The sequence below is a fragment of the Arthrobacter sp. NPDC090010 genome (assembly GCF_044748305.1).
Lineage (GTDB): Bacteria > Actinomycetota > Actinomycetes > Actinomycetales > Micrococcaceae > Arthrobacter_E.
In genome coordinates this window covers 171,696-227,752 of the sequence record NZ_JBIVFT010000004.1, presented here as the reverse complement: position 1 = coordinate 227,752, position 56,057 = coordinate 171,696, and the positions used below count along the sequence as shown (strand labels likewise).

Sequence of the window (56,057 nt, the reverse complement as noted above, 5' to 3'; positions counted from 1 at the left end):
CCCTGCGAGGCGGCCAGGGCTGAGGCCCAGACCGCTTCAAGGACGCCGGAGAGGATCAGGACGATCCAAGCCATGACGATGTCTTCCTGAGTCAGTCTTGTCCAGTGCGGGTACTGCTCCCTCGTCCGCAGGCCGTTGAGGCCTCGTCTTCGAGTCTACCCAAAGAGATCCTCGGCCGAGGCCGGGAACTCTTTCCCACGCCCGCCCGTTGGCCTTGGTAGCTTGGACTTATTCGCACCGAGACCAGGAGGATAGAAATGGCTGCCGGTGGCAACCCGATCTTCAACGGCAAGAACTTCCGTGGGGCCCTGCAGGCTCCGCCCCCGCCCAGCATGACCAACCCCTACGGACAGCAGGCGCCCGGCCAGACCGGGTATGCGCAGCCGGGATATGGCCAGGCTCCCTACGGGAACCAGCCGGGTCAGCAGGAGCTCTCCGCTGAGCAGCTGCAGCGGATGTACTCGCAGCCCTCCGCCGGGCCTGCGCAGACGGGGCGGATGACGTTCGACGATGTCATCGTCAAGACGCTTCTCTGCCTCGGTGCGGTCCTGGTGGGTGCGGCGATCACGTGGTTCAGCAGCCTGGGGGTCGCTGCCATGCTCATGATCGTGGGTGCCCTGGGCGGCTTCGCGCTGGCCATGGTGAACACATTCAAGCGTGAGCCTGTTCCGGCCCTGATCCTGAGCTACGCAGCGCTGGAAGGACTCTTCCTGGGTGGCCTGACCAAGGTCCTCGAACTGAAGCTCCCCGGCATCGGTCTGCAGGCCGTGCTGGCGACTCTCGCCGTGTTCGCGGTGACTCTGCTTCTCTTCACCTCGGGCAAGGTCCGCGCGACGCCGAAGATGACCCGCTTCTTCCTCATCGCGATGCTGGGCTACGCGGCCTTCAGCCTGGTGAACTTCTTCCTCATGATCTTCGGCGTGGTCCAGGATCCGTGGGGGCTGCGTGGCAGCATCCACATCTTCGGCATCCCGCTGGGTGTGATCGTCGGTGTTCTGGCCGTGGTCCTGGCCGGATTCTCGCTGATCATGGACTTCACCAATATCGAGGCCGGCGTTCACAACGGCGCCCCGGCCCGCTATTCCTGGACCGCCGCCTTCGGACTCACCGTGACGCTGGTCTGGCTGTACGTCGAGTTGCTGCGCCTGATCGCGATCCTGCGAGGCAACGACTGATCCTCGGGTAAAACCTGGACAACGACGACGGCGCCGCTCACCGATGAGGTGAGCGGCGCCGTCGTCGTTGTCGACGTTTCCGCTCGTCTCGGCGAGTGGGTGGCCTGATCAGGCGAGTCGCCGGGCTCCTTCGGCGGGTGAGACTGCGAACAGCTGAGGTTCGGTGAAACCGGCCGCGCTGAACGCCTCCAGCACTGCGGCCCGGACCTGGGATTCCACGGCCCGCGGTGTCAGTGCGATCGCCGAACCGCCGAAGCCGCCGCCGGTCATGCGCGCGCCGAGCGCCCCGGCGTCCCGCGCGCTGGATACGGCGAGGTCCAGTTCGGGGCAGGAGATCTCGAAATCGTCGCGCATCGAGACGTGGCTCGCGTCCAGCAAGGAGCCGATGGCGGCGGCGCCCTCGGACTTCAGGGCGGAGACGGTTTCCAGCACCCGGGCGTCTTCCGTCACCACGTGGCGTACCCGCCGGAATGTCAGGTCGTCCAGGAGTTCCTTCGCGCGGGGAAGGTCGTCCACACCCAGGTCCCGGAGTGCAGGAACCCCGAGGGCCGCGGCACCGGCTTCGCAGGCGGCCCGGCGGCTCGCGTATCCGCCGTCGCTGTGGGAATGAGCCACCCGGGTATCGATCACGAGCATCAGGAGGTCGTCCGCTTCAGCGTCGAAGGGGATGAGCTCCACGCTCTGATCCCGGCAGTCCAGGAAGACCGCATGGCCCCGTTCGCCTCGCAGGGAGGCCGACTGGTCGAGGATGCCCGTGGGCGCCCCGACGAAGTCGTTCTCACCCTTCTGCGTCAGCAGCACGAGCTCCTGGGCACTCAGTGAAGCTCCCGTCAGCTCCGCCAGGGCCGTGATGGTGGCGCATTCGATGGCATGGGAAGAGGAGAGCCCCGAGCCGAGCGGCACCGTGGAGTCCAGGAACAGCTCGAAGCCGGGCACCCGGATCCCGCTCCGTTCCAGGGCCCATGCGACTCCCAGCGGGTAGGTGGCCCAGCCATAGCCTCCCTGCGGCTCCAAGGAATCGAGATCGAACTCCAGGACGCCGTCGGTCCCCTGAGCGGAGACGAGACGGACCGTGCGTGAATCAGGCAGGGTCCGTACGGCGACCCGGGCTCGCCGGTCGATGGCGAAGGGAAGGACGAATCCGTCGTTGTAATCCGTGTGCTCGCCGATCAGATTCACCCGGCCCGGGGCCATCCAGACGCCGTCGGCCTCGTGCCCGAAAACCTCCCGGAAGGAAGTGAAGAGGTCCTGCTGTTCATGCTCGGGGCTGGTCATGCGTGCAGTCCTTGGGTCGGGGCGGATGCCGGATAAGACGGGGCGGATGCCGGATAAGACGGGGCGGATGCCGGATAGGGCGATGCGGAAGAGCGGAGCCTGGCAGCGACGGATTCGGGGGTGACGTCGTTGATGAAGGCCCCCATCGCGGCCTCCGAACCGGCCAGGTACTTCAGCTTGTCCGCGGCGCGGCGCGGCGAGGTGAGCTGGAGGTGGAAGCCCATGGCCTCACGATAGCCAGGCGACAGCGGTGCCTGATGCCAGGCCGCGATGTACGGAGTGGGGGAGTCGTAGAGTCCGTCCACCCGGCCGAGGAGATCGAGATACAAGGTGGTGAGTTCGTCCTTCTCGGCCGTGCTGAGGGCGGCGAAGTCAGCCACCCGGCGATGCGGCGCGAGGTGCACCTCGAGCGGCCAGCGGGCGGCGAAGGGGACGTAGGCGCTGAAGTGATCACCTTCCAGGATCATGCGGGACCCGTCTGCGCGTTCGCGGCGGACCAGGCCTTCCATCAGGGTCTCGCGGTGACCGTGCTCTCCCCAATAGGCCACCGCGGGGCGCGCCATGGCCTCCGCCCGGGGGGTGACGTAGGAGTACGCGTAGATCTGGCCGTGCGGGTGGTGGAGGGTCACGCCGATGTCCGCGCCGCGGTTCTCGAAGGGGAAGACCTGCCGGACTCCGGCGAGTGCTGACAGTTCCCGCGTCCGGTGAGACCAGGCCTCCACGACGGTCCGGGCACGATCCCACGGCAGCTCTGCGAAGGAACCGGTGTGCTCCGGCGTGAATGTCACCACCTCGCAGCGGCCCGATGCCGGGGCCAGGGTTCCCCAGGCAGGGCTGCCGGGGAGTTCTCCGAGCACCGGACCGAGCGAGGGGAAACGGTTCTCGAAGGCGACCACCTCGTAGTCGTGCTCGGGGATCTCCGTGGAGCGCTCGGAACTGCTCGGGCAGATCGGGCATTCGCGGGCGGGTGGCAGATGCGTGCGGGTCTGGCGGTGGGCGGCGACCGCCACCCATTCGCCACTCAGGGCGTCGTAGCGGACCTGCCCGGAGCCGTCGGGACCGTCGGTGCGGGCCGGCAGGTCCCGGGCGTCGGGCAGCGGACGGCGCCCCGCTTCGGTGTCGAAGTAGAGAATCTCGCGCCCATCTGCGAGCTGTGCGCGTGTCACGTGCGTCATGGCTGCCCCTGTACTCGGCTGGCCGACCGGGCGGTCGACGCTCTCATGCTATCAAAACGAAGACTTTCTAACATTAATTAACATTAATGATCGTCCAAGGGGTGATCGCGGTACCCCGTGAGGCTTTCATTTCGGTACGGTGGTGCCATGCCCGCAACGCCCCATGCCCTCCGCGACCGCTGCGCCAGCGGCGCCCAGTACCGACTCGAACGGGGCGGCGCCGCCGTCGTCGTCACCGAACTCGCCGCCGCCCTGCGTAGTTACAGCGTCCGAGGAATAGCGGCCACCGAGACTTTCGGCGATGACCAGATTCCGCCCGGGGCCTGCGGAATCACCCTGGCGCCCTGGGCCAACCGGGTGGAGGACGGGCGCTGGGAGCTGAACGGCTCCACGCAGCAACTCGACATCACCGAGGTGGGCAGGAGCAATGCCATTCACGGCCTGCTCCGCAACGCGCCGTACCGCTGCCTGGAACAGGGGAGTGCCCATGTGGTGCTGGAGTCCCCCATCTTCCCGCAGCACGGATATCCATTCCTCACCAGGCACCGCGTCCGCTACGAGCTGGACGAACGCGGCGGACTCGCGGTCACCCAGAGTCTGTACAACGACGGCGACGCCGCAGCACCCGTTGTGCTGGGTGCGCACCCGTACCTCCGGATCGGTGATGCGGCACCCGAAGAGCTGAGCCTCACCGTCCGCGCGGGCTCCTGGCTCGAAGCGGACGAACGGCTCATCCCGCACGCGGTCCGCGCCGTAGACCACCCCCACGATCTCCGGGGCGGTGTGAAGCTTGCGGAACTCGATACGGACACCGCCTACACGGCGCTGGAGCGCGACGACGACGGGTGCGCGCGAACCATCCTCCAGGACGCCGCCGGGCGGCGGCTGACGCTTTGGCAGGACGAGCGCTGCGGTTATGTGCACGTCTTCGCCTCGCCCGGATCCTGGGGGCGTTCGAAAGCGCTCGCCGTGGAGCCCATGACCGGGCCGGCCAACGCCTTCAACTCCGGGGACGGGCTCAACTGGGTCCAGCCGGGCGAGGAGTTCCGGATGAGCTGGGGTCTCTCGGCCTCCTGGTGAAGGAGCCTGGACCGCCCGGCATACGAACGCATTTTCCAAATGCCGGTCACCTGCGCCACGATTGATGCATGTCAGGTGAAGCGCAGAACGGCAAGTCAGCAGTGCCCCGTCCGACGCGGGGCCGGGCTTTGGAGGAGGACGTTCCGTACGGGGTCAGGATCGCCGCCGAATGGGCCTGGCGCTCCGGGGTCATCCTGCTGGCCGCAGGTATCTTGATCTGGCTTCTGTCCCAGGTCAGCTTCCTCATCATCCCCGTGCTGCTCGCGGCGCTGTTCACTGCCCTGCTCAATCCTTTGGTCGGCTGGCTCAGCAGGCACCGCCTCCCGCGGGGACTCGCCGTCGCCATCACTCTGCTGACCCTTGTCGCGGTGATCGCGCTGACGCTGACCTTCGTGGGCAAGCAGGCCACGGTCGGCTTCCGGCAGCTGTGGGGACAGGCCCTGGAGGGACTGAAGCAGGTGCAGACCTGGCTGCAGGACGGCCCGCTTCATATCACCACGGCTCAGATGGACAGCTACCTGGACAGCCTGACCACCACGATCCAGGGGCAGAGCAGTACCATCCTGACGGGTGCGCTCAGCGTCGGCAGCGGGGCTGGCCATATCGCCGCCGGACTGCTGCTCACGGTGTTCATCCTCATCTTCTTCCTCCTGGAAGGGCGGCAGATCTGGGGTTTCCTGACGAGGCTCTTCCCGCGCAAGGCCCGCGCTGCCATCGACGGGGCCGGCAAGAAGGCGTGGACCTCCGTGGGCAGCTACGTCAAAATCCAGGTGTTCGTCGCAGCAGTCGACGCCATCGGGATCGGTGCGGGTGCTGCAATCATCGGCGTCCCCCTGGCCCTGCCATTGGGTCTTGCCGTTTTCCTCGGCTCCTTCATCCCGGTGGTCGGCGCCCTGGTCACCGGCGCGGTGGCGGTGCTGCTGGCCTTGGTGGCCAACGGCCTCGTCAATGCGGTGATCATGCTGGCCATCGTCCTGGCCGTGCAGCAGCTGGAGAGCCATGTGCTGCAACCGCTGGTCATGGGCAAGGCGGTCTCCCTGCACCCCGTCGGCGTGATTCTCGCTGTCGCGGCAGGGTCCTTCCTGGCAGGCATTCCGGGCGCGCTCTTCGCCGTTCCGATCCTGGCCGCACTCAACTCCGCCATCCGGTACATCGCGGCGCGGGGCTGGGACAACGACCCCGCCGTGGCCGCGGCGGACGGCACGACGGCGGTGGCATCCGCTCCCGCAGGAGACGCTGAGAGCGGCTCGACGTCGTCGTCCTCCACAGAACGTCCGGCCCCGCAGAGCGGGCCGGAGACGCAAGAACAACCGAACAATTCCAAGGAGGCGGCCAGTGATGACCACTGAGACCCTACCCGTAACGCTCCAGGACGTAGTCCGTGCACAGGAATTGCTCGACGGCGTCATTACCGTCACGCCCATCGAGAAGTCCAGGGCGCTGTCCCGGATGGTCGGCGGGGACGTGGTCTTCAAGTGCGAGAACCTCCAGCGTGCCGGCTCCTTCAAGGTGCGGGGCGCGTACGTCCGCATGGCCAGTCTGAGCGCTGTGGAGAAGGCCCGCGGCGTTGTCGCGGCCTCCGCAGGCAACCACGCCCAGGGCGTGGCCTCCGCGGCCAAGGCTCTGGGCATCAAGGCCCGGATCTATATGCCGCTGGGCGTCGCCCTTCCCAAACTTGCCGCCACCCGCGACCACGGTGCCGAAGTCATCCTCCACGGCCACAACGTGGACGAGGCCTTGGCCGAGGCCCAGCGTTACGCCGACGCCTCTGGCGCGGTGTTCGTGCACCCCTTCGACAACGTCGATGTGGTGGCAGGCCAGGGGACGATCGGCCTGGAGATCCTGGAACAGGTTCCCGACGTCGACACCATCATCATGGGTGTCGGCGGCGGCGGTCTGCTTGCCGGGGTGTCCGTGGCCATCAAGGAACGCGCCCGCCAGCTGGGGCGCGAGATCCGGGTGATCGGGGTGCAGGCGGAGAACGCGGCGGCCTACCCGCCCTCACTCGCCGCGGATGCCCTGGTGCCGCTCAAGAAGGTCTCCACCATGGCGGACGGCATCGCCGTGGGTCGCCCCGGGCAGCTGCCGTTCAGCATCATCCGCGAGCTGGTGGATGACGTGGTCACGGTCAGCGAAGACGCGCTGGCGCGTGCACTCATCTTCCTGCTGGAACGCGCCAAGATGGTGGTGGAACCCGCCGGAGCCGTGGGCGTGGCGGCGCTTATGGAGGGCAGGATCGAGAACCCCGGCAAGGTGGCCGTGGTCCTGTCCGGCGGCAACATCGACCCGATGCTCATGCTCAAGGTCATCCAGCGTGGTCTCTATGCCGCGGGCCGGTTCCTCACCGTCCGGATCCTTCTGGACGACCGTCCCGGCTCGCTGGCCACCATCTCCCGGATCATCGCCGAACACGACGCCAATGTCACCGGCGTGGACCACACGCGCGTGGGCGGATCGATCAGCATGGGCGATGTGTCCATCACCGTGGATCTGGAGACCAAGGGCCACGAGCATTCCGAGGTGGTGCTCAACGCGCTGCGCGCCGAGGGCTTCCAGCCGATCGTGGTGCACTTCTAGGCCTTCCCCTGATCGACTGCTCCGGTGTTGTCGTTCTGAACCCTCCGAACGACAACACCGGAGCAGTCGATCAGGAGAACCCCGCGAGGGAACAGTTGAGGCCACTATCCCTGACGGATAGTGGCCTCAACTGTTCCCTCGCGGGGGGGTTGTGAGCAACTCAGCCGGTGAACGGCTTGGCGGAGATGATCTCCACCGTGATCTGCTTGCCGTTCGGGGCGGTGTAAGACACGGTCTCGCCTTCCTTATGTCCGGTGATGGCCGAGCCCAGGGGGGACTTCTCGCTGAAGACATCCAGATCCGAGCCGCCGGCGATCTCACGGGAACCCAGGAGGAACTTCTCCTCGTCCCCGGCGATCTTCGCAACGACCACCATGCCGGGTTCCACGACGCCGTCGTCGGCCGGAGCGGCACCCACCTGGGCATCCCGGAGCAGCACGGTCAGCTGGCGGATGCGGGCCTCGATCTTGCCCTGCTCGTCCTTGGCGGCGTGGTAGCCGCCGTTCTCCTTGAGGTCGCCTTCCTGGCGTGCAGCTTCGATGCGCCCGACGATCTCGGCACGGCCAGGGCCCGAAAGGTGCTCCAGCTCAGCCTTGAGACGGTCGTACGCTTCCTGGGTCAGCCACGCGACGGATGCGCTATTGGGTGTGGACACGTAAGAACTCCTCTTGATCAACTGTCGCAAATAACCCCGCCGACTGGCGGTTGGAAGACCGCACCACCAGTTCAACGGGGCAAAAGGTATTCGCCTAGTGTAGGCAAAGCCCGTGACAAACCAAAGTCACGGGCGCCGGGCGCGGTTCAGCTCTTGGGCCAGCAGCTGTCCACCAGGCCGGAGACGGCCAGGGACTCGGTGCGCAGTGTGATCCGTTGCTGGGTGGTCCTGCCGCTTTCGGCGCCGGCATCGGCTGAGTTCGGCGGGATCTCGACGTACTTCCAGCCGACCACCGCGAACTGGCCGTCCAGCGCCTTCACGGCGCAGATGGCGTCCTCGGTGCGGTCCTTGGAGACCTGGAAGTCGACGACGGCGTAGGACGGGTCATTGGCGACGAAGCCGACGGTCTTGAAATCGACGCTGTTCACGGATGCCACGTTCACGGTCAGGACGGCGGCCAGGCCGCAGGCGACGAGCACTCCTGCCACGATCATGATCAGCTTCGTACGCCGTGTGAGAACCCGCTTCTGGCGGCCGTAGCGATTGGCTAGGCTGGAATCGACAGGCGTTGGGTTCAGGCTCGGCGTCACCACATCATTCTAGTTCCTCGGTCTGAGCACTCCGTACGCGGTCGCCGGGCCGGGCCAAGCCAGGAGGCTTTCCATGAGCGCTGCTGACCGGGTCTCTCCCGCGCCGACCGGCCAGGACCTGCAGCCGTTGCGGATCATGTTCGTCCATGCGCATCCGGATGACGAGTCCAGCAAGGGGGCCGCGACCATGGCCCGGTACGTGGACCAGGGCGCCGAAGTCATGGTCGTCACCTGCACCGACGGCTCCCGTGGAGACATCCAGAACCCCGGCATGGAACAGGCCCCCCACCCGAAACGCGATATGGCGGGCGCACGACGCCTGGAGATGGCCGAAGCCGCTCGTGTCCTCGGCGTCCAGCAGCGCTGGCTCGGCTTCGTGGACTCCGGCCTTCCCGAGGGAGACCCGTTGCCGGCCCTCCCGGACGGGTGTTTCGCCTTGCAGCCACTCGAGGTCGCCTCGGCACCGCTGGTCCGGCTGATGCGTTCCTTCCGCCCGCACGTCGTCGTGGCGTACGACGAGAACGGTGGCTATCCCCATCCCGACCACATCATGGCGCATCGGGTGGCCGTCGAGGCCTATCATGCGGCCGGCGATCCCGCCCAGTACCCCGGAACGGGAGCGGCCTGGCAGCCCAGCAAGCTGTACTACGACTGCGGGCTCGGTCTGGAACGGATGCGCGCGCTGCGTGACGCGGGCCGGGCGGAAGGCCTTGAGGTGATCGGACTCGAATGGATCGACAGCTGGCTGGCGTCCAAGGCGGAGCCGCTGCACCTGCCCACGGCCAAGATCGAGTGCGGCGAGTGGTTCTCGCGGCGCGACGAGGCTCTCAAAGCCCACCGGACGCAGATCGACCCGAACGGCTTCTTCTTCGCCTTCCCGGACGAGTTGCAGCGCAGGGTGTGGCCGTATGAGGAATTCGTCCTCATGCACTCCCGGGTGCCGGCACCCATCCAGGAGACGGACCTCTTCACCGGCCTGCGTTGATTCCCCTCCGCCCGATGGGGCGTGGACGCGGGCCGGGGACCGGTGGAGTCCGGGCGTTCTATCCGGCGTAGAATTAGCGGAGTCCCCCCTGAACCAGAAGGTGTGAAGTGTGAACCAGCTGATCGTGCAACTTGCCAGCGACCCGAGCCCCAGCCCCTTGCCGGGTCTCAAGCCGGGCCTCACGCAGGACATGGTCACCCCGGGTCTTCTGGGGTTCCTCGCCACCGCGTTCATCGTCATCATCATGGCGTTCCTGATCGTGGACATGGTCCGTCGCATCCGTCGCGTGCGGTACCGGGGCGAGAAGGCGGGACAGGAAGCCGAAGCGACCGAAGACCCGGAGTCGCATTCCCGGGAGGCCTGATTCCTGTCAGTGCCGTGGGTTAGCGTGGCCACATGGTCAATCACCTCGAGGGACAGAGCAGTCTCTATCTGCGTCAGCACGCCCACCAGGAGGTGGACTGGCACGTCTTCGGGCCGGAGGCGTTCGCCGAGGCACGGGAGCGGGATGTGCCGGTCTTCCTCTCCATCGGCTACGCGGCGTGCCATTGGTGCCATGTCATGGCGCACGAGTCGTTCGATGATGCCGCCGTCGCGGCGTACCTGAATGCACATTTCGTGCCCATCAAGGTGGACCGTGAGGAGCGTCCCGAGGTGGACGCCGTCTACATGACGGCGACCCAGGCCCTGACAGGGGAGGGCGGCTGGCCCATGAGCGTCTTCGCTTTGCCGGATGGGCGGGCCTTTTTCGCGGGCACCTATTTTCCGCCCTCCCCGCGAGGGGGAAGGCCGTCCTTCTCGCAATTGCTGACGGCGGTGCGGGAGGCCTGGGCGGACCGCAGGACGCAGTTGGAGGATCATGCGAGCCGGCTGGCTGCAGGTCTGGGCGACTACGCCACCGCCGTGCGGATCGGCGCGTCCACGGCGTCGGATCTCGGCGCGCAAGACCTGGACGCCGCGGTGGCGCAACTTGAACAATCGGAGTCTCGGGACGGCGGATTCGGCACAGCGCCCAAGTTCCCGCCCAGTCCTCTGCTGCCGTTCCTCACCACCTATGCCGCCAGCGGCAGGCCCGAGTCGGTCCGGGCGGCCGCCGTTTCGGCGCGGACTCTGGCGGCCATGGCCCGTTCGGCATTGCGGGACCAGCTCGACGGAGGGTTCTGCCGGTACTCGGTCACGGCGGATTGGTCTGTGCCGCACTTCGAGAAGATGCTCTACGACAACGCCCTGTTGTTGCGCGCCTATACGGGGCATCTGAGGCTCTTGCGTTCCCCCGAAGGCTCGGCACTGCGGGGTGGCCTGGAAGCGATCTTTCCGCTCGCCGAGGTGCAGCGGGTGATCGAGGGGCTGGCCGGGTTCCTCTGCGTCTCCGCGGCGGATGGCGGGCTGACGGATCCGGCGGGAGCGGCCTTTCTTTCCGCCGTGGATGCGGACTCTCAGCCGTCGGCGGAGCAGCTTCGGCGTGCCGCCCTGACGGAAGCAGGTCTTCACGAGCGGGAAGGCGCCTTCTCGCTGTGGACTCCGGACGAGCTGTCGGAACTGCTGGGCGAGGACGACGGCGGCTTGCTGGCAGACCTCATGAACGTGCGGTCCCAGGGAACGGTCTCCGCTCTCGGTTCCCCCTTGCATCCCGGTGCCGAGCTCGACGTCGACGGCCTGACCATCCTGGACCGGGCCCGCCCCGTTCTTCTCGCGGCCCGGGCGGAACGCCCGCACCCGGCGGTGGATGACAAGGTGGTGGCCGCTTGGAATGCCATGGCGATCACGGCCTTCGCCGAGGCCGGCGCATCGATGGAGCGCAGCGACTGGATCGAGCGGGCCGTCGAAGCAGCGGAGAATCTCCGCCGGGTGCACTGGGACCAGACGACTCTGACCCTGTACCGGGTGTCGCATGCGGGGCTCAGAGGACCCATTCCGGGTCTCCTGGAGGACTACGCCCACGCGCTCGACGCTTCCCTGGCGTTGTATTCCGCCACGGGTGACATCTCCTGGTACTCCTGGGCCCGTGATCTCGCAGCGGCTGTCGATGACGGATTCCTGGGGAGCGACGGTTTGCTCAATGAGGACCAGCGGCACGGTGATGCCGCCTCAGACGCGCTGAGAGCGGCCTATGGTGGTGCCTCGCCGGTCGAGGCCTCTGACGGGGCTACACCTGCACCGGCAAGCGTGCTGGCCGGTGCCTGGCTCAGGCTCGCCTCTCTGAACGGGGAATCCACGCTGCTGGACAGGGCTCTGGCCGTTGCGAATCAGGCCGCTGCCGCGGTCGAAGGGCAGCCGCGGGTCAGCGGAGCCGCGAACGCGGTGCGGCTGGTGGGACTCCTGGGCGGCCTTGAAGTCGCGGTCGTCTCAGAGGGGGACCCCGGCGAACTCCTCGCCACGGCGTGGCGCAGCGCACGGCCCGGCCTCACGGTGGCCTGCGGCCGTGGTGACAACGGGGTGCCGCTGTTCGAGGGGCGTCCGGCTCCCGCCACGGGAGCCCTGGCCTATGTATGCCGTGACATGGTGTGCAGGGCGCCGGTGTCCACGGTTCCTGAGCTGGAAGCCGCCTTGGCGGCGGAGAGTCTCAGCTGAAGACCAGATTGGCCAGGACAAGGCACACAGCGGTGCCGGCGAGCATGCTCAGGACTGCATTCTTCCGCCACCAGTGAACCAAAGCGGTCACGAGAATGCCGGCCAGTTCGGGGACCCCGTGGGAGGACGACGAGAAATCGACTCCGCTGACGGCGTATGCGAAAAGGATGAGAAGAGCGCCCAAGGGCATCCAGACCCGGATGTCGGCCAGGAACGCCGAATCCTTCAGAGCCCCCTTGAGCGCGAAGGGGATCGCCCGCAGTGCGAAGGTCACGGCGGCTGCTGCGGTCACGCCCAGCAGCAGATAAGAGACGTCAGGCATGGTCTGTCTCGCGATCGTCGTCTGAAACGGTGCCCGGCGTGCGGCGCCGGCGGGTCTGCAGGCCGTGGCGGACCAGCAATGTCAGGAAGAACAGGCACAGCGAGACGAGAAGCATCTGCTGGGGCGCCACGAGGAGGGCCACCGCAGCCGAGCCTCCTGCCAGAAGGATCAAGGACAACTCCGGCCGGGCCCGGATGGCGTCGATGGCCAGGACCGTGAACAGGGAGACCATGAGGAACCCAAGACCTTTGACCTGGCCCAGGAAGCCGGAGCCGAGTAGGGCGCCGAGCACTGAGCCACCCACCCAGGAGAGCTGAAGAAGAACCTGGGTCCAGAGAATCTGCGACGAGGTGGCCTTCTCGCCCCGGCGCCCCGAGAGCAGTGCGAAGGCCTCATCGCAGAGGGCGAAAATGCTGTAGGCCTTCGCCGGTCCGCCCTGAACCCGGTCCAAGGGGAAGGAGAAGCCATAGAACAAGTGCCGCGAATTCACCAGGAACGCGGTGGCAGCGATGCTCAGGACAGGAGTGGACGCTGCGAGCAGTCCGACCAGGATGAACTCCACGGAACCAGCGAAGACCAGCCCGGAGAGCAGCGGTGCCAGCCACCAGGGCAGTCCGTTGCTCGTGACCAGCACCCCGAGCCCCATGCCGAGGGGAACGAAACCGAGGCAGACCACGCCGGCTTCGGACACGGCTGCCCGGAAACCGGAGCGGGGTGGGGGATCGGCGGGAATTCGGTGGTCCGTGGACATCTCTCCATCTTAGGGAAGTCTCGGAGCAATATGAGGTCAAGCTATTGCGAAGCTTTAGGGCAGAGAGCAATATTCCACTATGGATTCAATTGATCGAGCAATCATTGATCTGCTCCATTGGGACGGGCGCATGAGCAATCAGGAACTCGCGGAACGCGTCGGGCTGACGCCTGCCCCGTGTCTTCGCCGCGTGCGCAGGCTCGAAGCGGACGGCGTGATCACCGGGTACGGCGCCATGCTGGATCCCGCAGCACTCGGCCGCGGCTTCGAGGTGATCGTGTACGCGGATCTCGTGGCCAAGGATCTCGCCACCGTCGAAGCATTCGAAGCGCGCTTGGCCGGCATGCCCGAGGTACTGGAACTCCGGAGGATGTTCGGCATCCCCGATTACTTCATCCGAGTCGGGGTGGCGGACCTCGGCGCGTACGAGCGTTGGCTGACCGCGCGGCTGATGGGGGATCCCGCCATCTCCCGGGTGGACTCCCGTCTCACGATGAAGGTGCTCAAAGCCGTGCGTTGAGGCCGACGCCCGACGGCGGCTGCCGGCCACTGCTGCTCGCGCCCGCCCGATGAGGCGAGCGGCGGTCCGGTCGCCGTCGTCGTCCGGGAACAGCGCTGCCCGGCCCGTGCGGACACGGACCGGGCAGCTGAGGGAGGGTTACTTCTTGGGGGAGGGCCGGTTGGCCACCACCGGGGCTGCTCCTGTGAAGCCCCGGCGGTCCTCGGCGATCTGATGGATGCGCTGCCGGCAGGCGAACCAGCCGGCCACCATGAGGGCGCAGGCGACGGCCGTCGCGGCCAGCGTCCAGGGCGAGTCGATGAAGACCATGATCAGGACCAGCACCAGGAAGACCAGGGTTACGTACCCGGTGTAGGGAGCACCCGGCATCCGGAAGGCCGGCCGTGTCAGCCAGCCCTTCGCAGCCCAGCGCTGCAATTGGATCTGACAGAGGATGATGGTGGCCCAGGAGGCGAGGATGCCGACCGAGGCCACGTTCAGCACGATCTCGAAAGCCTGGCCCGGCACCAGGTAGTTCAGCGGGACACCGAGCAGCGAGACGACGGCGGTGATGGCGATGCCGCCGTAGGGGACGCCCGCCTTGTTCATCCGGAGGGCGAACTTCGGGGCCGAACCGGCGGCCGCCATGGACCGCAGGATGCGGCCCGTGGAATAGAGCCCCGCATTCAACGAGGACAGTGCCGCGGTCAGGACCACCAGGTTCATGATGGAATCCATGCCCTGGACCCCGATGGATCCGAAGAACGTCACGAAGGGGCTCACTCCGCTCTGATACGCCGTGTACGGCAACAGCAAGGAGAGCAGGATGATCGAGCCGACATAGAACACGGCGATGCGGAAGACCACGGAGTTGATGGCCTTCGGCATGATCTTCTCCGGGTTCTGGGTCTCACCGGCCGCGGTGCCGACCAGCTCCACGGAGGCATAGGCGAACACCACACCCTGCATGAGCAGGATCATCGGGAGCATGCCGTTGGGGAAGATCCCGCCATGATCGGTGATCAGGGAGAAACCGGTCGGTGCACCTGTGGGGGTGCCGAAGATGACGAACCAGATGCCGATGAGCAGGAACGACACCAGGGCCACGACCTTGATGAGGGCGAACCAGAATTCCAGCTCACCGAACACCTTGACGGACACCAGGTTCAGGGCGAGGACCACCACGAGGGCGATCAGGGCCCAGGCCCACTGCGGGACGGCGCCCATCCACGGCACGTAACGGCCGAAGAAGTTCATGTAGAGGGCGGCGGCCGTGGTGTCCACGATGGTGGTCATGGCCCAGTTGATCCAGTAGAACCAGCCCGAGACGAACGCGGCCTTCTCACCGAAGAACTCGCGGGCGTAGGAGACGAAGGAACCTGAGGAGGGGCGGTGCAGGACGAGCTCGCCCAGGGCCCTCAGGATGAGGAAGACGAAAGCGCCGCAGAGGGCGTAAGCGAAGACCAGGGACGGACCTGCGGCGGCCAGGCGCCCGCCGGCGCCCATGAAGAGTCCGGTGCCGATGGCGCCACCGATGGCGATCATCTGCACCTGACGGTTCTTCAGGCCCTTGTGGTAGCCCGCCTCTTCGGCGTGCAGGACGTGATCCGTGCTGTGGGCGTGGCCACCGTCCTCGACGTGGTCAGGGATGGCGTTGCGAGGGGTAGGGGTTCCGGGGGAGGACATGTCGGCGTCCTTTCGGTATGGACCGGCGAGGCCGGATGAACTGGGGAGGGTGTGGCGGAGGCCCGGCGTCAGGAGGAGAGGTTCGCCAGCCGCTCCGGCTTGAGGAGCTCCTCGAGCCGTTCGGCGGAGAGCAGCCCGCGCTCCAGCACGAGCTCGGCGACGCCGCGTCCCGAAGCGAGTGCCTCCTGGGCGATCGAGGTGGCGGCGGCGTAACCCAGGTAGGGGTTCAGCGCCGTGACGAGGCCGATCGAGTGCTCCACCGTGGACCGCAGATGAGCGGTGTTCGCGGTGATGCCTTGCACGCAGCGGGACGTGAGGGTCCGGCAGGCTGATTCCATGTGCGTGATGCTCTTGTGGAGGCTGTGCACGATCACCGGCTCGAACGCATTGAGCTGCAGCTGTCCGGCTTCGGCCGCCATGGTGACGGTGACGTCGTTGCCGATCACCTCGTAGGCGACCTGGCTGACCACCTCCGGGATCACGGGGTTGATCTTGCCCGGCATGATCGAGGACCCGGACTGGACTGCGGGAAGGTTGATCTCACCGAGCCCGGCGCGCGGGCCGCTGGAAAGCAGTCGCAGATCGTTGCAGATCTTCGAGAGCTTCACGGCGACTCGCTTGAGGACACCGGAGAGGTGGACGAAGGCGCCCATGTCGGAGGTGGCCTCGATCAGGTCCGGCGCCGTGACGAGAGGGAGACCGCTCGCGGCCGCGACGTGCCGGCACGCGGATGCCGCGTAGCCGACCGGTGCATTCAGACCGGTGCCGATGGCGGTGGCGCCCAGGTTGATTTCATACATCAGCCGCGCGGATTCCCGCAGCCGCTCAAGATCTTCGCCGATGGTGACGGCGAAACTGCCGAACTCCTGTCCCAGTGTCATGGGGACGGCGTCCTGAAGCTGGGTGCGGCCCATCTTGACGACCGTGCGGAACTCGGCGGACTTCGCCTGGAATGCCTGCCGCAGTCCTTCCAGAGCGTCGAGGAGTCCGTCGATGCCACGGGCGGTCGCGATGCGGACCGCCGTCGGGTAAACGTCGTTGGTGGACTGGCAGAGGTTGACGTGATCGTTGGGGTGCACCGTGGCGTAGTCGCCGTGTGGCTGGCCCAAGATCTCCAGCGCACGGTTCGCGATGACCTCGTTGGCGTTCATATTGGAGGACGTCCCTGCGCCGCCCTGGATCACGTCCACGACGAACTGGTCATCCAGCTTGCCCGCCATCACGTCCAGGCAGGCCGCCTCGATGGCTTCGCCGCGCTCGGCGTCGAGCAGCCCGAGCTCGCGGTTGGCTCGCGACGCTGCGAGCTTCACGGCTGCCAGGGCATGCACCAGGTGCGGATTGCTGGACAGGCGCTGGCCCGTGATCGGGAAGTTCTCCACGGCGCGCAAGGTGTGGACCCCCCAGTAAGCGGACTGCGGGATGTTGCGGTTGCCCAGGAGATCGTGCTCGCTGCGGAATCCTTCCGTGGGGGCTTCATCGGCCACGGGGATGGGTGCCAGGGTCATGGGTTGTCCTCTCGGTTCTGTTCCGTGCTGAGGTGATCGGGAAAAGCGGATTCCAGGGCTGTCAGGGTGCCACGCACCATGCCACCCCCGAGGATCGGCGGGCTGGCGAGCCCATCGACGCCGCTGACGTCGACGCCGAGGCTGAGCAGCGTGCGCACCGCGACGGGCATCCGTGCGCGGTCTCCTCCGTCGGAGATCTTGACGGCGACGCCGCGCCCGTCCGGCAGACCGATCAGTTGCACGCCCTCGAAGCCGTCCTTGGCCAGGGCACCCGGCAGGCCGCGCATCAGCGCTGTGACGTCCCGGCCCTCGCCGGCCACCATCTCGGGGTTGCGCATCATGGCGCGCGCGACGACGGCCGCTGCCGCCTCGACGTCGTCGTCGGCCTCGGTGCCGGCGGCCAGCCCGGCCATCCGGCCGTAGCCGCGCGCCATGGCGGTGAGGCTGAGCGCCGGAAGAGGGGTCCCGCAGCCGTCGGTGGACCATTGGGCGGGTTCTTCACCGGTCAGGGCCGTGACCGTACGGGCCACGAGCTGCTGGAGCGGGTGGCCCGGGTCGAGATAGCTTTCCAGGGGCCAGTCGTTCAGCGTGCAGGTGCCGACCATCGCCGCGTGCTTGCCGGAGCAGTTCTGGCAGATCCGGTCCGCCGCTCCGCCTGCGCGAAGCCACTCTTCCCGTTCCGCGACACCGTAGGGCAGGTCCCGGGTGTTGCGGAGTGCGTCGATGCCGAGCCCGTGACGACGCAGGATCTCCACGGCTCCCGCGCGGTGTGCCGCGCCGCCGCTGTGGCTGGCCGCGGCGAGTGCCAGGAGGTGCTCGGGGAGGTCGAGCCCTGCCAGGACCATGGCGACCGCCTGGAACGGCTTGAGCGAGGAACGCGGGTAGAACGGTGTTGCCGGATCTCCGGCACCGAACAGGAGCGACCCGTCGGGGGCGGTTGCCGCCAGGGATCCGTAGTGGACGCCTTCGATCCGCTGGTCGCGGCTGAACGCGGCCAGTGGGACGTGGACGGGGAGATGTGCCATGCGTTGTCTTCCTGATACGGGAGTGGGCGGGGTCAGTGCTGTTCGAGGGAGTCCAGGGCTCGTGCGACGGCTGCGAGGTGGTCTCTCATGGCCTCGGAGGCTCGTTCGGGAGAGCCGGAGGCGATCGCGTCGAGGATGATCTGATGCTCGCGATTGGAAGTGTGCTCGCGGTCGGCCACGAGGTTGAGAGTGCTGGACTGCTTGGCCAGAGCCTCGCGCAGATCATTCACCACCGTTTCGAAGACCTTGTTGCCGCTGGCGCGCGCGATCTGGAGGTGGAACGCGGAGTCGAGCGAAACCCAGGCCTCGACGTCGTTCTCGGCGAGCATGTCCTCGTGAATGCTCCGGAGCAGTTCAAGATCCTCGGCGTCGTGGCGTTCGGCGGCGAGTGCGGCGGCGGGGATTTCGATGTGCGGCCTGGCCTCGGTCAGGTCCCGGGCGGAGTACCGGCCGAGGACGAGGTCTGAGGAGACCCGGTCCGAGATGATGAACGTTCCTTTGCCGGTGCGCGTTTCGGTCAGCCCGAGTGCGGAGCACGAGCGCAGCGCTTCGCGGATGACGGAACGGCTGACTCCGTAGCTGGCGGAGAGCGCGGCTTCGGACGGGAGTTTGTCGCCGACGGCGATCCGGCCTTCCTCGATGTCGCTGCGCAGTGCGGTGAGGACCGCTTCCTGAGCGCTGACACGGGCCAGCGGGCCGGGACCGGGGCGCAGTCGCCCCGGGGACGATGCTGTCCGGCTGTCTGACAGGTTCACCGTATGAGTATGGGCGCCGTCACAAGGTGGTGTCAATCACGCCGGGTCGGGAAGGCGGCGTGGCGTGCCGGTCAGCGCAGGACGCTCAGGAAGATCGCGACCAGATGGCAGGCGAAACCCAGCACGGTGAAGGCGTGGAAGAGTTCGTGGAAACCGAAGAAATGATAGCTGAAGTTGGGGCGCTTCAAGCCGTAGAACACCGCTCCGGCTATGTAGAAGGCGCCGCCGCAGCACACCAGGATCGCGGCAGGAATGCTCGCGGCGAAGAACTCCGGAATGAAGAAGAGCGCGCCGCAGCCGAGGGCGACATAGATGGGCACGTAGAGCCAGCGCGGGGCATGAATCCAGAGAAGGCGGAACGCGACGCCGGCCAGGGCGCCGCCCCAGATGAGCCACAGCAGCATGACCGCCGTCGGGCGATCCAGCAGCGTCCAGGCCAGCGGAGTGTAACTTCCGGCGATCACCAGCATGATGTTGGTGTGGTCGAGCCGTTTCAGTACGGCCTTGACGCGAGGGTTCCAATTGCCCCGGTGATACACCGCGCTGACGGTGAACAACAGCAGTCCCGTCAGGGTGTAAACGGCTGAGGCGATCTTGCGATCCGGGGTGGGTGCCAGGCAGATGAGCACGATTCCGGCTGCCAGGGCCAGAGGCGCGGCCGCCGCGTGGATCCAGCCTCGCCAGGCGGGCTTGATGGCCAGCAATTGAGCTCGGTCCGAGAGGGCGGCGGGGGATGAGACGGGAGGAAGAGGTGCAGCGGTCCGCATCTTTCAATGCTAACTTACGCTCCCGTAGGTTACTAGTGAGTAACCTTGGCCTGCCCTGGAAGAGCCGTCCCAAGCGGTAGCCTTGTGCCAGGCAGTCCCGCGGCGCGGGGTACGCGCGAACGGGAAGAGGTGCAGGGCCGCATGAGTGTGCAGGATTTCCTCTACGGCATGTACGAACGCCGTCTGGAACGCAGTCTGGCGGCCGATCGGATCCCGGCGCACATCGGTGTGATGGTGGACGGCAACCGGCGCTGGGCCAAGCAGTTCAACGCGCCCAGCAGTCGTGGGCACCAAGCGGGCGCGGACAAGATTCTTGAATTCCTGCACTGGTGCCAGGAGATCGGCGTCAAGGTCGTCACGCTGTACATGCTCTCCACGGACAATATGAGCCGTTCTTCGGATGAGCTGGACGAGCTCATGGCCATCATCGCGAACACGCTGGACCGGCTGGACGAGGACGAGAACATCTCGGTGCACGCGATGGGCGCCCCGGAGCTCCTTCCGGACTACCTCGCCGAACGGCTGAGCCGGCTCACTCACAAGACGCCGGTGAAGGAAGCCGTGCACGTCAACGTCGCCGTCGGGTACGGTGGGCGCCGCGAGATCGTCGACGCCGTCCGGGCCCTGATGAAGGACGGTGCGGGCCGTGGGGAGACCCTTGAAAGCCTGTCCACTTCGCTCTCCGTGGAAGACATCTCCCGCTTCTTGTACACCGCGGGCCAGCCCGATCCGGACCTGGTGATCCGCACCTCCGGCGAGCAGCGGCTCTCCGGCTTCCTCATGTGGCAGAGCGCCTACAGCGAGTTCTACTTCTGCGAAGCGCTCTGGCCGGCGTTCCGCAAGGTCGACTTCCTGCGGGCGTTGCGTGACTACGCGGGACGTCAGCGGCGCTTCGGCGCTTGACCTTCTCCAGGGCTCTCCCGGAACGCACTTTTCTTTCCCCATTTGCGTGCTCAGTCGGTGCGGGCAATTCGGTGAAACACCCGCAACAACTGAGCACGCAACGGGGGTGCGCCTAGTCGCCGTATCGCTCCCGGTACTCGGACTCCAGCATGCCGAGCACGATCTTGTCGTGGAATCCGGAGCGGTGGAACACGGCGTCGCGCTCCCGCCCCTCCTCCACGAAACCGAGTGAGCGGTAGAGCCGCAAAGCGCGCTCATTGAATGACCAGGTGTCCAGCGCCACCTTGTGAGCAGCCATCTCCTCGAAGGCCACCCGGAGCATCACCCGCAGAGCGTCACCGCCGTACCCCTGACCTTGGTACCGGGGACCGATCATGATGGCGATCCGCGCGGTCCGGACCCGGGGATCCATGCCCCACGCCGTGATGTGACCGACCAGATCACCGTCTTGTGACATCTCTCCGCCCTGGGACACGATGCTGAAACCAGCGGCGCGCATCGTGTCGTTCTTGCTCCACTGGCGGAACAGCTCTTCCGAGTCCTCGGTGGGGATGGGCGAGGTCGTGTAGCGCTGCAAGACTGCGAGCCCGGAGTCGTTCCACCAGCCCGAAAGCTCTGGAAGGTCCTCGGGGAGCAAGCCCCGCAAGACCGTCAATTCGCCCTTGTAGAGGCCGTCCGCCCATTCCTGCATCGTCGTCGTTGCCATCCTGCCAGCCTAGTGCGCGCCCCGGCGGCCGTGTCGTGTGGTCAGTCGTGGCGGGAGATCCCGCGGCGAACCCGCCACAACTGAGCACGCGACGGCGGAGGAGCATCGCCGTTCACGGAAAATTAACGCGTGAGTTGCCGTGGCGGCTGTCGAGGCGGAGCCGCCGGGGTTAGCGTGGTCCTAACGCCGGGGAACCCTCCCGGCGCCACGGGAGGCCATCCATGGAGCGAGAAATCGCACCAGCTGTGGGGGAGGCCGGAACCGGCCTCCGGGCCGACCGCCTCACCTAGAGAAATCCGGGCGAGAGCCCGGGTCTGGAGTTGATGTGGCTATTTCCGATGTGACCACCGCGAACGACACGGCGCAGGGCACCGGTGCGACGAAGGGCACCGCGAAGAAAGCTACCTCTGGCACCGCGCGAGGGCGTTCCACGAAGGGAACGATCCCGGACGCCGCCCCGACTGGCCGCAGCTTCGTGATCGACACCTCTGTTCTGCTCTCGGATCCAAGGGCGCTGCTGCGTTTCGCCGAACATGAGGTGATCGTCCCGGTGGTCGTGATCGCCGAGCTCGAGGGCAAACGCCACGATCCCGAGCTGGGGTACTTCGCCCGGAAGGCGCTGCGGCTGCTCGACGATCTGCGCGTGGAGCACGGAAGCCTCAACCGCCCGATCCCACTCGGGAACGAGGGCGGCACCCTGCGCGTGGAGCTGAACCACATCAGCGCAGAGGTGCTTCCCGCAGGCTTCCGTTCCGGCGACAACGACTCGCGCATCCTCGCCGTGGCAAAGAACCTGGCCGACGAAGGGCACGACGTCACCGTGGTGTCCAAGGACCTGCCCATGCGCGTCAAAGCCTCCGCCATGGGACTCACGGCGGATGAATACCGTAACGAACTGGTCAAAGACACCGGATGGACCGGTCTCTCCGAGCTGGATGTCAGCGAGGAGGAAGTCTCCGCCCTCTACGGTCACGAGCCGGTGCTCATCCCTGCGGCCGCCGAACTGCCGGTGAATACCGGCCTGGTCATGCTCTCACCCCGCGGCTCCGCCCTGGGCCGGGTCGGCGCCGACAAGCAGGTGCGTCTGGTCAAGGGTGACCGGGATGTCTTCGGCCTGCATGGACGCTCCGCCGAGCAGCGACTGGCCATCGACATGCTCATGGACCCGTCGATCGGCATCGTCTCGCTGGGCGGCCGGGCCGGCACCGGCAAATCGGCACTGGCCCTGTGTGCCGGTCTGGAAGCCGTGCTGGAACGCCAGGAACACCGCAAGGTGGTGGTCTTCCGGCCGCTCTACGCCGTGGGCGGTCAGGAACTGGGTTACCTCCCCGGCACTGAGTCGGAGAAGATGAACCCCTGGGCCCAGGCGGTCTTCGACACTCTTGGTGCGTTGGTGTCCCAGGAAGTGGTGGAGGAGGTCATGGACCGGGGCATGCTGGAGGTTCTGCCTCTGACACACATCCGCGGCCGCTCCCTGCACGATTCCTTCGTGATCGTGGACGAGGCGCAGTCCCTGGAGAAGAACGTCCTGCTCACCGTGATGAGCCGCATGGGACAGAACTCGAAGATCGTCCTCACGCACGACGTCGCGCAGCGCGACAACCTGCGCGTCGGGCGTCACGACGGCGTCGCCGCCGTCGTCGAGACCCTCAAGGGGCATCCGCTCTTCGCGCACATGACGCTGACACGGAGCGAGCGCTCGCCGATCGCCGCGCTGGTCACGGAACTGCTGGAGGGCGCCGAGATCTGAGCCCTTGTCTGCTCGCGAGGTTACAGCTCACGCCCTCAAGATACGGTTTTTAGGGTGTCAGCTGTAACTTCGCGGGTGCTCAGTGGGCCGGATCGAGCCCGATGAAACGGGCCAGTGGCTCGTGCCCGGCGACGCTCAATTGCCAATCGGGGCGGCGGAAATCCGCTGCATTGAGGCGAAGCTGCTGAATCTCGGCCGGACCTTCCGCGGAGGGTTCGCGGTGTACACCGTTGTCCCGGTAACCGAGGGAGTGCGAGACCCCGAGCGATGGCTGGTTCCAGACCGCCGCAGACGACTCCGCGACGTCGGCGCCCAGGAAGTCGAAGGCGTAGATCAGGATCGCCGCGCGCATCTCCTTCCCGAGTCCCTGCCCTTGCGATGACTTCCGGATCCAGGAACCGCTCTTCACCACTTTGAAGGCCGCGAAGTCCGTGGCCATGAGGGACTGGGAACCGATCAGCTCGCCCTCGTGCCAGATCCCGAAAGCCAGTTCCCATCGTTCCTGCGCGAAGCCGCTGCGCGTACTCCAGTGGAACCGGGCGGTGTTCGCCGGAAGCTGTTCCGCGGGCGCTTCGGACCAGGGCACGGAGAACGGCGACTTCCCGGGTTCGTGGATGCCGCTGCGGACGGCTTCGATGAGAGGTGCCATGTCCTCGTCGCGGAGCACGCGCAATTCGAGGCGCGGGGTACGCAGGACGAGGCCGAAGGGCGGGAAGATCTCCTCGAGTGACAGCATGGCCACGAGTCTAGCCAGCGGAGCGGCGTGCAGGCGGCTGTGGACGGCCGATTGCCGGAGGACCGCGCCGGAACTAGAGTCAGGGCCATGCTGACACGGATCGCTCAGTTCTGGGGGCTCGGTCAGGGCTGGGCGCTGGCCGCTGCGATCCTGCTGCTGCTGGCTGCTGTGGTGTTCGTTCTGGCCGGGGCACGCCTGGCCTGGATCGATGCCCGTACCAAACTGTTGCCCAATAGAATCGTCTTCCCGTGGGCGTGGGCTGCCGGTGCGTTACTGCTGGCAGCGTGCCTTTGCGCGGGCCTCGCGGTTCGTGAGGTGCACTGGTTCGCCTACGCCCCCTTGTCCGGGCAGGCCATCAGCCCGGGTGGATTCATCGTGACCGGCACGCCGGGTTCAGCCGAGTTCGAGCGGTCCCTGGACGAACAGCTGGGAGAGCTTGCAGCCCCCATTGCAGGCATCTGGGGTTTGCGCGTTCTGGCAGGCGGAGCGCTCTCCTGGCTCGGCTACTTCCTGCTGAGGGTGGTGTACCCGAGGGGAATGGGCTTCGGCGATGTGAAGCTCGCGGGGGTGCTCGGCCTCTATCTGGGCTACCTCGGCTGGTGGCCGATGCTCCTGGGACCGCTGGTCGCGTTCATCCTCGGTGGTGTGTTCTCCGCCGTGCTCCTGGTCACCCGGAAGGCCACCCGGACGAGTCACATCCCGTTCGGCCCCTTCATGATCACAGGTGCTGCTCTCGTGATGCTTCTGCCGGTCTGAGTCCCTCGCCTGGTTCACCGGAAGCGCGAGATCCAGGTGGTCGTCGCAGTCCTGCGCTCAGAGCGTCGCCAGATAGTCGCGCACCCTCTGCCCGAGGTCGAGCTCCCGCTTCGTCAAGGCGTCTACCAGACCGCCCAGGCGCTCGACGTCGAAGGCATGGGCTTCCTGGCCGCGTGCCCTGCGGTGACGGGTCTCCAGTTCCTCGCATCGCCGCAGCGCCAAGGTCTGTGCCCGGACGCGAAGCCGCCGGTCCTCCAGTTCCGGCGCCCCATCGCCGACTTCGGCGGTCACGGCATTCAGAGCCGCCGAATCCTCCCCGAGGAACAGGCCTTCCAGCTCGGTGCGGATCTCACGCAGCCGCCGGTCGTTCTCCTTCCGGGAGACCGTGCGGTCACGACGGCGCCGGCTGACGGCGGACGGGATGGCCAGCAGAAGGCCTGCCAGCAGAACGGCCCCGGTTCCGACACCGACCTTGGTGGCCTGTGATTCGGTCCAGGCGGGCTTGCCGAGACTCGTCGCCAGGTCCTGTTTGAGTCGGTAGACCGGCGCGTAGGGGATGAACCTGGGCCGCTCAGCAGTGTCGCTGCCGCTATTGCCCAGGTACTTCCCGGAAAGGCGCGGCGCCGCGGTGGGCCCCCAGGCGAGACCGATCTCGCGATACTCGCCCTGTCCGACGGGACGCACCACGTTCACCATCACGTCCGGGTACAGATCGCCCGTGGCAGGGTCGACCAGTTCCGGGTACCGGCTGAACGCGGTGCGCAGCAGTTCGGAGCTGCGGGCCAGCTTCAGTTCCTTGAACCGCCGTCCGCTCGAATACTTGTCGGGCTTGGCCTCGACGACGACGTCCTCCTCCGGAGCCGCCGGGATTTCGAGGACGGCCAGACGCCAGGGGACGAAGGCTCGCACCTCGGCGGCTGCGGCGTCGGCCTCCGGAATGCCCTCCCAACCCGCACCGGTGGGAAGCGAGACGTAGTGCACCGTCTTGTTCTGCCCGAGGACGGTTCCGGCGATGAGAGCGCCCTGGGTGCCGAGGACGATCACCAGTACCAGAGCGCCCAGCACGATGGCCGGCTTCCACGACATGGGCCGCTGCCCGCTCTCAGGCCGATCCGCTCTCCACCACGGCGTGCGTGGCCCTTGGCCAGGACGCAACGCCGGGGTGATGCCGAGGTCTGCCCTGGTCTCCACCCACCACTCGTCCAGGCCGTCCAGGCTCAGGAAGGCATCCCCACCACTCCAGGGACTCCTGCCAGGCACTTCCTCGGAGGCCAACGCCCGGAGCAGGGGCGGTCCTGGACGTTGCGCGGAGAGCTCTGCGACCCGGCGCAGTGCGGAATCCCGGTCCAGCCGGGGAGCCGGCCCCAGGCCCGCAAGCAGTGCACTGCGCAAAGCCTCAGAAGTGCGCCGTGCGGCGTCGGTCAGCAGAGCCACTGTTTGTTCCTCGTCGGCTGCGCCCTCCGAAATGGCGGAGTTCCAGCGGGCGCCGACCGGCAGCAAGGCGGCCCTGACGCCTTCGAGGCTTTCGATCGCGGCGGCCAGCTCACCCTCCACGGGGATGCCGCCCTCTGCGGCAAGGGTCCGCACGTGATCGGCGGCCTCCACATAGGGACGGGCATTAGAGTCCCAGGCGACGGATGCGGCGGGCGAGTCGAGCAACAGCGCCGTGCCCTGGACGACGCCGTCGTCCAATTCATCCAGTCCGGATGTGGAGCGGCGGAATGCCGCAGCGTCCTCCTGGCTCAGGTCGGCCATGGTCGGCATGCCACGGGGGAGGCGTTCGTAGAGACCCGCTTCGGATCGGGTGAGCTCCAGAGACCGTTCGCTGACCTGGGCTGCAGCGTCCTTCAGACATCGCACCGTCCGGGTGTCGGGCAGATCGTCGAGTTGTTCTGAAGCCAGCCGGGTCAGTTCGAGGTCGAGCGTCACCGTGGCGAGATGCCGGGAGCCGACGGCGAGATCGTGCCACAGTTTCCGGGCATCGCGTGACCGGGCCGCATGGCGCCGTGCGAGCAGAACGGTGCCGAGAGCGCCCGCCAGGGTGATTGCGAGCCACGCCAGCGGCGTGCGGTTGAGGGCTTGCGACTGCGCGTCGACGGCAGCCCTGGCGGCCAGTGCCACGGCCCCGGCACGCTGTCCTGCGTGATAGGCGTTGGAGAAGGCGTCCCGCACCATGTCGTCGCCGTCCGGCTCGTAGTTCTCCTCATTGTGGGGGACCGGGAGCCAGTTCTTCTGGACCCGCGCGCCCGCGAAGGTGCCGTTGACGACGACCGCGACAGTCCCGGCCTGGGGATCCGAGCACTGCGGGGCGGTTTCTGCGTCGCACACCAGGATCCTGGTGTGCTCGTACGCCTTCAGCTCGCCGCCGAGAGCCGCCCGTACCTGTTCCGCCGTCACCACGGTCCCACGGACCTCCACCGTGACGGTCTCCGTGGGGATGTTCAGGACGACCCCGATCAGAGCCATCAGGCCCGTCAGACCGCCGAGAACGATCGCCGCCCACGGGCGCGTCCGGTACGGATACTTCTTCTGCTGCCCTGCCACTGGTCCCCTGAGCGTCCGGAAGCGTGAGTGTTGTCCCGCTCACCTTACTCATTACTCAAAATGCTTGCCGAATCCGGAAAACGAACGACGACGGCGGGTGGCCACCCGCCGTCGTCGTTCGGTACTGCTCAGCCGCGTGGCCGAGCGTCAGTGGTTCAGTACTTGCCGGTCATGGTGGTCACATCGAGAGCCTTGTCCAGGATCTCCTCGGTGACCTTGCCTTCGCCCTCGCCGACGAAACCGAGCTTCTCGGTGGCCTGGCGGATGGTCAGACCCTCCTTGACGGCGGTCTTGGCGATCTTGGCGGCGTTCTCGTAGCCGATGTACTTGTTCAGCGGGGTCACGATGGACGGGGACGCCTCAGCCAGGAAGCGGGCGCGCTCGGCGTTGGCGCTGATGCCGTCGATCATCTTGTCCGCCATCACGCGCGTGGTGTTGGAGAGCAGGCGGATGGACTCCAGCAGGTTCGCGGCCATGACCGGGATGCCCACGTTCAGCTCGAAGGCGCCGTTGGTGGAGGACAGGGCGATGGTGGTGTCATTGCCGATGACCTGGGCGGCGACCATGATGGCGGCCTCGCAGATCACGGGGTTGACCTTGCCCGGCATGATGGAGGAGCCCGGCTGCAGATCCGGGATGGCGATCTCGCCGAGGCCCGTGTTGGGGCCGGAACCCATCCAGCGAAGGTCGTTGCTGATCTTCATGATGGAGTAGGCGATGGTGCGCAGCTGGCCGGAGACCTCGATCAGGCCGTCGCGGTTGGCCTGGGCCTCGAAGTGGTTGCGGGCCTCCGTGATCGGAAGGGCCGTGTCTTCGGCGAGCAGGGCGATGACGCGCTGCGGGAAGCCGTCCGGGGTGTTGATGCCGGTGCCCACGGCGGTGCCGCCCTGGGGGACCTCGGCCACGCGGGGGAGGGAAGCATGGATGCGCTCGATGCCGTAGCGGATCTGCGCCTCGTAGCCGCCGAACTCCTGGCCGAGGGTGACCGGGGTGGCGTCCATGAGGTGGGTGCGGCCGGACTTCACGATGTCCTTGAACTCCGCAGCCTTGCGGGACAGCGAGGCGGCCAGGTAGGTCAGCGACGGCACCAGGTCGTTCAGCAGCGCGTTGGTCGCGGCGACGTGCACCGAGGTGGGGAATACGTCGTTGGAGGACTGGGAGGCGTTGACGTGGTCGTTCGGGTGGACCGTGCGGTCGCTGCCCTTGTCCGCGAAGGAGCGGGTGGCGAGCTCGGCCAGGACCTCGTTCATGTTCATGTTGGACGAGGTTCCGGAGCCGGTCTGGAAGACGTCGATCGGGAACTGGTCGTCGAATTCGCCCGCGGCCACGCGGTCCGCGGCGTCAGCGATGGCGTCGGCGAGATCTCCGTCGATCACGCCGAGCTCTTCGTTGGCACGGGCCGCGGCCTTCTTCACACGGGCCAGGGCCTCGATGTGCTTGCGCTCCAGGGTCTTGCCCGAGATGGGGAAGTTCTCCACGGCACGCTGAGTCTGGGCCTTGTAGAGGGCGTTCACGGGAACGCGGACCTCGCCCATGGTGTCGTGCTCGATGCGGAACTCTTGGGTGTTTGCTTCAGCAGCAGTGGAAGTCATGAGTCCTACTTTAGGACGCACGACGGCGGCGCTGAAACTTCCCGGGCTCCTGCACCGGCCGCTGTGGCACAGCTCATGCCGGGCAGGGTGGCAAAGGCGCTCAGTCCTGGAAGTGCCCCGCGCCGGAGACCAGATCCGCGCGGCCCTCTTCGAGCCGGTAGGCCATGCCCACCACAGCGGTCTTGCCGGACTCGATGGCGGCACGGATCGAGGAGGAGCGCTCGACGAGCCGTTCGGCGGTCTGGCGGGTGTGCTCCACGACCATGTCGTTGACTTCGCTGTGTCCCTGGCGGAGTGAGGCGAGGACGGAGGGCGTGATGCGTTCGACCAGGTTGCGGATGTAGCCGCCGGGCATGTCGCCGGAGTCCACGGCTTCCTTGGTCGCCGTGACGGCACCGCAGGAGTCATGCCCCAGGACCACGATCAGCGGGATGTTCAGGACGTCGACGCCGTATTCGAGAGTGCCGAGGACGGCGTCGTCGATGACCTGGCCGGCGGTGCGGATGACGAAGGCGTCACCGAGGCCGAGGTCGAAGATGATCTCAGCGGCGAGCCGGGAGTCCGAACAACCGAAGATCAGCGTGAACGGGTTCTGACTGTTCACCAGGGAGCTGCGGCGACTGGCATCCTGATTGGGGTGCGAGGACGTCCCCGATACGAAACGGGCATTGCCCTCGATCAGTTGCTGCCAGGCCTGCGCGGGGGTCAGATTCGAGCTCACGCGTTCACTTTACGCGCTGGGGCTGCCGGACGGCTTGGATGTGACGGCGGGCGCGGCGTCCACGGCCTTCAGCACGGCGGCGCCGACGACGTCGAACTCCTTCAGCTCGGCCGTGCCGTTCAGGACCAAGGTCTGGCCACGGTATTCGAGCACGAGGGTCTTGGGGCCCTTGCCCTTGTCCCGCAGGGTCCAGTCATGACCGGCGATGGTCCGGGTGCCCGTCACCGGGGCGTTGTCCGCCAGCTGCGCCACCCAGGTGGGGTTGCCCTTGATGGTCTGAGTGAGGCCCACGAAACCTTGCGAGGGGGAGACGAACCCGACTTCCCAGGCCGGGACCCCGGTGTCGGTTCCGGACGCCCACCGGGCGTAGTTGGGCTTCCAGCCGTCCGGGAGCTGAGGTGCCACCGGTTTGAAGCCGGCCACGGGTGCTGCGTCGCCCGCGACGGCGGAGACGTTCACCTGGGGTCCGAGGTTCGGCTGCTGGGGCTGGGCGTTCAGGAGAACGACCGGCAGAATGCAGGCGAGTGAGACGAGGAGGGCGAGGATCATGCCGATCACCGAGGCATTGGCACGCTTGGCGGCGTTCTTGGAAAGCACGGCCTTGAAGCCGGGTTCGCCCGGCAGAGGGGCGCGGCCCGTGGAGGGCTTCTCCGCTTCCCCGTCCGGGGTTCCCTGGGCGGGGCTTGACTGCACTTCGGTGGAATCGCTCACCCTTCCATGGTCCCTCATGGCGGGTCCGATGCGCCAAACGGGCCCAGGACTGTCGTGATCGTCACATCGGGGTCAGCGGGAGGGCGCGCGGACTATGATCGTTGCGAGGACCGACCTCTCCCGGAATCCATGTCCGGGCCCGCCCTTACACGAACTCAACGAAGAGGTACACGGTGGCCGCAGCTCCCAGTGACAGCAAGTATTCGACGATCTCTCCGGACCTGACGGTCGGTGACGACGAACCGGACCGCAACCTCGCGCTGGAGCTGGTGCGTGTCACCGAGGCCGCCGCGATCGCAGGTGGGCACTGGGTGGGTTTCGGGGACAAGAACAAGGCCGACGGCGCTGCCGTGGACGCCATGCGTTCCTTCCTCAAGACGGTGCACTTCAACGGCGTCGTGGTGATCGGTGAGGGGGAGAAGGACGAAGCCCCCATGCTGTTCAACGGTGAGCAGGTAGGCGACGGAACCGGCCCCGAGTGCGATGTGGCCGTGGACCCGATCGACGGCACGCGCCTGACGGCTCTCGGCATCAACAACGCACTGGCCGTGCTGGCGGTGGCCGAGCGCGGTTCCATGTTCGATCCTTCGGCCGTGTTCTACATGGAGAAGCTCGTCACCGGCCCCGAGGCCGCCGATCTGGTGGACCTGCGCCTGCCGGTCAAGCAGAACCTGCACCTGATCGCCAAGGCCAAGGGCGTGAAGATCAACCAGGTGACCGTGTGCGTGCTGGACCGCGACCGTCACAAGCCGCTCGTGGAGGAGATCCGCGACGCGGGTGCGCGTACCAAGTTCATCCTCGACGGTGACGTGGCCGGTGCCATCGCGGCAGCTCGCTCGGGCACCGGCGTCGACGCGCTCATGGGCATCGGCGGCACGCCGGAAGGCGTCGTGGCCGCCTGTGCCATCAAGTCCCTCGGTGGTGTCATCCAGGGCCGTCTCTGGCCGACGAGCGACGAGGAGAAGCAGAAGGCCCTCGACGCCGGCCACGACCTGGACCGCGTACTGACCACGAACGATCTGGTCAGCAGCGACAACTGCTACTTCGCGGCCACCGGCATCACCGATGGCGATCTCCTGCGGGGCGTCCGCTACCAGAAGGATCGCGTGGTCACGCAGTCCATCGTGATGCGCTCGAAGTCCGGCACGGTTCGCCTGGTGGACGCCGAGCACCACGCCGGCAAGTGGGACAGCTGGGCCCGCCCGGCCTACTGAGACTGAACCGCCGGATGCCGCAGCAGCGGCTCTGAACGGATGACCGACTGCCCGGTGGCGAAGACTGAAAGGTCTTCGCCACCGGGCAGTCGTCGTCGTCGTGGGTCTCTTTGAGTTACCGGAAGGGTCAGCCGCGCAGCTTGCCGCGAGCCGCCCCGAGAAGCTCCTGGGCCTTCCCCGGCACAGTGCGTGCCCAGGCCAGACCCTGGCGGGCATAGCCACGGGCCATTCGCAGACCGGTGTAGGCGAAGTAGCGGGGCTTGTCCACCGGGAGATCCCAGGTGCCGGGATAGGAGACGCCGCGGCCGCCGAAGGACTTCTTGAAGGCGGTGAACCCGGCCCACTGGTGATCCGGCTTTCCCTCAGGCGCGACACCCCAGAGATCGACGTGGGCGAGCCCGGACTCCTTGGCGTCCAGGATCAGCGCCACCACGAGCGGGATGCCCGCGCTGAGCTTGCGGTGCGTGTCGTCCAGCGCCGCGTGGGCGTAGACCCGGGTGTCCTCCGAGTCGTAGCTGAACGCGGCCGCGATCGGCTCGCCGTCGAGCTCGGCGATGAACAGCGCGCCGGCACCCGCCGGGAGGAGAACCTCGGCCACGGTGCTCAGGTAGTCATCGCTCTGAGCTGTGAATCCGTTGCGTGCCGCCGTGGCGCGCAAGAAACCGAGCAGGATCGAGATGTCCTGCGGATCGGTGCTCTTGCGGAAGCTCACACCCTTCTTGTGGATGTTCCGGTGAAGATTCCGGTTGGTGGACTTCATGCCGGCCAGGATCTCCTGCTCGGTGCCGTCCAGATCGACGATCCAGCTCAGCTCGGGCTGCTGGTTCGACGGCGCCCTGCGCAGTCCGCGGGCCTCCAGAAGCGGAGCATAGCCCTCCTGCGGCAGACCCGCGTTCACGGGCTCGCAGCGCAGGAACACCGCTCCACAGCTGCGGGCCAGCTCCTTGGCGGCCTCGATGGCCTTGTCGAAGGAACGCAGGGAGTCCGCGAGAGGTCCGTACGGCAGGTACAGCAGCTTGCCGGCCGGGTTGCTGTCCTCGATGGCCAGGAACTCCCAGCCCTCGCCGGACAGGCGGTGCACGCGATGCCCCAGGGCCTCCTGGACGCGTGCCCAGTGTTCCGTATGCAGGAAGTACTTCATGATGCTCAGGCCTCCGCGGGGGTCGCTGAATCGGTCTGCTGGATGAGCCCTGTCGTGGCGACGAAGGCCCGGGCGTGCCCCGCACCGTGCAGGTGCACGGTCACGGGGGAGTCGCTGGCGGGGAGGAAGGCGCTTTCGCCACGGCCCAGGGTGAGTTCGCCGCGGGGCCCGTCCAGACGGATGTCGCCATCGACCACGAGGATGATCGCGGCTCCGCTCTGATGCAGGCTCGCGGACGGGAAGTCCTCATCCGCAGCGGCAAGGGTGAGCTCCTGGAGCGAGAACTCCTGGAACGGCGGAGCGAACACCTTCTCGCCCAGAGCGTTTTCGCCGGCCTTCAGGTAGGGCACCGGAAGGGACTCGAATTCGACGGTGGCCAGCAGTTCGGCGACATCGATGTGCTTGGGCGTCAGACCGCCCCGCAGGACGTTGTCCGAGCTCGCCATGACCTCCACGCCGAGCCCCTCCAGGTAGGCGTGCACATTGCCCGCGGGCAGGTGGATCGCTTCTCCGGGACGCAGGTCCACGAGATTCAGCAGCAGCGAGATGAGAACACCGGGATCGCCCGGGTACTTCCTCTGCAAAGCGGCGGCCGCTTCGAGCGGAACACGGCCGGGGTCTCCGTCGGGGAGTCCCTCGACGACGGCGGACAGTCCTTCCGAGGCCTGTCGCTGGCCTTCGCTTCCCGCGATGAGGGTACGGAAGACGTCCTGCAGCCCGCCGGGCTCGCCGGCCAGTCGCGTTGCGAAGTCCTGGGCGGCGTCTCGCCCCGGGCCCTCTGCGAGCCCGCTCGCCAGGACAGCGAAGAGGGCCGAAGAGTCCTTGACCGCGCGGAAGCCGCAGAGCGCCCGGAACGGGCTGAGGGCCAGGATCATCTCCGGCTTGTGGTTGTCATCCCGGTAATTCCGGGTCGCAGCATCCCGCGGGACACCTGCGGCCTCTTCCCGTGCGAAACCCTCCCTCGCCTGCTCGAGGCTCGGGTGGACTTGCAAGGAGAGGGGCTCTGCGGCGGCCAGGACCTTCAGCAGGAAGGGCAGACGGGGGCCGAAGCGGCTGACGCTGTCCTCGCCCAGGAATCCCATCGGGTCCTGGGCGATGAGGGAGTCGAGGCCCTGACCGTCCGGCAGCCGTGATGGTGAATCCGGATGGGCCCCCAGCCACAGTTCGGCTTCGGGTCCGCCGGAGGCCGGGCGGTGCAGCAACTCGGAGATGGCGGTGCGGGATCCCCAGGCATAGGGCCGCAGCTCGTTGTCGAGGCGGAACATGGTGGTCCTTTCACGGGCTTCGGATGGCGCGGGTGATCTAGAGAGCGGCGCAATTGCCGTTCTTGGCCAGCAGGATGTCCAGCATCGGGTAGTCCTGGGCATCGTAGAGCGAGTTGAGGTACGCCTCCGTGATCGGCTGACCGTCCGGACGGGTGGTGCTCAACGGGAAGTCCGGCGGCAAGTCGTCCGCCATGGGAGGCCGGACGGCGCCACCGGCCTGGAGCCCGGTGCCGGGCCGAGAGCTCAGCAGCCGGCCTTGCTCATCGAGGGTTCCCGGCAGGCCTTGAGCGCTCTTGGTGGAACCGCTGGCCTTGGCCAGGAGGGCCTTGACCCGCTGATGGATGAGATCGAAATCGGGGTTGCCCAGACTGAAGTCCGCAGGGAAGTCCGGAGGACCGACTGTCATGCGGAGGCTGGCCTGTCCCTTCGCCTTCCCGGCGAGGTCCACGAAGCCGCCGAGCTGGCCCTGCGGAATGTCGGTGTCCACCACGTGTGCTCCGGCCTTCGCAATGGCTTCGAACTTGGTGATGACGGTGGCCGGATCAAGCTGCTTGATCATGGCCTGCTGGACGCACTGCTGGCGCTGGACGCGGGCGAAGTCGTCGACATTCTCCCGGGAACGGGCGAACCACTGGGCCTGGAAGCCGTTGAGGGTCTGATTTCCGGGCTTGATCCAGCCGTCCGGCTTCACATGCCGGGTATCGCTGCCCGGCAGCATGCCACCGCTGATCGGGACCCATGCGCCGACGCGCATCTTGACCCCGCCCATCGCGTCGATGAGCTGAGCGAACCCGTCCATGTCGATGAGCGCATAGGCCTGGATCGTGATTCCCAGGGTGCCCGAAATGGCATCCTTGGTGGCTTCGGCACCGGCGTTCTTGCCCTGGCCGTAGACGTCTTTGTGGTTGTTGGTGGCGTCCGTGTAGACCGCATTGAGCAGGCAGTTGAGTGGATCCGGATCGCAGTTGTTGAAGCCGTCAGGGTAGAACTTGTGCATCGGGGAGCTCTCGGGGAACTTCGCGTACTGGAGCGAACGCGGCACCGAGATGATGGCCGTTGCTCCCGTGCTCGCATCGATGCTGATCACGGACATGCTGTCCGGACGGAGCCCCTCGCGACCTTCACCGGCGTCGCCGCCCAGCAGGGCGATGTTGTAACGGCCGTCGACAGGGTCGAACGGCGGCCGCCCGGCGTCGAACACATCGCCCAGGGCGCCACGGGCCACATTGACCAGATAGGCGCCGTAGCCGAGGAAACCGCAGCTGAGAACCATCAGCACCACGAGTCCGGCTGCCACCGGAGCGCGCCAACGGGACGGCAGCAGCACCAGACGGCAGAGCCGCAGGGTGTCCACCCAGAGCACGGCCCAGCCGATGAGCAGGACCACGAGCAGTGCCACCAGCACCACCATGACCACGGGGTTCGTCAGAACCGAGAGCAGAAAAGCACGGTTCACGAGCACCAGTACGAGACACAGCAGCACCAGCGCCCAGAGCGTGAGCGTCACGCGGAGGGCGCGGCGGCCCCAGAGCCGGTTGCCGGCCAGCAGCTGCGCTGCACCGGGAACGATGAGAGTGAGAGCGAGGAGCACCCAGGCCCGGCGAACCCGATCCCCGGGTTCTGCGGACTGCGGCTGGCGGAGAGGATCCTGGGACAGGAGCATGCGGCCCACGCCCCCCGCTAGGCCTGCGCCTCGCCCGTGGCGGAGCCGAGAGGCACTCCGGGAGCGCCGAACACCTCCGACGCTTTGGCCCGGAGCGAGGCACCCTTGGCAGATGCGGCGTCGTTCAGCCCGGCGGAGAAGCGCAACAGATCGGTGCGAAGTCTCTCGGCCAGTTCATCGGTGCCCGAGGCGAGCATCCGGACGGCGAGGAGCCCTGCGTTCCGGGCGCCGCCGATCGAGACCGTGGCCACTGGAACACCCGCGGGCATCTGGACGATCGAGAGCAGTGAATCCATCCCGTCCAGGGTCTTCAGGGGGACCGGCACGCCGATGACCGGAAGAGGAGTGACCGACGCGAGCATTCCGGGGAGGTGCGCGGCACCGCCGGCTCCCGCGATGATCACGCGCAGCCCACGTTCGTGAGCGCGCTGTCCGTAAGAGATCATCTCCACGGGCATGCGGTGGGCGGAGACCACGTCGGCTTCGAAGGGGACCCCGAACTCGTGGAGGGCTTCCGCGGCGGCCTCCATGACCGGCCAGTCGGAGTCCGAACCCATGACGAGTCCTACCAGGGGGGTGTTGTCGATGCTCATGTGATTCCGATCGTTCGTTTGAGGGTCAGCGGTCGGTGGATGGGGAGGGCGTCAGGAAGTGGCGCCGTCACGCAGAATGGACGCGACCCGGCCGGCCTGCTCGCGGAGCAGTTCGGCGTCGGCGGCGTTCTGGGAGACGACGTTGACGTGGCCGATCTTGCGGCCCGGGCGAACGGACTTGCCGTAGTTGTGGACCTTGGCGCCGGGCACCGCGGCCAGTGCGGCGGGCATGGCGGAGTAGATGTCCTGGTTGGCGCCGCCCAGGAAGTTCCTCATCACGGCCACGCCGCCGAGTACTCCGGTGGCGCCGAGGGGGAGGTCCAGCACTGCTCGCAGATGCTGCTCGAACTGGCTGGTCACGGATCCGTCCTGGGTCCAGTGCCCGGTGTTGTGCGGCCGCATGGCGAGTTCGTTGATGAGGAATCCCTCACCCTGGCCGGGGGTCTCGAAGAGCTCGGCCGCCATGACGCCCGTGACACCGAGTTCGGCGGCGATGCGCAGGGCGGCGGCTTCAGCGGCCTGTGCGACGGCGGGGTCGAGACTCGGCGCGGGAACGATCACCTCGTCGCAGACACCGTCCACTTGAATGGTGTGGGCGACAGGCCAGACGCGCTCCTCGCCACCGGGGGTGCGGGCCACCAGGACGGAGAGCTCGCGGGTGAAGTTCACCTTGGCCTCGGCCAGCAGCGGCGACATGGACGCGAACCAGTCGGCACATGCTGCGGCGTCCTCGGGGCCGTCGACGATCCGGACGCCCTTGCCGTCGTAGCCGCCACGGGGCGTCTTCAGAACCACCGGCCAGCCGATCCGGGAACCGAAGTCGAGCAGATCCTCGACGGATCCGACGGATGCCCATTCGGGGTTGGGGAGGCCGAGGCGGTCCACCGCGGTCCGCATGACGAGCTTGTCCTGCGCGTGCACCAGGGCGTCGGGTCCGGGCTGGACGTTGACCCCTTCGGCGATCAAGGCCCGCAGGTGCTCGGTCGGCACATGCTCGTGATCGAAGGTGAGGACGTCGACGTCGCGTGCGAACTCGCGCAGGGCGTCCAGATCGCGGTAGTCACCCACGGGGGTCGTCTTCACCGCGGCCACTGCGGACACCTCGGGGCCTTCAGCCAGGACCCGGAGTTCGATGCCGAGTTCCACGGCCTCCGGGGCCATCATCCGGGCCAGCTGGCCGCCACCGATCACACCTACAACAGGAAAAGTCACGACCCTAAGCCTACCGAACGCCGCCCGGCCGAACGGGGTGGGGCATAGCCGACAGGGCTAAGATGTACCACTGGCCCTGCTTCGGGCCGTGAAATCGTCGCCTGCCGTGGAGGACAACCGTGAACAAACTCGCTGAGCGCATCAGGGGCCTGGCCTCCCTTTTCTGGCGTGAGGTGGCCAAGTTCGGTGCCGTTGGCGGGATCGCGTTCGTCATCGACAACGGCTTGACCTACTGGCTCATGCACGGTCTCATGAGCGATTCCGAGGCGAAGGCCCGTTTCGTCGGCGCCAGCATCGCGACGATCTTCTCGTGGCTTGCCAACCGCTTCTGGACCTTCCGTCATCGGCGTCAGCCGAACGTGATCCGCGAGTTCGTGATGTTCCTCATCATCAACGGCATCGGCATCGGCATCTCCACCGGCTTCACGGCGGCCGCCAAGTACTGGCTGCACATCGACGACAAGAACATGCTCTTCATGGCCGGGATCGTCGGCATCGTGGTGGCGACCGTGGTCCGCTTCTACGCATACCGTTTCTTCGTCTTCAACAAGGAACTGGACGAGGAACCCGGCTACGACCACGACCACGAGCTCATCGAAGGCGGGGTCCCCGGCGACAAGCGCTGAACGACAAGCGCAGAATGACTGGCGCAGACACCACGCCCGGTGCCGGAACGGCCCTCGCTCCTGTCCGGAGCGGGGGCCGTTCCTGTTCGGCATCCTGGATCAAGGCGTCAGGCGGTGACCCGTTCGCTCGACAGCAGACGGTCAGTGATCGCCTCCTCGGCATGGACCAGGACCACGGAGCCTCCGTTGAACCAGGCACCCAGACACGCGGACAGCACCGCCACGAGCCCTGACTCCGCATTGACGAGCGTCCGTGCGCCGTCAGGAAGGTCCGCCGCGAAGGTGCGCAGACCGTCGTCGTCGTGCTCTTCACCCGCGATGTTCAGCAATACGGTGCCGGCATCCGGCTCGTCCCACGGTGTGAAGACGTCTCCGTGGTTGCGGACTTCGGCTGCGTAGTCCAGCACGCCGGACGGCAGGGGAGTGGACCAGCGGAGGGCCAGAGCCTCAAGCGCGACGGCGATCAATTGCGTGTCGATGGAGTCCGCCTGCCCAAGGAGGCCGGCATCGGCGGTGGCCGTCATGTCCGTTTCGCTCAGGGAATCGGCGACCGCATCCTGGACCGGATGGACCGTCATCCCGAGTCTCATGGCGGCCACAGCGAGAATGAGCGTTTTCCAATGCCCGGGGAGTGCCAGGGCGATGCTGCCCCCGGGGGCGCCGTCAAGTTCGTCCTGCAGCAGATTGGCGCTTTTGGCGATCCAGTTGTCGAGGACTTTGCCGGACAGCTCCACACGTTCCCCTCCCGGTCCGTACCAGGTGAGTCGTGGGGCCCCGGCGGGAAGCGTGAGACCCTCCCGGAAATCGCGGGTGAGGTTCCTGAGCGCAGAGTTCATGGAGGTGTTCTATCCTTCGCGAATGGAGGCGGTGACGTCCCGGCGTGGCGCGTCGGGGAAAAGCCAAGTGTCGTGAGTATTATCTCCGGCCGCTTGACCTTCTACTAGTTACACGCGTGTAATTAGTAACTGCAGACCGCCACGACCTGGCCCACCTGAGTGCCGAAAGCACGCGGCCAGGTCACCCGAGCGGCGGTCGTCCAGATCGAGGAGAGGCGCAATGGGGCAGACAGAGCGTATCCAAGACGAGAACTTCACACCGGGTACGGCCGCGTACCCGAGCGGCCGTACCGTGCCCGAGGACTGGTTCCTCGATCCGGCCGACCCTGAAGGCGCACAGCGGTTCCGCCGCCATACCGCGGAGACCCTGGAAGAGGCCGCCACGGCCTTCCTGACGGCTCATGAACCGGCGGAACCCGCCGAGGCCGCAGCTGGCGAGGAGGAACTCGATCCGCCACTGGAACTCTTCGCCCGCCAGGAGGGCAATGAGCTGGCAGGCATCTTCACCATCCTCCCGGGCCGCGAGGTCGGGGACGAATCGGAACTGAGCTGGCAGGCCGAATCCCTGTGCGCCCAGACGGATCCCGAGGCGTTCTTCCCGGAGAAGGGCGGTTCCACCCGCGATGCCAAGAAAGTCTGCGCGGCCTGCAACGTGCGGCAGCAATGCCTTGAGTACGCCTTGGCGAACGATGAGCGTTTCGGCATCTGGGGTGGCCTGTCCGAGCGCGAGCGCCGTCGATTGAGGAAGCGAGCAGTCTGATTCACCCCCAAGCACGGGTCACTGCCGTGGTGGTCTCCCACCAAGGCAGCCCCTACCTCCCCAGGACCCTGGCCGCACTCTCCCGCCAGAGCCGCCCCGCGGATCTGTGCATCGGTGTCGACGCCGCCTCCTCGGACGGCTCCGCGCGGCTGCTGGAGGAGGCCCTCGGCAATGACCACGTGACGCTTTTCCGGCACCCGCGTCTGGGATTCGGAGCCGCCGTCGAGGCCGGAATCGCGACGGCGGACCGGCTGGCGGGAGCCCGGGCACCCGGTGACGACGCCCAGGAATGGGTCTGGCTGCTGCACGACGACTCCGCTCCGGCCCCCGATGCGCTGGAACGGCTCCTGGAAGCCGTGGAGCGGTCCTCCAATGTGACGATCGCCGGCTGCAAGCAACTGGACTGGAACGCCGAAGGCAAGCTGGTGGACGCCGGCCTGGCGGTCAGCACCTGGGCCGAGCGCCTCACGCTGATCGAAGCCGACGAACTCGACCAAGGCCAGTACGACCAGCTCCGGGACCGTTTCGCTGTGAACTCGGCCGGCATGCTGGTCCGTCGCGACGTCTGGGATGCCATGGGCGGCTTCGACCCGGCTCTGCCCGGCACCGGAGACGACGTGGATCTCTGCTGGCGCAACTGGCTGGCGGGCAACAACGTGGCCTTCGTCCCCGAAGCCAAGATGATGCATGTCAGCGGCAGGCCCGACGCTCTCGGTACAGCGGCCGCCGCTCGCAGTTCGCAGGTGTACCTCCGGCTCAAGCACGCCGCAGCCTGGAAGATCCCATTCCTGGTGCTCGGCACGCTCGTGGCGTCGGTGGGGCGTTTCCTGCTCGCCGTCGCGATGAAGGACCCTGGCTACGGCTTCCAGCAGCTCAGCGGGGCTGTGCGGGGCGCGTTCCGGCCGCTCGCGCTGGCCCGTGGACGACGGGTCGCCGGACGTACCCGAAAGAACCCCCGCAAGACCATCAAGCGACTGCAGACGCCCCGTGCCGAGGTCTGGGCACACCGCCGCTCGCTCATGGAGGCGCTCGGTGCCGACGATCTGCTGGACGCGTCCTTCGGCTCGACAGGCCTGGCCGCCGAGCCGAGCGGCGACAACGACGACGATTTCTCGTCACTGGCCGCGCCGAGCCGGGCTTTCGCCGGCTGGGGTCTGATCGCGGCTCTTCTGCTGACCACTGGAATCGGCATCTTCGGGCTGCTGCCGCTGCTGAGCGGCGCACCGTCCGGAGGCGCTCTGCTGCCGCTGTCCTCCAGCCTGTCCGAGATCTGGGACAACGCGACGCGCACCTGGGTGACGCTGGAAGCCGGCTACGCAGGTCACGGGGATCCGTTCGGTTTCGTGCTGTGGATTCTGGCCGTCCTCAACGGCGGCCAGACCGGCGTCGCGCTTCAGACGGTGCTTCTGGCCGCGATGCCGCTGGCCGCTGCGGGCGCCTGGTTCCTGGCGGCCTCCTTGACCCGGCATCGCCGGAGCTGGTTCCTGGCCGCCCTGATCTGGGGCACCGCCCCGGTGCTGTTCGTGGGACTGAACCAGGGACGTCTCGGTGCCGTCCTGGTGCATGTCCTCATGCCCTGGTTCGTGCTTGCGCTGGTGCGTGCCACCGGCTCGGCGCGGGATCGTCGTCTCGAGGCTGCGGAGGCCGGCTACACGCTTCCGCAGGGCCCGCTCCCGGCGAAGGCCGGGGTGGCCGGTGCCATTTCCTGGACCGCCGCCGCCTGGGCCGGGCTCCTCCTGGCCTGCATCGCGGCCAGCGGGCCCGCGCTCCTGCTCCCTTCCCTTCTCGTCGTGCTGTTGCTGGCGATCCTGTTCGGACGCCGAGGCCGGGCCTTGTGGTGGTCGCTTGTGCCGCCCGTGGCCCTGTTCCTGCCATTCGCCCTCTCCGCTCTCACGCGGCCCACGGCGTTCCTGGCGGATCCCGGACTCCCGCTCGGTTTCCAGGCGGCCCCGCTCTGGCAGCAGCTTCTCGGTCAGCCGATGCAGACGTCCCTGCAGGCTTCGGTCGCCGGCTTCGGCTGGCTTCCGGCGGTGGCGCCTTGGGCCCTGATCCTGATGCTGGTCATCGCAGCCCCTGTTCTTCTGCTCGCCGTCTGGGGTGCCTTGGTGCCGGGCCGCCGTGGACGGCAGGCGACACTCGCTCTCCTGGCGGCGACGCTGTTCCTCGTGGTCAGCTGGCTGCTGAACGGCATCGCGGTGGCCGCGAGCGGCGGTGCCGTTGTCACGCCGTTCACTGGCCCGGCCATCTCCGCCGTGTTCTGTGCGGTGCTCGTCGCCGCGCTCCTCGGCGCGGACCGCGGTCTGCAGCGTCGGAAGGCGTCGCGCGGCCGGAAGGCTCCGTGGCGAACCGCGTTGGTCTCCGTGGTGACCCTCGTTCTGCTGGCCGGGCCTGCGCTCGGCTCCTGGAGCTGGCTCGCCGGAAACCTTGGAATCGGCTCCGCCCCCCAGGGCGAGCGCTACGGTGCCGCCCGTCTGATCGAAGGTGGCGCTCCGGCCCAGATCCCGGCCACCGCGGTGGACCGCGGTAAGGGCCCCGAAGAGACGCGCACGCTCGTGGTGACTGAAGAGCGGGACGGAAGCTACTCCGGTGCACTCGTCCGCGGCTCGGGCACCACTCTCGATTCCCTCTCCACCATCGCCGCTGCGCACGCGGTCCGCCCTGGCTCCAGCACACTTGCGGACGACGACGACGCGACCCAAGCGCTGCGGACCGCCGTCGCGACCATCGTGGCCGGCCAGGGTGTGGATCCGCGGCCGGGTCTGGAGAAGCTGGGCGCCGGGTTCGTTGTCTTCAAGGGCGGCGACGACGCCGCGCAACTCACCGCGAGCCGGATCGACGCCGTTCCGGGACTCGCCGCCGTCGGCCCCACCGACGCCGGCTGGTTGTGGCGCGTCAAGACGCTCGACCAGCCGCCGCTGAAGGATTCCGACACGGTGAACCGGGTGCGGATCCTTGGCGGGTCGGGACACGTCCAGGTCCAGCTTCCCAGCGGACCGGTGAACGTGGACACGACGATCCCCGCAGGGGCTGAGGGCCGCATCCTGGTTCTGGCCGAGCGCAGCGACCCGGAATGGAGCGCGACCCTGGACGGAAAGGCCCTCAAGGCCGGAACGAACGGATGGCAGCAGTCCTTCGAACTGCCTGCCGCTGGCGGACACCTGGTGATCACGCACGGGAACGTCTGGACGCCTTTGCTCCAGTTCATCCCTTTGCTGGTGTTCCTCGTGACAGGGCTGCTGGCCATTCCGATTCCGGAACGGCCGGGCAAGGTCCGCATGGTCCGTGATGAGGCGAGCCTGAGGAGGGCCTGAGATGACTGAGCAGCAGAACGTCAAGGATCCCCGCCGGGCGCGGGTGGTGGCGAAGGCCGTCGCCAGCGGGACGGCAGGAGTGGCCTCCATCGCGCTGGTGGCCGCGGCCGCAGCGCTGGGAACTCTGGCACCCCGGGCAGCCGGTGGAACGCTTCAGGCGTCCAGTGTGGCGGTGCCGGCAGGGGACACACTGTCCGTGTGCCCGGCCCCGCCGCGACTGCTCGCTGGCAGTGGGGACGGCACGGACGCCCAGTTCCGGCCGGAATCGAGCACTGCGGTGTCGGTGTTCCGCGGGATGACGCTGAGCGACCCCAACGGGCGATTGAGCGAAAGCAAGGTGCGCGGCCTGGACGGCCAGACGCTGCAGGGAGTCAGCAAGGCGAGCCCTGCTGCCAAGGACGGGGACCCGGGGCTCCCGGACCAGAAGGCGGCCGTGGTCGCAGCACGGACCCCGCAAGGCTCGGAGGTTCTGCAGTCCGGAACCCTCGACGGACAGGTCTCGGACGGCACCGCCGTCCTCTCCTATCGCGCTGACGACGGGGACCTTCAGGGTTATGCGGCCAGTGGGTGCCTGGCACCGAGCAGCGATCAGTGGCTGCTGGGTTCGTCCACGACCGTCGGCCGCACTGCGGTGCTGAACCTGTCCAACCCCAGCACGACCGCCGCCACCGTGAACCTGGAACTCTTCGGCGACAAGGGGCAGATCAAGGCTCCCGGCAGTCGCGGGCTCTCCATCGGTGCAGGCCAGTCCCGGTCTTTGGTCCTTGCCGGGCTGGCGCCCGAACAGGCCGCACTGGCGGTTCATGTCACCAGCACGGGCGGTCCCGTCACCGCGACGGTTCAGCAGAGCGTGCTGAGGGGACTGACTCCTGGTGGCGTGGACTTCATCGCGCCCACCGGCCAGCCTGGCACCAGCCAGGTGATCACGGGCGTCTCTCTGAGTGGCAACGCCGCAGCGGCTCGGCTCGGATCGGGCTTCGATGACGCGGTTCCGACTCTTGCGGTCGCCGTGCCGGGTGCTCAGGACGCCGTCGTGCAGGTCAAGGTCTTCGGCAAGAACGGTCAGCAGGCGATGGACCGCGGGGTCCTCACGGTTCCGGCCGGAACCGTTGCGCAGCTGCCTCTGAGCGGTTTGCCGGATGGTTCGTACACCGTGTCGCTCAGCTCGGATGTCTCCGTGGTCGCCTCCGCCCGGATCGCCCGGGGCACCGATGCCAAGAAGCCCACCGATTTCGCCTGGACCTCATCGGCCACAGCCCTGGACACCTCTCAGCTGCTGCCGGTCCCGGCTGGCGGCGCCTCGACCCTGCAGTTCGGTTCGCCGACGGCGCGTGCCGAGATCAGCTATCGTCCGATCACCGCGGACGGGGCCGTTCAGGCGGCGAAGTCGGTCACCCTTGCGGCCGGAACGTCCGTCACCGCAGCGGTGCCCGCGAAGGTGGGCGGGGCCGACGTCGTCGGGTACCTGTTGTCCGCCTCGGGCGGGCCCGCGTACGCCTCCCTGGTGCAGGAAGAGGACAAGGGCAACGGGGTGAGCGTGGTCGGCGTCCCCCGGACGGGTGCGAGCCTAGACAAGCTCCCGGTGCGATTGGGCCACTGAAGCCTGGCGTCACCGGACCTCTGGCGTCCGAACTCCGGCACCCTGTCGCCGAGCCCGCTAGTTCGGTGCCACATCGCTCAGTCATCGCGCGATGTGGCACCGAACTAGCGGGCTCAGCTGTCAAAGCGGCTTCGTCTTATTGGACTGGTCCGTCTGGACACAGCCTCCGGCGCCGGACTTTTCCACATCCAGGGCATCCTGGCTGCGGGGTGGCGGTGATTCGCCCGACGATCGATTCATGCCGATTCACGGGAACAACGCAGCGAATACCGTCCCTGACGAGCTGATCGGGCTTCTGCGAGCGGCACCGTCCGTCTGGACCTCGGCCGAACTGCAACAGTTCGGGATCAGTTCGCGGGTACGACGGCGGCTGCTGGACGCCGGGGTGCTCCTCGGCGTCCAGCGTGGAGCCTATGCACTGCGTGAGGTCGCCGGCTCCATGGGGCGTGACGAAAGAGCTGCGCTGCGTCTGGCCGCGCATCAGAAGGTCTACCGATGGAGAGCTGAGCGGGCCTTCGCGTACAGCCACAGCTCAGCCGCCCGGCTTCAGGGTTTCCAGCTCTGGCACGCGGACGAGTTCGTCCATGTCACCTGCCGGTCCAATGCGTGCCCGGAGCGCTTCGGTCCGGATGTCCGTACGCATCAGATCCCGATCGCGGAGACGGAGATCCAGTTCTCCTCAGGAGTCGGGCTGACGACTGTCGAGCGGACTGTCGTGGACTGCTGCAGAATCCTCGACCTGGAAGGGTCGTTGGTCATCATGGATCAGGCGCTCCGTGCCGGTGCCGACAGAGGGCGTCTCGCAGGATACGCGGAACGGCAGAAGGGGCACCGCGGGGTGGTGAATCTCCGGCAGGTCCTTGAACTCGGGGACGGTCGCAGTGAGTCGATGGGGGAGACCCGGACACGGTTTCTGCTGTGGCTGATGAACGTCAGCCCGCCCGTGCCTCAGTTCACGGTGTGGACCGACCGTGGCAGCAGGCGGATCGACTTCGCCTGGCCGGAACTCAAGGTCGCACTCGAATTCGACGGGAAGAGCAAGTACTTCGCTCAGGTTCCGACGGATCAGGCCATCGCCGAAGAACGCATCAGGGAGCGCCGTCTCATGGAGCTGGGCTGGCAGTTCGTCCGTCTCGACTGGCAGGACCTCGAAAACCCGGAAGCCGTGAAGCGCCGCATCCATCGGGCATGGGAGACCGCACGCACGCGGGTCGCCGCATAGGGGCAGTCGCAGGGCGGAGACGGGAGCACAGGTCATGACGCCGGCTGCTCCCGCGGGATTGGGGTGCAGCGCGGCTCTGGGGTGCGCGGCGTCGAGATGGGGGACCTCCGGCGGCGAGGACAGGCTGCTCGTTGGTCCTGTTCCGTGGTCCCTGCCCCTGCCCCTTGCCCTTTGGTCCCTGGACGTGGCGGGGGCGTGATACCCGACTGTCTGCGCAAGCCCACGAAGAGATCGCTCCGCTCGGCTCCTGTGGCTTCGGTGTCCTATGGTGCGGGCTTGGGCTCCCGGTGCCGAGGTAAGCGGCCGGACGACACTGGTCCCGGAAGCCTCCGCTTGTACACGATGAGTGATTCAAGGCGGCCCAATCGCGGTGTCGAGCCAGAGCTGGCCGCTGCTCGCCGGGGGCGCGAACCCGGCTCGGCCCCGCAGGGATGGCGCCGATGGGCCCGGGTGCACGTTCGATAGCCGGGCGCACGTTCGATAGCTGAGCAGTTGAGGCACGCCGTTCGCCTGGAGCGTCCCGAGACGATACCGAACACGTGATGGCCCATGGCCGCGCCGATCCTTTACTTCTTTGCCGCTTCTTTGCCGAGCTCGCTATCTGGGTGCCAATTCGCTTATTCAATGAGCGAACTCGCACTCAGATAGCGAGCTCGGCGGGAATCTGCATCAAGGTAGCGAGCTGGCCCGGTGGCGGCGCACGGATAGCGGACTCGGCGAGGGGCCAGCTCCGAAGGAAGCGAGTTCGGCCGAAGATATGGCCACGGATAGCGGACTCGGCTGGTGGTGGCGCGGAGCTAGCGGGCTCAGGCGGACGCGGGGGACATTGGTAGCGAGCTCAAGTGGAGGCCCGTAACACGACCAGCGGGCCCGCTGGAACGAACCGGGCCTGGATAGCGGACTCACCGGAATGTCGTCAGGGTGTGCAGCCCGGAATGTCCTCACGGAGTGCAGTCGAAGCTGGGGCGACCGGGCGGTGAGAAGGACGATGCAGGGCCGTCAGGCCGAGCTCAGAGACCCCGGTGATAGTACGGATCCAGGGTTTCCGGGGCCACTCCGAGCAGTTGTGCTGTGTGTTCCACCACCACGTCGTGGACGAGGTCGGGCAGCTGTTCCTTGAGAGGACAGTTCTGTTCCACCACGCGCCGGTACACCGTGATCTTCGCCGGTTCCTCCCCACGGGCAGGGGAGCTGTGGCCCAAAGGTGCGGGAAGACCACTGGCCAGCAGTTCCTCGAGCCCGGGCGGGATCTCCTCCACCGCGAACAGCACCCCGTCCAGAAGATGGCCCTGGAGGTCGTGAAGCCGTTGGGCGGTCTCCAGCACCATGTCGTCGAAGCGTTCTCCGCGGTTCCGGTACCCCGGCAGCGTGGGAAAGATCATCTCGCCGCGCTGGCCGCGCCCATGTCGGTTGCGACGCCGGTGCCGGAAATCCCGGCGGGAGCCCGTACTGCCGTCATCCTCCGGGAAGGAGAACTGGGCTGACGAGGAGTCGGGACCGGAATGCATAGACCGACTTTAGCGCTTGAAACGCTTCGCAGCCGCGTCGCGCCCCGCTGGGGACAGCTCCTCTCGCGGCGCCGTGGCCGGCTCCGCTGCTGCACAAACGCGATGTCCCGGTCGGGCTCGGTTCCGCCATTCCGCGCCGGATCGGCGTTGCCGGGAACCGGCAGCGGGCGGTCCTTGCGCAGAAAAACCTGGGCAAGGCGGTAACGTGGTGCGTTGTGGGTGCCCTGAGGATGTGTTCGCGATCGGCCTGCCGTGAAGCCGCGGTGGCGACGCTGACGTACGTATACGCGGATTCGACCGCCGTGCTTGGCCCTCTGGCCGTCTACCCTGAACCTCACAGCTACGATCTGTGCGTTCAGCACGCCGAGCGCCTGACGGTGCCCCGCGGCTGGGAAGTCCTGCGCATCGCGCTGCCCGCCGACGTCGTCGTCGCTCGCCCGGAAGGCGACGAGCTGTCCGCCCTGGCCGACGCGGTACGTGAGGAACGCTTGGAGACGACGACGGCGACGGAGGGCGAGCAAGCGACTCTTCCGCAGCGCTTGCGTCCGCCGCAGCTCGAACCGCCGGTCGGGACCGAGGGCGGGATTCGCCGCGGTCACCTGCGGGCTCTGCGTGAACCCTGAGCCTCAGCAAACCCTGAGCCTCAGCAAACCCTGAGTCATCCGCGGGCGTGGAGTCTTCCACGAGCCTCGAGTCTTCACGCAGGCATCTCCGTCAGTCCGGGCGGGTACTCTGGGAAATGGCCGGTCTGCCGACCCGGTACGGCCGAACGACCCTTGGAGTTTTCATGTCTGTCCTGAGCCCAGAGCTTTTGAGCATCCTCCGCAGCCCCGAGAACGGGGAACCCTTGCGTCTGGAGGGCGGTGAGCTCGTGGCCGGTACGGGTTCGGACGCGCCGCGTTACCCCGTCGAGGGCGGCATCCCGCTGCTCCTGCCTGCCTCTTTGCGCGAGGCCTCGCGCAGCGCTGATTGAGCCTCGTCCGCTCAGACCCTGCAGCAGGGCCAGGCAGCCCAGACTCGCCTCACCCCAGACTCGCCTGACAGACCAGACCTGATCGCCCAGACCGATCCCAGAGCAGAACGGAACACAGCTCACATGACGTTCGATTACAAGATCGCCGACATCTCCCTCGCTGAGGCAGGCCGCCACCAGATCCGTCTGGCTGAGCACGAGATGCCGGGGCTGATGTCCCTGCGTTCCGAGTTCGGGGAGAGCCAGCCACTCAAGGGCGCCCGCATCGCGGGTTCTCTGCACATGACGGTGCAGACCGCCGTGCTGATCGAGACGCTGACGGCTCTGGGGGCCGAAGTCCGCTGGGCCAGCTGCAACATCTTCTCCACCCAGGATGAGGCGGCTGCCGCCATCGTGGTCGGCACCGGCACCCCGGAGGACCCGCAGGGCGTCCCCGTCTTCGCCTGGAAGGGCGAGACGCTGGAGGAGTACTGGTGGACCGCCGAGCAGATCCTCAGCTGGCCCGGAGCGGAACAGGATCCGGAACTCGGCCCGAACATGATCCTCGACGACGGCGGCGACGCGACCCTGCTGCTGCACAAGGGCGTCGAGTTCGAGGCTGCCGGGGCCGTCCCGGGAGCCACGGATGAGGACCCTGAAGAGTTCCGCATCATCCTGGAACGCCTGCGGGCCTCCCTCGCGGCGGATCCGCAGAAGTTCACCCGCCTGGCCGCCCGCATCAAGGGCGTCACCGAAGAAACCACCACGGGTGTGCACCGCCTGTACCAGCTGGCCGAACAGGGCCGTCTCCTCTTCCCGGCCATCAACGTCAACGACTCGGTCACCAAGAGCAAGTTCGACAACAAGTACGGCATCCGGCACTCCCTGCCGGACGGTATCAACAGGGCCACGGACGTCCTGATCGGCGGCAAGGTCGCCGTCGTCTGCGGCTATGGCGACGTCGGAAAGGGCGCCGCGGAGGCCCTTCGCGGCCAGGGCGCGCGAGTGATCGTCACGGAGATCGACCCGATCTGCGCCCTCCAGGCCGCGATGGACGGCTACCAGGTGGCGAGGTTGGAGAACGTGCTGTCCGAGGGCGATCTCTTCATCACCACCACGGGCAACAAGGACGTCATCATGGCCTCCGACATGGCGGTCATGAAGGACAAGGCGATCGTCGGGAACATCGGTCACTTCGACAACGAGATCGATATGGCGGGTCTGGCCAAGGTGCCCGGCGTCAAGCGTGTGGAGATCAAGCCGCAGGTCCACGAATGGGTCTTCGAATCGGGCTCCGAGAACGAGCACTCCATCATCGTGCTGTCCGAGGGCCGGCTGCTGAACCTCGGCAATGCGACGGGGCACCCGTCCTTCGTGATGAGCAATTCCTTCAGCAACCAGACCATCGCCCAGATCGAACTCTGGACCAAGCGGGATCAGGCCGAAGGCGAGCGGGAGTACGAGAAGCAGGTATATGTGCTGCCGAAGATCCTCGACGAGAAGGTGGCGCGTCTGCATCTGGACGCCCTCGGCGTCGAGCTCAGCGAGCTGTCCAAGGAACAGGCCGAGTACCTGGACGTCGACGTGGCCGGCCCGTACAAGCCCGAGCACTATCGTTACTGAATCGCCTCCAAGGCGCGGCGGATCTCCCAGGAGTTTCGCGGCTGGGCAGGGATAAAATGATCTGACACCAGCCACCGGACAGGGGCAGGGGTGTGTCGGCAAGGCCGGCACCCCGCCCGGGAGAGCAACATGAAGCCGAGTACACCTAAGAGCCGCGCCGCCAAGATCACCGCGCTCTCCATCGCCGGGGCGGTCATCGCTCTGGGCGGCATCGGAGCGGTCACGGCTCCGCAGTGGCTTGGCAATGTGGTCTCGCAGTCGGCCGGGCAACCGGAGCAGAGCACCACGTCCAAGCCACCGGCTCCGCCGGTGAAGACCACGGTCGCGCCCTTGAACGGTGCCAAGGAGGTCAACCCGATCACGGCACCGTCGATCACCGCCGTGAACGGCACCGTCAAGGACGTCAAGCTCACCCCGGCGAAGGGGCCCGCGGTCAAGGGTGCGTACTCGCAGGGGGAGAGCAGCTGGAAGGCGACTGATCCGCTGGTCTTCAACACGAGCTACACGCTCGCGTACACGGTCGTCGATGCCGACGGCGCGGAGACCGCCAAGTCCAGTACCTTCTCCACCGTCGTCGAGAAGAACGAAGCGGACACCACGCTCCTGGTAGGCACCCTGGGCGAGACCATCGGCGCGGCCCAGCCCATCCAGCTGACGTTCTCCGAGCCGGTGGCGGACAAGTACAAGGCCGGCGTGGAGAAGGCGGTGACCGTCACGTCCAGCGCGGGTCAGAAGGTGAAATGGCACTGGTACTCGGACAAGCTCGTCCGCATCCGGCCCGAGACCTTCTGGGCGTCCGGCAGCAGCGTGACCTTGAAGCAGCAGCTTTTCGGCGTGCCGTTCGGCAACGGCCAGATCGGGAACTTCAACAAGACCACCACGTTCAAGGTCGGCCCGCAGCGCGTCGCCGTCGTGGACGGCCAGGCTCTCGTGATGAACGTCTATGAGGACGGCAAGGTGGTGCACTCCGCGCGTGTGAGCACGGGGGCCGACGACTGGCCGTCGCCCTCCGGTTACGCGGTCATCCTGGAGCAGCAGAGAGTCTCGCACTTCACGGCAGAGAGCATCGGACTCAAGCCCGGCGACAAGGACTACTACAAGCCCACTGACGTCAACTACGCCAACCGTCTGACCTGGAGCGGCGTCTACGTCCACCAGGTGCTGAGCGGTGGGGTCGAAGCGATCGGCCAGCGGAACATCTCACACGGTTGCGTCGGTCTTCTGCCCGCGGACGCTGACTGGTTCTTCACGAACATGAAGCCCGGTGACGTGGTGCAGTTTAAGAACACCGCAGGGCCGCCGATCCGCGCGGATGAGGGCTTCGGCGACTGGAACATCCCGTGGGCCCAGTACGGAACTCCTGTCTCCTGACCTGTTTCCGGAGCCGGGCAGACGCGCTGTGCGGTAACGCTCCGGCAACAATCCGGCCGCTGATGGGCGACCACGCCGCCCGCTTCCGACTCCTTGTCAGAGTTGACGGGTACTGTCACAAGTGAACGATGAGCCGTTGCCGCCTGGTGCCAGGCCGGACGAGAAGTGGATGAGCGTGAGCGAGAAGAAGCCGAACGAAGAACCCGTGTGGGACAACGTCCATGACTCGGACGAGCCTGCGTTCGAGTGGATGAAGAACGCCCAGGGTGACGGAGCGGAACGCTCCGGGGAGAAGCCTGGAGCTTCGGAACCTTCCGGCGACGTCTCCTCCGACGGCGAGGTGCCTGCTGGCAGCAACACGGCCTCCGATAGCAGCACCCTCTCCGAGGGGGCGTCGGCTGAAAGTCCGGCCGCCGGAGCCGCACTGTCTAGTACCGATTCCGCTGCGGACGAGACCTCGGACTCGGCCGTGAAGGAAACGGGCGGTGCAGCCACCGAAACACCCGAAGCCGGCGACACGCAGGAGCGAAGCCCGGCGGCGGACGGCGATGCGCCGACGACGCCGGACACCGAGGCGGAGGCGTTGTCGTCCGAAGCGCCGTCGGCGGCGGTTCTGTCGGCTGAAGCGCCATCAACGGCGGCCCTGCCCCCCAGCGAGGCTTCCTCGGCATCCGAAACGGAGGCCGTCGCCGTCGTGCAGGAGCCGTTGCCGACCAGCGCGCTCACCCTGCGGGCCCCCGAGAATGAGGTCAAGCGTCGTCAGGCGGCGCGTGACGCAGCCTTGGCGGCGAAGCCTGCCGGGCCGCGCGTGGTCAAGATTCTCTCTACCATCTTCCTGCCGCTTCTCCTGGTGATCACCGCAGTCCGTGTGGTGGCCACTCCGCTCTTCCTCTGGCTCGAATACATCCGGCCAGGGTTCCCCGCGGACGGCTACGGCTTCAGCCAGGAGGACCGCATCACGTACGGTTCCTACGCGGTGGACTATCTGAGCAACTTCTCCGGACCCCGGTACCTCGGGGATCTGGTGACTGCCAGCGGGTCCAAGCTCTTCCGGGATCCTGAGATCTCCCACATGGCGGACGTCAAGACGGTCACCATGACCACGTGGGGCATCGGTGCAGGCCTGGCGATCCTGGCGCTCGTGGCGATCTGGTACCTGGCCAGCCGCCGTGACGGGTCCCTGCGGCAGGCCTTCTTCTCTGCTTCCATCGTGACTCTCGTGGTCATCGTCGCCTTGGGCGTTCTCGGATTCCTCGGCTGGGACAGCTTCTTCACGAGCTTCCACGAGTTGTTCTTCGCCAATGGGACCTGGACCTTCTCCCTGCAGGACACGCTCATCAGGCTGTTCCCGGGTCAGTTCTGGATCGATGCGGCCGCGACGATCGCCGGCCTGGTCTTCCTGACCTCGCTCGTGACCCTGATCGTCACGTGGCCCACCAAGCGCCGTCGTGAATCCCGCAAGGTCGCCATCGCCGCACGGCTCGCAGCTCAGCAGGCGGCTGTTGCGGGGGACTGACCACAGCACCTTGACGGCGGAGCGGCGCGGTTCCTGAAGGAATCGCGCCGCTCCGCCGTTTCAGGTTCTGGACGTGGGCCTCAGAACTCCGGCCTCAGCGCTGGTACAGCCGGTCGATCTCCGGCGCGAAGTCGGTGACCACGGCATTGCGTCGCAGCTTCAGCGACGGGGTGAGATGCCCCGAACCGACCGACAGTTCGGCGTTGAGGATGGCGAACTTGCGGATGCTCTCCGCCTTGGAGACCTGCGTGTTCGCCTGATCGACGGATGCCTGCAACGCGTTCAGGATCTCCGGAAGCTCCGAGGCCTGCTCAACGGTGATCCCCGGATGCCCGTGCTGTTCGCCCCAGGCGGCCAGCCCCTCGGCGTCGAGCGCGAGCAGGGCGGAGACGAACGGCCGGCCCTCGCCGAGCACCACCACATGCTCGACGAGCGGGTTCTGACGAATGGTCTCCTCAAGCGGCTCCGGAGCGACGTTCTTCCCACCAGCGGTGACGATCAGGTCCTTCTTCCGGCCCGTGATGGTGAGGAAACCATCCGGGTCCAGACTGCCGAGATCGCCGGTGGCGAACCAGCCGTCCACGAAGGCGTCGAAATCGGCCTGCGGGTTGTTGTGATAGCCCTTGAAGACGCCGATGCCCTTGATGAGGACCTCTCCGTCGTCGGCGATCCTCACGGAGGTCCCTGGAATGGGGCGGCCCACGGTGCCGAGCCGGTTCCGTTCCGGCAGATTGACCGCGGCCGGCGCCGTGGTCTCGGTGAGCCCATAGCCTTCCAGAATCGGGATCCCGGCTCCGAGGAAGAACTCTGATTCCTGACGATTCAAGGCGCTGGCGCCGGACACCGTGTGGGTGATGTGACCGCCGAACGCGGCCCGGACCCGCGGGTACAGCAAACGGTCGAACGCCAAGTGGCGCAGACGAAGCCGGACGCTCGGACCGTCTCCGTGACCTTGTTCCTTGCGCTGCATGGCCTGGGCGTAGTCGACGGCGGTGCTGAAAGCCTTCTGGAAGAGCTGACCCTTTCCGGAAGAATCTGCCTTCTGCTGAGCCCCTGCCAGGACCTTCTCGAAGATCCGCGGTACGGCGAGGAGGAAGGTGGGCTTGAGGGTCTGCATGTCCGCCATCAGCTCCGTTGCGGAACTGCTGTGGCCCACCAGAATCCCGGCGTGAAGGCAGATCACCTGCACCGCGCGGGCCAGGACATGTGCCAGGGGGAGGAACATCAGGGTCCGGGCTCCGGGTGCCAGAGTGAATTCCCCGAGGGTGGGCACGATGTTCTCCGCCACCTGTGCGAAGTTGCCGTGGCTGATCTGGCAGCCTTTCGGCTTTCCGGTGGTCCCGGAGGTGTAGACGATCGAGGCCGTGTCGGCCATGGTCGCCGCGGTACGGTGCCGTTCCAGCTCCGCATCGGTGACACCGGAACCTGCGTTGGCCACGCTCGTCATATTCGGCACGGGACCACCGTGATCCATGCGGATCACCTGAAGCGGGGCACTGCCCAGCAGTTCCGATCCTTCGGCGACGGCGGTGACCAGTTCGGCCTTGGAGGCGTCCTCCACGAAGATCCTCCGCGCGCCGGAGTCTTCGAGGATCCACTCGACCTGGCTGGCGGAGGAGGTCTCGTAGATCGGGACGGTGACGCCTCCGGCGTACCAGATGGCGAAGTCCGCGAGGGTCCACTCGAACCGGGTCCGGCTCATCACCGCCACCGAGTCGCCGATCTCCAGACCGCCGGCGATCAGACCCTTCGCGAGGGCCTTGACCCGGTCCAGGAAGTCACCGGCGCTGAGCAGACTCCAGCCCTTCAACGGCGGATGGGCTGAAGCATCCGCAGGGTGGAGCCGGGCCCCCTGCACGGCGGACGGCCGGACGGCGTACACGGGACGCTCCGGCGTCGCGGACGCACGGGCGAGCAGAACATCGGTGACGTTGGACGCGGGGTCCAGTTCAGAGATCAGCGGTGCGGTGTACTCGGTCAGGGTGCTCATGGCGGTGATGGTTCCTGTCGGTTCAGAACTGACGGACGTCAGATCCAGGAGGGCATCCACATGCGCAGATGCCAGTCGTTGTAAGTGATGGTCTCGGCGGTCCAGATCGGGTAGAAGAACGCGGACAACAGCAGCACCCCAGCCAGGAAGACCGCCACCACCATGAAGCCGGCTCTCCGCCGCCATGGAGGGTCGTGCTGCGAACCGAGAATCAGTCCCAGTGCATAGCAGAGGGCCAGGATCAGGAACGGTTCGAAGGACACCGCGTAGAAGAAGAAGGTGGTCCGTTCCGGGTACATGAACCAGGGCAGGTAGCCGCCGGCCATTCCGGCCAGGATGGCGCCCGCCCGCCAATCACGGCGGCCGGCCCAGGCGAAGAGGATCACCAGGAGTGCCAGGGCGGCGCCCCACCAGATGAGGGGGTTGCCGACGCTCAGAATGGCCTCGGAGCACTTGCCGTTGCCGCCGGGGCAGGACGGGGACTGGTAGTAGAAGGAGGTGGGCCTGCCCAGGACCAGCCAGGTCCAGGCGCTCGCCTTGTACGGATGATCCGCGCTCAGGCCTTGGTGGAAGGCGTAGGCCTGGAGGTGGTATTCCCAGAGCGAGCGCAGCGCGGGCGGAAGCCAGCCGACGCCTTGGCCGGGGTTCTGTTCGGCCCAGTGCCGGTTGTACGCATTACTGCTGAGGAACCAGCCCGTCCAGGTGGAGAGGTAGACCAGGGCCGACGTCCCCAGGTAGAGGAAGAAAGCCGGAATGCCGTCCCGGACCACCCCGGCCAGAGCCCAATGCCGGATTCCGGCCACCCGGCGCGCATTCATGTCCCACAGGACCATGAGGAGGCCGAAAACGGCCAGGAAGAACAGCGCCGACCATTTGATGCCGATCGCGGCACCCATGGCCGCCGCGGCCGCCAGGCGCCACCAACGGAAGCCGAGACGCGGCCCCCAGAGCAGCGCGGTGGACGGTGGGACTCCGTCGTGCCCCACGGAGGAGAGGCGGGCCAGACGGATCGCGAGCCGCCGTCGTCCGTCCTGCCGGTCCAGCAGAAGACAGGCGAAGACCACCAGGATCCAGAACTCCAGGAAGATGTCCAGAATGCCGATGCGCGACATCACCAGGTGGGTGCCGTCCACGGCGGTCAGAAGACCGGCGATTGTCCCGAGCACGACCGAATTGAAGAGTTTGTGGGCCACGAACGCCATCAACAGGATGGACAGCGTACCCACCACCGCCGAGGAGAATCGCCAGCCGAAGCTGTCTCCGGGCCCGAAGAGATCCATGCCCCAGGCGATCATCCACTTGCCGAGCGGCGGATGGACCACGTACTCCGGGGTGTTGAGGAGCTGGCTGGGATCGCCTTGGTTGAACGCGGTATTGGCGTCCTTGGCCCAATTGCGTTCGTAGCCGGACTGCAGGAGCGAGTAGGCATCCTTGACGTAGTAGGTCTCGTCGAAGACGAGGGAATGCGGCTCGCCCAGACGTACGAAACGGAGCACGCCGCCGAGGGCCGCAGTGAGGATGGGGCCGAGCCAGAACCAGAGACGCAGACTGGGCGGGTAATCCCGCCAGGATCGCACCGGGCCGCTCAGGCGTTCCAGCAGCGCCTCGCGAGTGAAGGCCGTCCGAGGATCGGTCACCCAGCCGGTGCCTGACGGACGCCTGCGACGGCGGCGTGGACGGCTGACGACGGCCGTGGAGGCGGAGGCCGCAGGCGATGGTCCGGGGCCCTGGGGTGCCGGCGTCGCTCGGGTCGCCGCACCGGCGCCTGCCTTGACGCCCGGCGGGGCCTGATCGCTCTGGGTCACGTAGCCATGCTACCGGGAGGAGACGACGGCGGAGGGT

49 protein-coding genes and 1 riboswitch (1 of these 50 only partly in view) are annotated in these 56,057 nt (G+C 67.1%); of the genes, 22 read left to right on the top strand and 27 right to left on the bottom strand.

Translation table 11 applies throughout. The annotated features are described in order from the left end of the window. Positions 1-74 carry the 5' portion of a DMT family transporter gene (locus ACIPXZ_RS08640; protein WP_400592457.1) on the bottom strand. The gene continues 241 nt to the left of window position 1, outside the view, so the window shows 74 of its 315 coding nt (coding positions 1-74); the start codon lies at positions 72-74; its stop codon lies off the left edge, out of view. Between the two features lie 11 nt (positions 75-85). Beyond that, a riboswitch (guanidine-III (ykkC-III) riboswitch) is annotated at positions 86-148 on the bottom strand. 109 nt (positions 149-257) lie between these two features. On the opposite strand from ACIPXZ_RS08640, the gene ACIPXZ_RS08635 reads away from it, so the two are divergent. Next, positions 258-1,175, top strand: a complete 918-nt coding sequence (locus ACIPXZ_RS08635) for a Bax inhibitor-1/YccA family protein (RefSeq protein ID WP_400592455.1) — start codon at positions 258-260, stop codon at positions 1,173-1,175. Between the two features lie 108 nt (positions 1,176-1,283). Here the strand turns inward: ACIPXZ_RS08635 and galK are convergent, their stop codons facing one another. Both galK and galT read right to left on the bottom strand, forming a co-directional pair. Continuing rightward, complete coding sequence (galK, locus tag ACIPXZ_RS08630; protein ID WP_400592452.1) at positions 1,284-2,450, bottom strand: galactokinase; 1,167 nt, start codon at positions 2,448-2,450, stop codon at positions 1,284-1,286. After that, complete coding sequence (gene galT / locus ACIPXZ_RS08625) at positions 2,447-3,625, bottom strand: galactose-1-phosphate uridylyltransferase (RefSeq protein WP_400592449.1); 1,179 nt, start codon at positions 3,623-3,625, stop codon at positions 2,447-2,449. Before galT ends, galK begins: the two co-directional genes overlap by 4 nt. A 147-nt stretch (positions 3,626-3,772) precedes the next feature. Between galT and ACIPXZ_RS08620 the strand changes: the two genes are divergently transcribed. The 3 genes from ACIPXZ_RS08620 to ilvA all read left to right on the top strand — a co-directional run bounded on the left by ACIPXZ_RS08620 (position 3,773) and on the right by ilvA (position 7,282). Further along, positions 3,773-4,705, top strand: a complete 933-nt coding sequence (locus tag ACIPXZ_RS08620) for an aldose 1-epimerase family protein (protein ID WP_400592446.1) — start codon at positions 3,773-3,775, stop codon at positions 4,703-4,705. Positions 4,706-4,773: 68 nt separating this feature from the next. Next, positions 4,774-6,054, top strand: a complete 1,281-nt coding sequence (locus tag ACIPXZ_RS08615) for an AI-2E family transporter (RefSeq protein ID WP_400592443.1) — start codon at positions 4,774-4,776, stop codon at positions 6,052-6,054. Further along, positions 6,041-7,282 (top strand): threonine ammonia-lyase, encoded by a 1,242-nt coding sequence (ilvA, locus tag ACIPXZ_RS08610; RefSeq protein ID WP_400592440.1) that lies wholly within the window; start codon positions 6,041-6,043, stop codon positions 7,280-7,282. Before ACIPXZ_RS08615 ends, ilvA begins: the two co-directional genes overlap by 14 nt. Before the next feature lie 160 nt (positions 7,283-7,442). Here ilvA and greA read toward each other — a convergent pair whose 3' ends face one another. Then, on the bottom strand, positions 7,443-7,937 hold the full coding sequence (greA, locus tag ACIPXZ_RS08605; protein ID WP_400592438.1) for a transcription elongation factor GreA: 495 nt from the start codon (positions 7,935-7,937) through the stop codon (positions 7,443-7,445). A 146-nt stretch (positions 7,938-8,083) separates the two neighbouring features. Further along, the gene (locus ACIPXZ_RS08600; RefSeq protein WP_400592436.1) at positions 8,084-8,527 is read right to left on the bottom strand and encodes a DUF4307 domain-containing protein; all 444 of its coding nucleotides are present in this window, start codon (positions 8,525-8,527) and stop codon (positions 8,084-8,086) included. A gap of 73 nt (positions 8,528-8,600) precedes the next feature. Between ACIPXZ_RS08600 and mca the strand changes: the two genes are divergently transcribed. The 3 genes from mca to ACIPXZ_RS08585 all read left to right on the top strand — a co-directional run bounded on the left by mca (position 8,601) and on the right by ACIPXZ_RS08585 (position 12,083). Continuing rightward, positions 8,601-9,512 carry a mycothiol conjugate amidase Mca gene (gene mca / locus ACIPXZ_RS08595; RefSeq protein ID WP_400592433.1) on the top strand — a complete coding sequence of 304 codons (912 nt, stop codon included), beginning with the start codon at positions 8,601-8,603 and terminating at the stop codon, positions 9,510-9,512. 109 nt (positions 9,513-9,621) lie between these two features. Beyond that, positions 9,622-9,876, top strand: coding sequence for a hypothetical protein (locus ACIPXZ_RS08590; protein ID WP_400592430.1), 255 nt, complete (start codon positions 9,622-9,624; stop codon positions 9,874-9,876). A gap of 32 nt (positions 9,877-9,908) precedes the next feature. Further along, entirely contained in the window at positions 9,909-12,083 is a 2,175-nt protein-coding gene (locus tag ACIPXZ_RS08585; protein WP_400592427.1) for a thioredoxin domain-containing protein, read from the top strand. On the opposite strand, the gene ACIPXZ_RS08580 is transcribed toward ACIPXZ_RS08585, so the two are convergent. After that, complete coding sequence (locus ACIPXZ_RS08580) at positions 12,076-12,405, bottom strand: branched-chain amino acid transporter permease (RefSeq protein WP_400592424.1); 330 nt, start codon at positions 12,403-12,405, stop codon at positions 12,076-12,078. The two genes, ACIPXZ_RS08585 and ACIPXZ_RS08580, sit on opposite strands and share 8 nt — an antisense overlap. Beyond that, positions 12,398-13,156: an AzlC family ABC transporter permease gene (locus ACIPXZ_RS08575; protein ID WP_400592421.1), complete on the bottom strand. Its 759-nt coding sequence runs from the start codon at positions 13,154-13,156 to the stop codon at positions 12,398-12,400. The genes ACIPXZ_RS08580 and ACIPXZ_RS08575 overlap by 8 nt, the downstream gene beginning before the upstream one ends. A 79-nt stretch (positions 13,157-13,235) precedes the next feature. On the opposite strand from ACIPXZ_RS08575, the gene ACIPXZ_RS08570 reads away from it, so the two are divergent. Then, positions 13,236-13,676, top strand: a complete 441-nt coding sequence (locus ACIPXZ_RS08570; protein WP_400592418.1) for an Lrp/AsnC family transcriptional regulator — start codon at positions 13,236-13,238, stop codon at positions 13,674-13,676. Between the two features lie 138 nt (positions 13,677-13,814). On the opposite strand, the gene ACIPXZ_RS08565 is transcribed toward ACIPXZ_RS08570, so the two are convergent. The 5 genes from ACIPXZ_RS08565 to ACIPXZ_RS08545 all read right to left on the bottom strand — a co-directional run bounded on the left by ACIPXZ_RS08565 (position 13,815) and on the right by ACIPXZ_RS08545 (position 19,393). Continuing rightward, positions 13,815-15,341 (bottom strand): amino acid permease, encoded by a 1,527-nt coding sequence (locus ACIPXZ_RS08565; protein WP_400592415.1) that lies wholly within the window; start codon positions 15,339-15,341, stop codon positions 13,815-13,817. A 68-nt stretch (positions 15,342-15,409) separates the two neighbouring features. Beyond that, positions 15,410-16,846, bottom strand: a complete 1,437-nt coding sequence (locus ACIPXZ_RS08560) for an aspartate ammonia-lyase (RefSeq protein WP_400592412.1) — start codon at positions 16,844-16,846, stop codon at positions 15,410-15,412. Beyond that, a complete protein-coding gene (locus ACIPXZ_RS08555) occupies positions 16,843-17,871 on the bottom strand; it encodes an asparaginase (protein ID WP_400592409.1) in 1,029 nt (342 codons plus the stop codon). Before ACIPXZ_RS08555 ends, ACIPXZ_RS08560 begins: the two co-directional genes overlap by 4 nt. 32 nt (positions 17,872-17,903) lie before the next feature. Then, entirely contained in the window at positions 17,904-18,626 is a 723-nt protein-coding gene (locus tag ACIPXZ_RS08550) for a FadR/GntR family transcriptional regulator (protein ID WP_400592406.1), read from the bottom strand. Between the two features lie 71 nt (positions 18,627-18,697). After that, the gene (locus tag ACIPXZ_RS08545) at positions 18,698-19,393 is read right to left on the bottom strand and encodes a hemolysin III family protein (protein ID WP_400592404.1); all 696 of its coding nucleotides are present in this window, start codon (positions 19,391-19,393) and stop codon (positions 18,698-18,700) included. Between the two features lie 141 nt (positions 19,394-19,534). Between ACIPXZ_RS08545 and ACIPXZ_RS08540 the strand changes: the two genes are divergently transcribed. Next, positions 19,535-20,296, top strand: a complete 762-nt coding sequence (locus tag ACIPXZ_RS08540; RefSeq protein ID WP_400592401.1) for an isoprenyl transferase — start codon at positions 19,535-19,537, stop codon at positions 20,294-20,296. Between the two features lie 112 nt (positions 20,297-20,408). On the opposite strand, the gene ACIPXZ_RS08535 is transcribed toward ACIPXZ_RS08540, so the two are convergent. Next, positions 20,409-21,002 (bottom strand): GNAT family N-acetyltransferase, encoded by a 594-nt coding sequence (locus ACIPXZ_RS08535; protein ID WP_400592398.1) that lies wholly within the window; start codon positions 21,000-21,002, stop codon positions 20,409-20,411. A 442-nt stretch (positions 21,003-21,444) separates the two neighbouring features. Between ACIPXZ_RS08535 and ACIPXZ_RS08530 the strand changes: the two genes are divergently transcribed. Next, the gene (locus ACIPXZ_RS08530) at positions 21,445-22,752 is read left to right on the top strand and encodes a PhoH family protein (RefSeq protein WP_400592734.1); all 1,308 of its coding nucleotides are present in this window, start codon (positions 21,445-21,447) and stop codon (positions 22,750-22,752) included. A 79-nt stretch (positions 22,753-22,831) separates the two neighbouring features. On the opposite strand, the gene ACIPXZ_RS08525 is transcribed toward ACIPXZ_RS08530, so the two are convergent. Beyond that, positions 22,832-23,488, bottom strand: a complete 657-nt coding sequence (locus ACIPXZ_RS08525) for a GNAT family N-acetyltransferase (RefSeq protein WP_400592395.1) — start codon at positions 23,486-23,488, stop codon at positions 22,832-22,834. Between the two features lie 87 nt (positions 23,489-23,575). Between ACIPXZ_RS08525 and ACIPXZ_RS08520 the strand changes: the two genes are divergently transcribed. Then, positions 23,576-24,244: a prepilin peptidase gene (locus ACIPXZ_RS08520; RefSeq protein WP_400592392.1), complete on the top strand. Its 669-nt coding sequence runs from the start codon at positions 23,576-23,578 to the stop codon at positions 24,242-24,244. Positions 24,245-24,301: 57 nt separating this feature from the next. Here ACIPXZ_RS08520 and ACIPXZ_RS08515 read toward each other — a convergent pair whose 3' ends face one another. From ACIPXZ_RS08515 to ACIPXZ_RS08500, 4 genes are all read right to left on the bottom strand, one after another. Beyond that, entirely contained in the window at positions 24,302-26,788 is a 2,487-nt protein-coding gene (locus ACIPXZ_RS08515) for a DUF5129 domain-containing protein (protein WP_400592389.1), read from the bottom strand. A gap of 155 nt (positions 26,789-26,943) precedes the next feature. Continuing rightward, the gene (locus ACIPXZ_RS08510) at positions 26,944-28,380 is read right to left on the bottom strand and encodes a class II fumarate hydratase (RefSeq protein ID WP_400592386.1); all 1,437 of its coding nucleotides are present in this window, start codon (positions 28,378-28,380) and stop codon (positions 26,944-26,946) included. A gap of 100 nt (positions 28,381-28,480) precedes the next feature. Then, positions 28,481-29,101, bottom strand: coding sequence for a carbonic anhydrase (locus ACIPXZ_RS08505; protein WP_400592384.1), 621 nt, complete (start codon positions 29,099-29,101; stop codon positions 28,481-28,483). A gap of 9 nt (positions 29,102-29,110) precedes the next feature. Continuing rightward, a complete protein-coding gene (locus ACIPXZ_RS08500; protein WP_400592382.1) occupies positions 29,111-29,812 on the bottom strand; it encodes a DUF4245 domain-containing protein in 702 nt (233 codons plus the stop codon). 173 nt (positions 29,813-29,985) lie between these two features. Here ACIPXZ_RS08500 and glpX point away from each other — a divergent pair, with 173 nt between their 5' ends. Further along, the gene (glpX, locus tag ACIPXZ_RS08495; protein ID WP_400592379.1) at positions 29,986-31,026 is read left to right on the top strand and encodes a class II fructose-bisphosphatase; all 1,041 of its coding nucleotides are present in this window, start codon (positions 29,986-29,988) and stop codon (positions 31,024-31,026) included. Between the two features lie 127 nt (positions 31,027-31,153). On the opposite strand, the gene ACIPXZ_RS08490 is transcribed toward glpX, so the two are convergent. Genes ACIPXZ_RS08490 through ACIPXZ_RS08470 form a run of 5 tightly spaced genes read right to left on the bottom strand, consistent with a single transcriptional unit; the run spans position 31,154 to position 36,900 of the window. Further along, positions 31,154-32,167 (bottom strand): lipid II:glycine glycyltransferase FemX, encoded by a 1,014-nt coding sequence (locus ACIPXZ_RS08490; RefSeq protein WP_400592376.1) that lies wholly within the window; start codon positions 32,165-32,167, stop codon positions 31,154-31,156. 5 nt (positions 32,168-32,172) lie between these two features. Continuing rightward, positions 32,173-33,432 (bottom strand): mannose-6-phosphate isomerase, class I, encoded by a 1,260-nt coding sequence (gene manA / locus ACIPXZ_RS08485; RefSeq protein ID WP_400592373.1) that lies wholly within the window; start codon positions 33,430-33,432, stop codon positions 32,173-32,175. A gap of 37 nt (positions 33,433-33,469) precedes the next feature. After that, positions 33,470-35,095, bottom strand: a complete 1,626-nt coding sequence (locus ACIPXZ_RS08480; protein WP_400592370.1) for an LCP family protein — start codon at positions 35,093-35,095, stop codon at positions 33,470-33,472. Positions 35,096-35,112: 17 nt separating this feature from the next. Continuing rightward, entirely contained in the window at positions 35,113-35,688 is a 576-nt protein-coding gene (gene purE, locus ACIPXZ_RS08475; protein WP_400592367.1) for a 5-(carboxyamino)imidazole ribonucleotide mutase, read from the bottom strand. A 51-nt stretch (positions 35,689-35,739) separates the two neighbouring features. Further along, on the bottom strand, positions 35,740-36,900 hold the full coding sequence (locus tag ACIPXZ_RS08470) for a 5-(carboxyamino)imidazole ribonucleotide synthase (protein WP_400592365.1): 1,161 nt from the start codon (positions 36,898-36,900) through the stop codon (positions 35,740-35,742). A 119-nt stretch (positions 36,901-37,019) separates the two neighbouring features. Between ACIPXZ_RS08470 and ACIPXZ_RS08465 the strand changes: the two genes are divergently transcribed. Continuing rightward, a complete protein-coding gene (locus tag ACIPXZ_RS08465; protein ID WP_400592362.1) occupies positions 37,020-37,526 on the top strand; it encodes a GtrA family protein in 507 nt (168 codons plus the stop codon). 107 nt (positions 37,527-37,633) lie between these two features. On the opposite strand, the gene ACIPXZ_RS08460 is transcribed toward ACIPXZ_RS08465, so the two are convergent. Continuing rightward, entirely contained in the window at positions 37,634-38,362 is a 729-nt protein-coding gene (locus tag ACIPXZ_RS08460; protein WP_400592359.1) for a TIGR03089 family protein, read from the bottom strand. Positions 38,363-38,582: 220 nt separating this feature from the next. Here ACIPXZ_RS08460 and ACIPXZ_RS08455 point away from each other — a divergent pair, with 220 nt between their 5' ends. From ACIPXZ_RS08455 to ACIPXZ_RS08440, 4 genes are all read left to right on the top strand, one after another. Then, on the top strand, positions 38,583-39,122 hold the full coding sequence (locus ACIPXZ_RS08455; RefSeq protein ID WP_400592356.1) for a WhiB family transcriptional regulator: 540 nt from the start codon (positions 38,583-38,585) through the stop codon (positions 39,120-39,122). A 26-nt stretch (positions 39,123-39,148) separates the two neighbouring features. Continuing rightward, positions 39,149-42,433 (top strand): glycosyltransferase, encoded by a 3,285-nt coding sequence (locus ACIPXZ_RS08450; RefSeq protein WP_400592353.1) that lies wholly within the window; start codon positions 39,149-39,151, stop codon positions 42,431-42,433. A 1-nt stretch (position 42,434) separates the two neighbouring features. Next, positions 42,435-44,033: a DUF5719 family protein gene (locus ACIPXZ_RS08445; protein WP_400592350.1), complete on the top strand. Its 1,599-nt coding sequence runs from the start codon at positions 42,435-42,437 to the stop codon at positions 44,031-44,033. A 238-nt stretch (positions 44,034-44,271) separates the two neighbouring features. Beyond that, positions 44,272-45,255, top strand: coding sequence for a hypothetical protein (locus tag ACIPXZ_RS08440; RefSeq protein ID WP_400592347.1), 984 nt, complete (start codon positions 44,272-44,274; stop codon positions 45,253-45,255). Between the two features lie 1,010 nt (positions 45,256-46,265). On the opposite strand, the gene ACIPXZ_RS08435 is transcribed toward ACIPXZ_RS08440, so the two are convergent. Further along, entirely contained in the window at positions 46,266-46,763 is a 498-nt protein-coding gene (locus ACIPXZ_RS08435) for a metallopeptidase family protein (protein WP_400592344.1), read from the bottom strand. A gap of 230 nt (positions 46,764-46,993) precedes the next feature. Here ACIPXZ_RS08435 and ACIPXZ_RS08430 point away from each other — a divergent pair, with 230 nt between their 5' ends. The 5 genes from ACIPXZ_RS08430 to ACIPXZ_RS08410 all read left to right on the top strand — a co-directional run bounded on the left by ACIPXZ_RS08430 (position 46,994) and on the right by ACIPXZ_RS08410 (position 52,225). Continuing rightward, entirely contained in the window at positions 46,994-47,386 is a 393-nt protein-coding gene (locus ACIPXZ_RS08430; protein WP_400592341.1) for a DUF3499 domain-containing protein, read from the top strand. Positions 47,387-47,550: 164 nt separating this feature from the next. Further along, a complete protein-coding gene (locus ACIPXZ_RS08425) occupies positions 47,551-47,736 on the top strand; it encodes a Trm112 family protein (RefSeq protein WP_400592338.1) in 186 nt (61 codons plus the stop codon). Between the two features lie 123 nt (positions 47,737-47,859). Continuing rightward, the gene (gene ahcY, locus ACIPXZ_RS08420) at positions 47,860-49,338 is read left to right on the top strand and encodes an adenosylhomocysteinase (RefSeq protein WP_400592335.1); all 1,479 of its coding nucleotides are present in this window, start codon (positions 47,860-47,862) and stop codon (positions 49,336-49,338) included. Between the two features lie 129 nt (positions 49,339-49,467). Next, positions 49,468-50,709, top strand: coding sequence for an Ig-like domain-containing protein (locus ACIPXZ_RS08415; RefSeq protein WP_400592332.1), 1,242 nt, complete (start codon positions 49,468-49,470; stop codon positions 50,707-50,709). Positions 50,710-50,878: 169 nt separating this feature from the next. Then, on the top strand, positions 50,879-52,225 hold the full coding sequence (locus tag ACIPXZ_RS08410) for a TIGR01906 family membrane protein (protein ID WP_400592329.1): 1,347 nt from the start codon (positions 50,879-50,881) through the stop codon (positions 52,223-52,225). A 94-nt stretch (positions 52,226-52,319) separates the two neighbouring features. Here ACIPXZ_RS08410 and ACIPXZ_RS08405 read toward each other — a convergent pair whose 3' ends face one another. Together ACIPXZ_RS08405 and ACIPXZ_RS08400 are read right to left on the bottom strand one after the other, a co-directional pair. Then, positions 52,320-54,206 (bottom strand): AMP-dependent synthetase/ligase, encoded by a 1,887-nt coding sequence (locus ACIPXZ_RS08405; RefSeq protein WP_400592731.1) that lies wholly within the window; start codon positions 54,204-54,206, stop codon positions 52,320-52,322. A gap of 47 nt (positions 54,207-54,253) precedes the next feature. Then, positions 54,254-56,020 (bottom strand): dolichyl-phosphate-mannose--protein mannosyltransferase, encoded by a 1,767-nt coding sequence (locus ACIPXZ_RS08400; protein WP_400592326.1) that lies wholly within the window; start codon positions 56,018-56,020, stop codon positions 54,254-54,256. Between the last annotated feature and the right edge of the window lie 37 nt (positions 56,021-56,057).

What these genes read in the sequence shown, in the direction of transcription:
- ACIPXZ_RS08635 (WP_400592455.1), top strand. Translation starts at nt 258, where the DNA reads ATGGCTGCCGGTGGCAACCCGATCTTCAACGGCAAGAACTTCCGTGGG.
- galK (WP_400592452.1), bottom strand. Translation starts at nt 2,450, where the DNA reads ATGACCAGCCCCGAGCATGAACAGCAGGACCTCTTCACTTCCTTCCGG.
- galT (WP_400592449.1), bottom strand. Translation starts at nt 3,625, where the DNA reads ATGACGCACGTGACACGCGCACAGCTCGCAGATGGGCGCGAGATTCTC.
- ACIPXZ_RS08620 (WP_400592446.1), top strand. Translation starts at nt 3,773, where the DNA reads ATGCCCGCAACGCCCCATGCCCTCCGCGACCGCTGCGCCAGCGGCGCC.
- ACIPXZ_RS08615 (WP_400592443.1), top strand. Translation starts at nt 4,774, where the DNA reads ATGTCAGGTGAAGCGCAGAACGGCAAGTCAGCAGTGCCCCGTCCGACG.
- mca (WP_400592433.1), top strand. Translation starts at nt 8,601, where the DNA reads ATGAGCGCTGCTGACCGGGTCTCTCCCGCGCCGACCGGCCAGGACCTG.
- ACIPXZ_RS08585 (WP_400592427.1), top strand. Translation starts at nt 9,909, where the DNA reads ATGGTCAATCACCTCGAGGGACAGAGCAGTCTCTATCTGCGTCAGCAC.
- ACIPXZ_RS08580 (WP_400592424.1), bottom strand. Translation starts at nt 12,405, where the DNA reads ATGCCTGACGTCTCTTATCTGCTGCTGGGCGTGACCGCAGCAGCCGCC.
- ACIPXZ_RS08575 (WP_400592421.1), bottom strand. Translation starts at nt 13,156, where the DNA reads ATGTCCACGGACCACCGAATTCCCGCCGATCCCCCACCCCGCTCCGGT.
- ACIPXZ_RS08570 (WP_400592418.1), top strand. Translation starts at nt 13,236, where the DNA reads ATGGATTCAATTGATCGAGCAATCATTGATCTGCTCCATTGGGACGGG.
- ACIPXZ_RS08565 (WP_400592415.1), bottom strand. Translation starts at nt 15,341, where the DNA reads ATGTCCTCCCCCGGAACCCCTACCCCTCGCAACGCCATCCCTGACCAC.
- ACIPXZ_RS08560 (WP_400592412.1), bottom strand. Translation starts at nt 16,846, where the DNA reads ATGACCCTGGCACCCATCCCCGTGGCCGATGAAGCCCCCACGGAAGGA.
- ACIPXZ_RS08555 (WP_400592409.1), bottom strand. Translation starts at nt 17,871, where the DNA reads ATGGCACATCTCCCCGTCCACGTCCCACTGGCCGCGTTCAGCCGCGAC.
- ACIPXZ_RS08545 (WP_400592404.1), bottom strand. Translation starts at nt 19,393, where the DNA reads ATGCGGACCGCTGCACCTCTTCCTCCCGTCTCATCCCCCGCCGCCCTC.
- ACIPXZ_RS08540 (WP_400592401.1), top strand. Translation starts at nt 19,535, where the DNA reads ATGAGTGTGCAGGATTTCCTCTACGGCATGTACGAACGCCGTCTGGAA.
- ACIPXZ_RS08535 (WP_400592398.1), bottom strand. Translation starts at nt 21,002, where the DNA reads ATGGCAACGACGACGATGCAGGAATGGGCGGACGGCCTCTACAAGGGC.
- ACIPXZ_RS08525 (WP_400592395.1), bottom strand. Translation starts at nt 23,488, where the DNA reads ATGCTGTCACTCGAGGAGATCTTCCCGCCCTTCGGCCTCGTCCTGCGT.
- ACIPXZ_RS08520 (WP_400592392.1), top strand. Translation starts at nt 23,576, where the DNA reads ATGCTGACACGGATCGCTCAGTTCTGGGGGCTCGGTCAGGGCTGGGCG.
- ACIPXZ_RS08510 (WP_400592386.1), bottom strand. Translation starts at nt 28,380, where the DNA reads ATGACTTCCACTGCTGCTGAAGCAAACACCCAAGAGTTCCGCATCGAG.
- ACIPXZ_RS08490 (WP_400592376.1), bottom strand. Translation starts at nt 32,167, where the DNA reads ATGAAGTACTTCCTGCATACGGAACACTGGGCACGCGTCCAGGAGGCC.
- manA (WP_400592373.1), bottom strand. Translation starts at nt 33,432, where the DNA reads ATGTTCCGCCTCGACAACGAGCTGCGGCCCTATGCCTGGGGATCCCGC.
- ACIPXZ_RS08480 (WP_400592370.1), bottom strand. Translation starts at nt 35,095, where the DNA reads ATGCTCCTGTCCCAGGATCCTCTCCGCCAGCCGCAGTCCGCAGAACCC.
- purE (WP_400592367.1), bottom strand. Translation starts at nt 35,688, where the DNA reads ATGAGCATCGACAACACCCCCCTGGTAGGACTCGTCATGGGTTCGGAC.
- ACIPXZ_RS08460 (WP_400592359.1), bottom strand. Translation starts at nt 38,362, where the DNA reads ATGAACTCTGCGCTCAGGAACCTCACCCGCGATTTCCGGGAGGGTCTC.
- ACIPXZ_RS08455 (WP_400592356.1), top strand. Translation starts at nt 38,583, where the DNA reads ATGGGGCAGACAGAGCGTATCCAAGACGAGAACTTCACACCGGGTACG.
- ACIPXZ_RS08445 (WP_400592350.1), top strand. Translation starts at nt 42,435, where the DNA reads ATGACTGAGCAGCAGAACGTCAAGGATCCCCGCCGGGCGCGGGTGGTG.
- ACIPXZ_RS08440 (WP_400592347.1), top strand. Translation starts at nt 44,272, where the DNA reads ATGCCGATTCACGGGAACAACGCAGCGAATACCGTCCCTGACGAGCTG.
- ACIPXZ_RS08435 (WP_400592344.1), bottom strand. Translation starts at nt 46,763, where the DNA reads ATGCATTCCGGTCCCGACTCCTCGTCAGCCCAGTTCTCCTTCCCGGAG.
- ACIPXZ_RS08430 (WP_400592341.1), top strand. Translation starts at nt 46,994, where the DNA reads ATGTGTTCGCGATCGGCCTGCCGTGAAGCCGCGGTGGCGACGCTGACG.
- ACIPXZ_RS08425 (WP_400592338.1), top strand. Translation starts at nt 47,551, where the DNA reads ATGTCTGTCCTGAGCCCAGAGCTTTTGAGCATCCTCCGCAGCCCCGAG.
- ahcY (WP_400592335.1), top strand. Translation starts at nt 47,860, where the DNA reads ATGACGTTCGATTACAAGATCGCCGACATCTCCCTCGCTGAGGCAGGC.
- ACIPXZ_RS08415 (WP_400592332.1), top strand. Translation starts at nt 49,468, where the DNA reads ATGAAGCCGAGTACACCTAAGAGCCGCGCCGCCAAGATCACCGCGCTC.
- ACIPXZ_RS08410 (WP_400592329.1), top strand. Translation starts at nt 50,879, where the DNA reads ATGAGCGTGAGCGAGAAGAAGCCGAACGAAGAACCCGTGTGGGACAAC.